The following is a 56673-nucleotide window of genomic DNA, read 5'->3' on the forward strand; positions in this document are numbered from 1 at the left end:
AAACAACCAAACCGACCTTTGCCCCCCCCCCCAAGGGTGTTGTGTGTACCCCCCCAAAAACCCCCCCCACCCCCCCCACGACCGGTCAGACGCGGGTGACGGTCAGCGAGTCGCCGGTCTCCAGGTCCGGGCCGTCGACGCGCACGGTGTCGCCGTCCCGGATCTCGCCGGAGAGCAGTTCCTTCGCCAGCTTGTCGCCGATCGCCGACTGGACCAGCCGCCGCAGCGGGCGGGCGCCGTAGATCGGGTCGAAGCCGTTGAGGGCGAGCCACTCGCGGGCGCCGTCGGTGACCTCCAGGTTCAGCCGCCGCTGGGCCAGCCGCTTGGCAAGCCGGGCGACCTGGATGTCCACAATGGAGGTCAGCTGCTCGGTGCCGAGCGAGTGGAACACGACGATGTCGTCGAGCCGGTTGAGGAACTCCGGCTTGAACTGCCGCTGCACCACGTCGAGCACCGCGTCCCGCCGCTGCCGCTCGTCGAGCGACGGGTCGGCGATGGCCTGCGAGCCGAGGTTCGACGTCAGGATCAGGATGGTGTTGCGGAAGTCCACCGTCCGGCCCTGGCCGTCGGTCAGCCGCCCGTCGTCGAGGACCTGCAGCAGCACGTCGAAGACGTCCGGGTGGGCCTTCTCCACCTCGTCGAGCAGCACCACCGAGTACGGGCGCCGCCGGACGGCCTCGGTCAGCTGGCCGCCCTGGTCGTAGCCGACGTACCCGGGCGGGGCACCGACCAGGCGCGCCACCGAGTGCTTCTCGGCGTACTCGCTCATGTCGATGCGCTGCATCGCGCGCTCGTCGTCGAACAGGAACTCGGCCAGGGCCTTGGCCAGCTCGGTCTTGCCGACGCCGGTCGGGCCGAGGAAGAGGAACGAACCGGTCGGCCGGTCGGGGTCGGCGACGCCGGCCCGGGCGCGGCGGACGGCGTCCGCGACGACCTGCACGGCCTCGGCCTGCCCGATGACGCGCCGGGTCAGCTCCTCCTCCATCCGGAGCAGCTTGCCCGTCTCGCCTTCCAGCAGCCGTCCGGCCGGGATGCCGGTCCACGCGCTCACGACATCGGCGACGTCGTCCGCGCCGACCTCTTCCTTGAGCATCACGTTCTGCTGGCTGGCCTCGCTCGCCGCGGTGGCCGCTTCGAACTCCTTCTCCAGCGCGGGGATCCGGCCGTAGCGCAGCTCGGCGGCCTTGCCGAGGTCGCCGTCGCGCTCGGCGCGCTCGGACTCGCCGCGCAGCTGCTCGAGCTGCTCCTTGAGCTCGCGCACCTTCTCGATCGAGCCCTTCTCGTTCTGCCAGCGGGCGGTCAGCGCCGTCAGCGTCTCGCGCTTCTCCGCCAGCTCCGCGCGCAGGGCGTTGAGCCGCTCCTTCGAGGCCGCGTCGCTCTCCTTCGCGAGCGCCATCTCCTCGATCTCGAGCCGGCGGACCGCCCGCTCGACCTCGTCGATCTCCACCGGCCGCGAGTCGATCTCCATGCGGAGCTTCGACGCGGCCTCGTCGACCAGGTCGATCGCCTTGTCCGGCAGGAAGCGCGCGGTGATGTAGCGGTCGGACAGCGTCGCGGCGGCGACCAGCGCGGCGTCCGTGATCCGGACACCGTGGTGCACCTCGTACCGCTCCTTCAGCCCGCGCAGGATCGCGATGGTGTCCTCCGGCGACGGCTCGCCGACGAGCACCTGCTGGAAGCGCCGCTCCAGGGCGGCGTCCTTCTCGATGTGCTGGCGGTACTCGTCGAGCGTGGTCGCGCCGACCATCCGCAGCTCGCCGCGGGCGAGCATCGGCTTGATCATGTTGCCCGCGTCCATCGCGCCGCCCTCGCCGGTCGCGCCGGCGCCGACGATCGTGTGCAGCTCGTCGATGAAGGTGATGACCTCGCCCGCGGAGTCGGTGATCTCCTTGAGCACGGCCTTCAGCCGCTCCTCGAACTCGCCGCGGTACTTCGCGCCGGCCACCATCGACCCGAGGTCGAGGGCGACGACGCGCTTGCCGCGCAGCGACTCCGGCACGTCCCCGGCGACGATGCGCTGGGCCAGCCCTTCGACGATGGCCGTCTTGCCGACGCCCGGCTCGCCGATCAGGACCGGGTTGTTCTTCGTGCGCCGCGACAGCACCTGCACGACGCGGCGGATCTCGGTGTCACGTCCGATGACCGGGTCGAGCTCGCCGGCGCGGGCGCGCTCGGTGAGGTCGACGCCGTATTTTTCGAGCGCCTTGAACGTGCTCTCGGGGTCCGCGCTGGTGATCCGGGCCGAGCCGCGGACCTTGGCGAACGCCTCCTGCAGCGCGTCCGGCGTCGCCCCGTGGCGCTTGAGCAGGTCGGCGACCTGGCCGCCCTCGGTCGCGAGCCCGACGAGCAGGTGCTCGGTCGAGACGTACTCGTCGCCCAGCTCGGTGGCGAGCTTCTGGGCGCGCGTCAGCGACTTCACGGCGTAGGTGTCGAACTGCGGGCTCGACACGGTGGCGCCGGTCGCGGACGGCAGCGCCGCGATGAGCGGTTCGAGCTCCTTGTGCACCACCTCCGGTTCGGCCCCGACCGCGGTCAGCAGCGGTGCGGTCAGCCCCTCACCCTGCGCCAGCAGGGCGCCCAGCAGATGGGCGGCCGACACGTGCGGGTTGCCGGCCATGGTGGCCGCCTGCGCCGCGGACGAGATCGCCTGCTGGGTCTTCGTGGTCGGGTTGAAAGCGTCCATCCCTCACCTCATGTTTGGTACTACGAAAAGTCCTGGTGACAGGCCTGACCGTGACCCGTCACTATCCCTAACGCACGAAAACTTGAGTCTGTTCCGCTCAACTCTGTCCGGGTGCCACCGCGCTCGCCGGCAACCGCGAGCCGAGGGTGCCGAGCCCGGCCACGGCGAGACCGGCGCACGCCCCCACCAGCACCCAGGGTAACCAGTCGGCGACCGAGAACAAGGCCACCACGGCGGGCGCGATCACCTGCGCCACGGTGAACGCGTACTGGTACGCAGCGAGATAACGTCCGCGGGCGACCGGAGGTGCCGCGGCCTCGGCGAGCGCCCCCGACCGCGGCCCGAAGACCAGGTCGCCGGCGGCGAACACGAGCGTCGACACCAGCAGGTACACCACCTGCCAGCCCTCCGGCACGAGCAGCACACCCAGGCTGACCAGGCACCACGCGGAGAACAACGCCGAGCCGACGCGCATCGCCGCGATCCGCGTCAGCCGGGCGGTGAGCCGCAGCGCGACCGTGCCGCCGACGCTGGTCAGCACGGTCAGCAGGGCGAGGATCGCGCCCGGCAGCCAGGCCGGGCCGTGCAGCCGGTCGAGCACGAACACCGGCGTGCCGATCAGGAAGAAGTCCAGCGAGAGCCCGAAGAGCCCGCTGAACAGGATGAGGGCGAGGTACGGCCGGTCGCGCAGCACGCGGACCGACCGTTCCCGGACCGGCCGGTGCGGCCGCGCGAGCCGGACGAAGAAGACGAGGAACAGCGCGGCCACCAAGAACGTCAGCGCGTCCGCGGCGAGCGCGATGCGGTAGCCGGCGTTCCCGAGCCACGTCAGCAACGCCCCCGCGACCAGCCCGCCCAGGCCGAAGGACGCGGCCCGCACCATCCCCACCTCGGCGAACGGCCGGTCCTTGGGCCCGTCGCCGGCGACGTCGGCGATGAGCACGTACAGGGAGCTGTAGAAGAACTGCTGCCCGGCGGACGACAGGACGGCCGCGACCACCACCGGGCCCGCGCTGCCGGCGACGAGGTAGGCACCGACGCCCGCGGCTTGCAGCAGCTGGGCGCAGATCACCACGGCCCGCGGCCCGACGCGGTCGACGAGCCGGCCGGCGAGCGGCGGCACGACGAGCCCACCGAGGGCGCCGAGGGTGACGGCGGTGCCGGCGACGGCCAGCGGCACGCCGACCACCTGCGTCACGTAGACCAGCGCCAACGGGAGGAACAGACCCGAGCCGAAGTTGTCGATTCCCAGCGCGCACAGCAGTGCGACCCGGTCACGCGTCACCCACCGACGTTAACCCTGGGGAATGCCCCTAAGTCAGGACCGAACGGACACTTTCCCCAGGGCGAAAGGACACTTGCGGTGTGCCTCTCGGCCGCGGTGTCACTTGTTCGTGTCAGCCAGGCAGGCGTCGCTGCCGAGGGCACGGCGGAGATCGGTGTTCATCTCCGCCAGCCGCGCGGTGAGGTCGGTGACGCGCTCGTCGTCCCAGCCGCCGAGCGCCTTCTCCATGAACTCGATGTAGTTGGCGCGCCAGCGGGCGAGCTCGGCCCGGCCCTTCTCGGACACGCTGACCAGCGACGCCCGGCCGTCTTCGGGCGCGGGACGGCGGTCGACCAGGCCGGCCGCGGAGAGCTGGGCGATCTGCCTGCTGACGACCGAGAGGTCGACGAACCGGCGTTTCGCCAGCTCGGACGGCCTCGTCTCGCCGTTCTTCGCCAGGTCGGACAGCAGCATCGCGGCCGCCGGGTGCAGCCCGGGCTCGCTCTGCCAGGCTTGCATGATCCAGGCGTGCTGCAGCTGGGAAGCGGTCTTCAGCTCCCGCATGAGCTCGACCCGGACGTCGTCGTCGGTGTTGTCGAAGCCCATTCGGCACCTCCTTGGTTGCGCCATACAAGTATATTGCCGGACACTTGCGCGGACAACCATCTGGCCGGTGAGGTCCCCCACGCAGGAATACACCCGGTCGGAGCAACAATGCGGGCAAAAGGGCGCCCGGCGGCTACCCTGCGGACGGGCGGTGCGCGCACCGCAGGCGAGTGACGTTGAGTGACGAGGTGGCAGCAGTGGCGAAGGACCCAGGAGGCGGTCCCCGACCCGTGAACAACCCCTCATGACAGCCGATTCCGTCAGCCCGCTCCCCAGGTCCTCGGCCCCGCGGGAAGCCCCCGCGGCGGTGACCGCGATGGTCCGGCTCATCCGGGACACCTGGGCCAGGTCCGAGCCGTACATCGCGGACATCTCGCAGTTCTTCTACGGGATGCTGTTCACCCTCGCCCCGACCACGCGCGACTTCTTCCCGATCAACATGGAGATCCAGCGCGGCAGGCTGGTGCGCGCGCTGGTGCACATCGTGCAGATGGTCGACCGGCCCGACGACCTCGCGCCGTTCCTTCGCCAGCTGGGCCGCGACCACCGCAAGTTCGGCGTGGTGCCGCGGCACTACGAAGCGGTCGGGACGGCGCTGCTGGCGTCGCTGAAGAACCACCTCGGCCCGGCGTGGACACCGGAGGTCGAACGGGCCTGGGCCGAGGCGTTCACCATCGCCGCGCGGGCCATGCAGGACGCGGCCGCGTCGGACACGAACCCGCCCTCCTGGTCGGCCACCGTGGTCGAGCACCGGCGGCTGACCTGGGACCTCGCCCTGGTGCGGCTGGTCCCCGACCAGCCGGTGCCGTACCACCCGGGCCAGTACGTCAGCGTGGAAGTGCCGCAGCGGCCACGGCTGTGGCGGTACCTCTCGCCGGCCAACGCGCCGCGCGAAGACGGCGGCATCGAGTTCCACGTCCGCGCGATCGACGGCGGCTGGGTGTCGCGCGCGATCGTCAGCCACACGCAGCCCGGGGACGTCTGGCGGCTCGGCCCGCCGCTGGGCCGGATGACGGTCGACCGCGAGGCCTCGCGGGCCGTGCTGATGGTCGCCGGCGGCACGGGGGTCGCACCGCTGCGGGCGATCCTCGACCACCTCGCGCTGTGGGGCGAGAACCCGAAGACGCACCTGTTCTACGGCGGCGGAGCCCGCGAGGACCTCTACGACCTCGAAGAGCTGCGCGCGCTCGCCGCGACGAACCCCTGGCTGACCGTCACACCGGTCGTCGAGCGCGGCGGCGACGTCCCCGGGTTCGAGCAGGGGACGCTGGCCGAAGCCGTCACGCGGTACGGCTCCTGGCCCGGCCACCACATCCTGGTGTCGGGCTCACCGGCGATGATCCGGGCGACGGTGTCGCGGATGCTGGTCGCGGGCAGTGCGCTGGACCAGATCCAGTACGACCCCTTCACGATCGACTAGTCCCGGCAATCCGCCGTCCGGTGAATGATTTCGTTACGCTTTGGAAATCGGCAACCAGTAACGGATGAATCCGACGCCGTGATCATTTTTACGCTGCGACAGGCGGGGTTGACCGGGCGTACCTGAATTGCTCCGTTCGAGCGGGAACGCGCGGAATCACGCGCATCTGCACGGGAATTCGCCTACAGTCGGGAACCCTCGGGGGCGGCACCGCCACAGCGACGCCGCATGCACGGCGCGAAAGCCTTGGCACGACTGGAGATTACCGTTCCCGATGAGTGCTGAATCCGTGAAGATCTCCACCATGCCCGAGACGCTGCCCGTTTCGGCTGTGGAAGGTCGAGAGATGGCCCGGTTGATTCGTGAAAGTTTTGCGGAGGTCGAATCGAAAGCAGATGAACTGGCGCAGTACTTCTACGGCGCGTTGTTCGTGGTCGCCCCCGATTGCCGGGAGCTGTTCCCGGTGACCATGACGACGCAGCGGAGCAGGCTGCTGCGCGCGCTGGTGTACGTGGTGCAGATGGTCGACCGGCCCGACGAACTGGTCACCTTCCTGGGGCAATTGGGCCGCGACCACCGGAAATTCGCCGTCGTCTCCCGCCACTACGACGCGGTCGGCGTCGCGTTGATCGCCGCGTTGAAACGATTTCTGAAGGAGAAGTGGACCACCGAAGTCGAATCGGCGTGGACGTCGGCGTACGGGCTCATCGCCAAGACGATGCGCGAAGCCGCCCAGGCGGAAACCGGGCCGGCGGCGTGGTCGGCGACCGTGCTCGAACACCGGAAACTCAGCCGCGACGTCGCACTGGTGAAGGTGCGCACCGAAGGCTTGTTGCCGTACCGCGCCGGCGCGTATGTCAGCGTGGAAGTGCCGCAGCGGCCGCGGTTCTGGCGGTACCTTTCGCCGGCGAACGCGCCGCGCGGAGACGGCCAGCTCACCTTCCACGTGCGCGCGGTGCCGGGCGGCTGGGTCAGCGGCAGCATCGTCAACCACACGAAACCGGGCGACGTCTGGCGCCTCGGGCCGTCGATGGGCGTGCTGAACGTGCGCCCGACGTCGACGAAGCGGCGGCTGCTGATGATCGGCGGCGGCACCGGGATCACGCCGTTGCTGTCGATCCTCGACGACCTGTCCCGCTGGAAGCGGAACCCGCCGGTGCACCTGTTCTTCGGCGGCCGGCGACCGGAAGACCTGTACGCGCTGGAGGAGCTGCGCCGGCTGGCCGTGACGTCGAAGTGGCTGACGGTTACCCCGGTCACCGAGGAGGGCGCCCTGGCGGGTGGTGACCGCGGCACGCTCGCCCACGCCGTGACGCAGCGTGGCACGTGGCGCAACCACGAGGTGCTCGTGTCCGGTTCGCCGCCGATGATCCAGGCGACCGTGGCGAAGCTGCTGGCCCGGGGGATCGACCTGGAGCGAATATCGTACGACCCCTTCACCCTGGACTGAGCGCCGAAGGGACCTCCGTAGGCGAACGCCTGCAGCAACCGGCCCCGACCTTCGCAGTGGGCCGAGTGGAGCAGCGAAATCGTCGAACGGCGGTAGTTCGTTGACCGTTGTGCCCGAATCGACTTATGGTCTAGACCACATCTTCCCCGGATGTGCTCGTTCGTCCTCCCCTCCGGAACAACGCTGTTCCCCATCGAGGAGCCGAAATGACCTGGAAACGAAAGCTCTTCGCGGCCGCTGCCGGAGCCCTGCTCGCGCCGGTGCTGGTCGTCGTCCTCCCCGCCACCTCCGCGAGCGCCCACGGTTACGTGTCCGACCCGCCCAGCCGGCAGGCCAACTGCGCGGCCGGGAAGGTCCCCAACTGCGGCAGCATCGTCTACGAGCCGCAAAGCGTCGAAGGACCGAAGGGGCTGCGCAGCTGCAACGGCGGCTTGTCGCAGTTCGCCGAGCTGACCGACGAGTCGAAGCCGTGGCCGGCCAAGTCGGTCGGCAGCACGGTGACGTTCAACTGGGTGTTCACCGCCCGGCACTCGACGTCGAGCTACGAATATTACGTCGGTGGCACCCGCGTCGCGGTGTTCAACGGCAACAACCAGCAGCCGCCGCCGACGCTGTCGCACACGGTGAACCTGGCCGGGTATTCGGGCCGGATCAAGGTGCTGGCGATCTGGAACATCGCGGACACGAGCAACGCGTTCTACAGCTGCATCGACCTCCAGGTCGGCGGAGGCGGCACCCCACCGCCGACGACGACCACACCGCCCCCGACCACCACAACCCCGCCCCCCACTACGACGACCACCAAGCCGCCAACGGGCGGAACCTGGTCGGCGGGAACGGCGTACAAGGCGGGCGACGTCGTGACGTACGGCGGCGCAACCTACCGCTGCCTCCAGCCGCACACGGCGATCGCGGGCTGGGAGCCGCCGAACACCCCGGCGCTCTGGCAGCGCCAGTGAGAGTGGTCTTGGCCGTCGTCGCGCTGCTCCTGACCAGCTGCGCGACGACGGCCCCACCCCACCACAACGCGGCCGACGTGATGTTCCTGCAGATGCTGATCCCTCAGAACCAGCAAGGGATAGAGATCGTCCGCCTGGCCGCGGCCCGCCCGGTCCCGGCCGCGTTGAAGGAACTGGCGGCAGCAATCGAGGTGACCCAGCAAACCGAGGTCGACGACATGCGCCGCTGGCTCCGCGAGTGGAACGAGCCGGAGACGGTGGCCCCAGAGGCCCACGCCGCCCACGGCGGGATGAAGATGACATCGCCGGACTTGGTGGGAGCCCTCCGAACGGCGGGAGACGCCGAGTTCACCCGCCGGTTCCTGGACGTCCTGACGGGACAGCAGCAGGCAGCGGTCGAGCTGGCCCAGACGGAGAACGGCCCGAACGGCGGAGCGAACGCCCAGGCACGAGACTTGGCCCGCCGAGTGATCGAGTCCCGGACGGCCGAGGTGAAGCAGCTGCTGAACGTGAAGGCATAGTCCCCGCGGCGCGGCCGCGAGCAGCCGGGAGGGACTGCTCGCGGCCCATCCCGGCCGGGCTTGGCAGCGACGCTGGCCGCCCGCCGGCAGCGGGCCGGCAGCCGCAGGCGGCGGCGTCCATCAGCCGCCGGCAAACTCCGCGCCTGGCACCAGCCAGCCCCTGCGCCGGTGAGCCGAGGGTCATCGCACCACGCTTCCGGCCGTCCGCCATGGGCGGAGCCGAACCCTCCGCGCTCGCCGAACAGCCCCTCGCCGGCGCGGGCGGGGCAACCACGTTCCCGGCCGCCCGCAGAGCCGATCCGTCCACCGGCTGCCGGCGCGCGGATCGCCGACCACCCGGGCCGTGCGGCGGCGAACTACCGCCGTCGGCGAACCGGCCCCTGCGGCCGCGGTTGGCCGGCGAGCGCGGCCGGGCGTTCCTGCGGTTCGGCCGCGCGGGCCTGGCTGAGCAGCCCCGTTTTCCACGCTACCGGCAGGCACCGACAGTTTTCGGTCTCGGAAGATGCCTGAGCCCGAAGTATCTCAAGCGCGCGACAAAGGCCTCCCCGGTTGCCCGGGGAGGCCTTTGTCGCTCTGGGGGTCAGCGGCGCTTGGGGCGCCAGACCACCATTGCCGTCTGCTGGTTGAGGGGGACCAGGTCTCGGCGGTAGGACGCGTGCGCCGCCGCCGTTGCCTGTTCTGCCGCTACGTAGGCTGCGGCCAGTTCCTCCGTCAGCTCGGTTATGCGGGCTCGGAGCGCGTCCACCTGGTTCTCCAGCTCGATGATGCGCTTGATGCCGGCCAGGTTTACGCCGTCCTCCTGCGAGAGGCGTTGGACCTCGCGCAGCAGTGCGATGTCCCGCATCGAGTAGCGGCGGCCGCCGCCGGGGGTGCGGCCGGGGGACACCAGGCCCTGCCGGTCGTACGTGCGCAACGTCTGTGCGTGCATCCCGGCGAGCTGGGCCGCCACCGAGATGACGAACACCGGGGTCTCCTCGTCCCCTTCCTGGGGAATCCCGCCGAACACCACTCTCACCTACCTTGCAGCAGCTCGGTGATCTCGGGCCGGGGGTCGTGCCCGGCCATCGCCTCGGCGTACGCCTGCAGTGCTTCGCGCGCCTTGTCGTCCAGTTTGGCGGGAATCGCCGCCTGGAGGGTGACGAGCAGGTCACCTTGCGAACCGTCGCGCTTGGCGATGCCCTTGCCGCGCACGCGCAGCACTCGCCCGCTCGCCGTGCCCGGCGGCACCTTGAGCGAGACCTTGGCTTCCAGCGTCGGCACCGTGATCGTGGTGCCGAGCGTCAGCTCCGTGAAGTCCACCGGCACGGTGATCGTCAGGTCGAGCCCCTTGCGCCCGAACAGCGCGTGCGGAGCCACGTGCACCCGGACGTACAGATCACCCGCCTGCGCCCCGCCCCGGCCCGGCTCGCCCTGGCCCGCCAGCCGGATGCGCTGGTCGTCGTCGACGCCCGGCGGGATCCGGACGGTCAGCGTGCGTGTCCTCGTGCTGATGCCTTCGCCGCCGCACTCGGGGCAAGGGTCGTCGATGATTGTCCCGCGGCCGCGGCAGTCGCGGCACGGTTCCGAGAACGCGAACGCGCCTTGGCTGCGGCTGACCAGCCCCGACCCGGAACAGGTCGGGCAGGTCCGCGGCGACGTCCCCGGCCGGGCACCGTTGCCGCTGCACGTCGCACAGGTCGCCGGGCTCGACAGCCGCAGCGGCAGGGTCGCGCCCTTGACCGCCTCGACGAAGTCGATCCGGACGTCCGTCTCGACGTCGGCGCCGCGCTGCGGCCGGTTCGCCGTCGCGCCCGCCGACGACCGGCCGCGGCCGAAGATGCCGCCCAGGATGTCGCCGAGCCCGCCGAAACCGCCCTGCTGACCGGCGCCGGCCTGGCCGAAGATGTCGCCCATGTCGAAGCTGCCGCCACCGCCGCCGCCGGGGAAGTTGAAGCCACCCCCGCCGCCGAACAGGCGCCGCGCCTCGTCGTACTCCTTGCGCTTGCTCGCGTCGGACAGCACGCCGTAGGCCTCGGAGACCGCCTTGAACTTCTGCTCCGCCTGCGCGTTGCCGGCGTTCGCGTCCGGGTGGTTCTCCTTGGCCAGCTTCCGGTAGGCCTTCTTGATTTCGTCCGCGGTGGCGTCGGAGGAGACGCCCAGTTCACGGTAGAAGTCCTTACCGATCCATTCCCGTGCACTCATCGGGCGTCTCCTCCTCCCACTTGGTTCCTCTTACTGCTGCTGCTCATCGGCTCCGCCGTCGAGTGGCAGCTCGCCACCGACGGACGGGGCCGCACCGGGCTCGTGGTCGGTCACCCCGACCAGCGCGGCCCGCAGTACGCGGTCCCCGAAGCGGTACCCGCGGCGCATGACCACGGTGACCGTCGGGCCCGCCACGTCGGGCGAGGTGTTGTGCTGCACGGCCTCGTGCACGCTCGGGTCGAAGGGCTCGCCCTCGGCGCCGAACGACTCCAGGCCCGCGCGCTGCAAGCCGCTGATCAGCTTGTCGCCGACCGCCTTGAACGCGCCGGTGAGGTCACCGTGCTGCTCGGCCCGCTCGAGGTCGTCGAGCAGCGGCAGCAGGTCGTTCACCACCGTCGCCTTCGCGCCGATGACGACCGCCTCGCGGTCACGCTCGACGCGCTTGCGGTAATTGGCGTACTCGGCCTGCAGGCGCTGGAGGTCGGCGGTGCGCTCGGCCAGCTCCTTCTCCACGTCGGAGACGACCGACACCGAATCGTCCACAATGGACTCACCCAGCGAGGGGCCCGCGTGCTCCACGGGCGCCTCGTCGGGGTCCGGCGCGGCGTGGGCCGGACCGGGCGGGCGGACCTGCCCGGTCTGGGGGTCCACCCGACGACGGTCCCGCACGACCACCGGCTCCTCGGGGCCTCGGCCCTGGTTCTCGGATTCGTCGTAGCTGTGGGTCACTTCTTCGGGTCCTCTTCGACGATCTCGGCGTCCACCACGTCATCGGCCTTGGCCTGGCCGCCGGCGGCACCGGCGTCCCCGGCCGCCCCCGCACCCGCAGCGCCCTCGGCGCCCGGCTGAGCGGCGTTCGCGTTGGCGTACAGGGCGGTGCCCAGCTCCTGCGAAGCGGCGTTCAGCTTCTCGATCGCCTCGCGGATCTTGGTCGAGTCCGTGCCCTTGAGCGACTCGTTGGCCTCATCGATCGCGGACTTGACCTTGCCCTTGAGGTCCTCGGGCAGCTTGTCGTCGTTGTCCTTGACGAACTTCTCGGTCTGATAGACCAGCGTCTCCGCCTGGTTGCGGGTTTCCGCTTCCTCGCGGCGCTTCTTGTCTTCCTCGGCGTGGGCCTCGGCGTCCTTGACCATGCGCTCGATGTCGTCCTTCGGCAGCGCGGAGCCACCGGTGATCGTCATCGACTGTTCCTTGTTCGTGCCCAGGTCCTTCGCGGTCACGTGCACGATGCCGTTGGCGTCGATGTCGAAGGTGACCTCGATCTGCGGCACGCCACGCGGGGCCGGCGGGAGACCGGTCAGCTCGAACATGCCGAGCTTCTTGTTGTGCGCGGCGATCTCGCGCTCACCCTGGAACACCTGGATCTGCACCGACGGCTGGTTGTCGTCCGCGGTGGAGAAGATCTCCGAGCGCTTGGTCGGGATCGTGGTGTTGCGCTCGATGAGCTTGGTGAAGACGCCGCCCTTGGTCTCGATGCCCAGCGACAGCGGCGTGACGTCCAGCAGCAGGACGTCCTTGACCTCGCCCTTCAGCACACCGGCCTGCAGCGCCGCGCCGACCGCGACGACCTCGTCCGGGTTCACGCCCTTGTTCGGCTCGCGGCCGCCGGTCAGCTCCTTGACCAGCTCGGCGACGGCCGGCATGCGGGTGGAACCACCGACGAGCACGACGTGGTCGATGTCGCCGACGGAGATGCCCGCGTCCCGGATGACGTTGTTGAACGGCGCCTTGGTGCGGTCGAGCAGGTCCGAGGTGATCTTCTGGAACTCGGCGCGCGAGAGCGTCTCGTCGAGGAACAGCGGGTTCTTGTCCGCGTCCACGGTGATGTACGGCAGGTTGATGCTGGCCGAGTTCGAGCTGGACAGCTCGATCTTCGCCTTCTCCGCCGCCTCGCGGATGCGCTGCAGCGCCATCTTGTCCTTGGTCAGGTCGATGCCGTTCGTGGCCTTGAACTTGTCGACCAGCCACTTGACGATGCGCTCGTCCCAGTCGTCACCACCGAGGTGGTTGTCACCAGAGGTGGCGCGGACCTCGACGACGCCCTCGCCGATCTCCAGCAGCGAGACGTCGAAGGTGCCACCACCGAGGTCGAAGACCAGGATGGTCTGCTCCTTCTCGCCTTTGTCCAGGCCGTACGCCAGCGCGGCGGCGGTCGGCTCGTTGACGATGCGGAGCACGTTCAGGCCGGCGATCTGGCCGGCTTCCTTGGTGGCCTGCCGCTGGGCGTCCTCGAAGTACGCCGGGACGGTGATGACCGCGTCGGTGATCGTCTCGCCCAGGTACGCCTCGGCGTCGCGCTTCAGCTTCATCAGCACGCGCGCGCTGATTTCCTGGGAGGTGTAGTTCTTCCCGTCGATCTCGGTCTTCCAGTCGGTGCCGATGTGCCGCTTCACGGACCGGATCGTCCGGTCGACGTTCGTGACGGCCTGGTTCTTCGCCGGCTGGCCGGTCAGCACTTCGCCGTTCTTGGCGAAGGCGACGATCGAAGGGGTGGTCCGGGAGCCTTCCGAGTTGGCGATGACCGTCGGCTCGCCGCCCTCAAGGACGGCGACGACCGAGTTGGTCGTGCCGAGGTCGATGCCGACCGCTCGCGCCATGGTGCTTCCTCCTGTGTACGGCTGCTATGTTCGTGACCTGCAGGTTCGTTCTCGCCTTGAGCGAGGCCCTGGCAAGTTTTATCGGGCCTTCGCGCACCCCGTCAAGCCGGACTTGAGTCGACTGCGCTCAACCTCTGTACCCAGCCTAACGAGGCGGCTCGGGTTCTTGTTCCCGGGTCCGGCGACCGAGTGTGCCCGGATCGGCTGTGACACCGCTCACGGTCGACGGCTCACCGGCACACCGCCCCGCGACCGGGGACGATCCCGTCGACCAGGTACGCCACCTCGGCCGCCCGCGCGCAGGCGGAGTTGAACAGCCCCGTGTGGCCGTCGTCGGTGCGCGTCAGCAGGGCCGCTCCCTCGATGCTCGCCACCAGGCCGCGGGCCCAAGCCAGCGGCGTCGCCGGGTCATGGGCGCCGCCCACGACCAGTATCGGCGGGGCACCGCGTACCGGCTGCGGCTGCGGTGGGTTCTTCGCCGGGACCGGCCAGCCGGTGCACCCGCTGGCGAAGTCCCAGTACTCCGAGTACCGCCAGCTGTGCGGGGCTGCCGCGCGGACCAGGCGGGCCGTCCAGGCCATCTCCGACGGCCCGGTGAATGGCGACGGGAAGTCGTGGCAGCCGATCGCCCGGGTAGGCCGCGTAGCTCTCGGACCCGAACTGGTTCCGCTCGGTCAGCCCGCGCGCGTCCGGGAACTCCCCGCCGGCCGTGGCCAGGTCCTTGCCCAGCGCGGGCCAGTCGTCCCGCAGGTAGAGGTGGCCGTACACGCCCGCCGAGACCTCGTCGGCCGTCGCGGGACGGCCCAGGTCGCTCGACCAGATCCCGCCGCGCGCTGCCCTGGCCACGACGTCGTCGTAGAAGCGGAGGACGTCCTGCCCCTGCAAGGCGCAGCCGGCCGAAGCGCGGCACCAGTCCGCGAACCGGACCAGTGCGTCCTCGATGGCCGCGGCCTCCTCGACGATCGCCTGGGTCATCGGCCGCGCGTGGTCGATCGCGCCGTCGAGCACCATCGCCCGCACCCGGCCGGGGTGCTGCGACGCGTAGACCGCCCCCAGCTCGGTGCCGTAGGAAAGGCCCAGCCACGAGATCTTCGGCTCGCCGAGCGCCGCCCGGATCGCCTCGATGTCCTCGGCCGCGCTTCGGCTGTCCACGTGCGCCAGCAGCGGCCCGGTGCGGGCCAGGCAGTCCGCACCCGCCTTCCGGTTGTGCGCGACCAGCGTCTCGAACCCCGCCCGCGTCGACGGGAACCGGTCCAGCGCCGGGTCGAACAGCGTCGCCGCGTCGCAGGTGACGCGAGGCGTGCCGGACCAGTCGCCGCGCGGGTCGAACCCCACGACGTCGAAGCGCTGCCGCAGCTGCGCGAGCTCCGGCGAGGCCAGCCCGCCGAACTGCGCGAACCCGACGCCGGAGCCCCCTGGCCCGCCCGGGTTCACCAGCAGCGAGCCGATCCGCCGGGACGGATCGCGCGCGGGCAACCTGGCCAGCGCGAGCCGCGCCGACCCCAGCTCCGGCCGCGCGCGGTCGATCGGCACCTCGATCGTCGCGCACTCCGCCGATGGCTCCTGCAGCGTGGCGCAGGCCCGCCACGCCAAGACCGACGCCGAAGCGACGGCCGGCACCCCCGCCATGACCACGACCGCCGCGATGATCGCGGCGACCCGGCGCACGTCCATGATGTGTGTCCTCCCCTGCACGCCGGCCTTCGGCGTGCTTCCTTCCTAACAGCGACCCCCGACAGTTCAGGAGTGGCGGGCCGTCCAGGAGGAGAGGAAGAAATCGGAATTTCCTTGCCGCACAACGACTTCCGCCGGGGTCCCGACCCAGGAAGTCACTCGATAGTGGGAATCCGCGGTGACCGGCACCCCCTGCGCCGGCGTTTCCGGCGGCGCGTCCCGCGTGAAGCCGGCGAACCCGAACATCGCGAGTGCCCCCAGCAGCGCGGCCACCAGCACGCGCCGTTCGATCCTGCCCATCCGGAAATGCCCCCGTAGTAAGGAAAAGTCAGGCCGCGCGGACCGTGACGCTGCCGCTTTCGGTCGTCAGGTCCAGCAGGTGCTGAGCGGCACCGTCGACCTGGACGCCGATGTCGCGGTGCCCGCTGTCGCTGTCCCCCTGGACGCGGTACGGCCCGCCCGGCACCTTCAGGTCGATGCTGCCGCTCTCGGCGTGCACCTTGACGTCGTTCGCCTGCGCCAGCGTGAATTCGACGCTGCCGCTGGACGACGTCGCGTCGACCGGCCCGCGCACGTCGTCGCCGGTGATGCTGCCGGACTCGCTCTGCAACCGGACGGCGCCGACGTCCCGCAGGTCGATCGAACCGCTGTCCATCCGCAGCTTCACCGCACCGGGGACGTCCTCGACGCGCGCGTGCCCGGAATCGACCTGAACGTCCACAGTCGACATCCCGGCGAGGTCCAGCCCGCCGGAGTCGATGTTCCCCGTGACGGGCACCCCCTCGGGCACGACGACCTCGAAGTCGACCGTGCAGTTCGTACCGCACGAACCGAGCACCAGCTGGTCGCCGTCGACGCGGTAGAAGGGCCCGGCCGGCTTGCTGCGCCAGTGGTAACCAACCTCTTCGTGCACCGTGGCCGCCCCCGAGCCGGTGCGGACCTTCACCGATCCCGAGTCGGCCTCCAGCTTCACGCTGCGGATGGTCTGCGAAAGGGTGTCGGTGTTTTCGAAGTCCGAACCCCAGCCCCACCCGAGCGCGGTCGCCAGGCCGACGCCGATCAGGACGATGCCTCCCAGAGCCAGAAGCGGGCGCGCCATGGTCGTTGGTCCCCTCAGTGTTGTTTCCTCTGCGTGAGAAACGTTATGACGGGGTGCGCGGGCGGTACATGGGGGTAACCCCCCGAAAGACCCTGAGATCCCGCCCTGAGACGCCGGGGTGGTGCCCGGGGCCTAACCTGGCGCAAGTCTCCAGTTCCATGATCAGGAGGATCCATGCCGCAAGCACCCGGCCCGTACGAATCCCTGCCCGACGTGCCGTCCTTCACCCTCCGCAGCAACGACGTCGCCGACGGCGAAACCCTGGCCACGCCGCACCTGTCCGGCATCTTCGGGGCCGGTGGCGAGGACCGGTCGCCGCACCTGGCGTGGGACGGCTTCCCGGCGGAGACGAAGAGCTTCGCGATCACCTGCTACGACCCGGACGCCCCGACCGGCAGCGGATTCTGGCACTGGGCGGTGTTCAACGTCCCGGTTTCGGTGACCGAGCTGGCGTCCGGCGCGGGAGACGGCTCCGGCCTCCCCGAAGGCGCGGTGACGCTGAAGGGCGACGGCGGGGTCAAGCGGTTCCTCGGCGCCGCGCCCCCGCCCGGGCACGGCCCGCACCGCTACTGCTTCGCCGTGCACGCCCTCGACCTGGACAAGCTGGACGTGCCGGAGGACGCGACACCGGCGTTTCTCGGCTTCAACATGTTCGGGCACACCCTGGCCCGCGCGGTGATCACGCCGGTCTACGAGAACAAGGGCTGAGTCCCCGGAGCGGGCCCGGCGCGGCGTCAGCCCACGAAGTTCGCCGCGTTGGGCCCCTCCCGCTCCAGGTAGTGCCCCTTGGTGTGCTCGGCGAAGCCGAACTGCCGGTAGAGCCCGTGCGCGTCGGCGGTGTGCAGCATCCAGCGGAACTGCGCGCCGGGGCCGTTGTCGATCATCTCCCGCACGATCTCCTTGCCGAGGCCGCTGCCGCGGGCGGAGTCGACGACGAAGACGTCGGCGAGGTACGCCGACGAGACGCCGTCGGAGAACGCGCGGGCGAACCCGACCGTCGAGCCGCCGCGGTAGGCACCGACGACCCGCCAGGAGCCGGCGATGGCGGCTTCGACCTGCTCACGCGTGCGCCAGCGCCCCCAGTAGGCCTCGGTCGAGAGGAACTTCCACACCACGTCGAGGTCCAGCCGCGCGCGGTCGTCGTCGAGTTCGTAGTCGCCAAAAGTCCGCATGATCCGAAGCTAAGGCAGCCGTCAACGCGGTTTCAGCAGGTAGTCCACCACCGGGCGCAGTTCCTCGGCCGACGGCGGCTCGTCGTCGATCAGGCCCTGGATGAGCAGCCCGTCGATGCCCGCGAGGAACACCCGGAACGCCACTTCGTCGTCGTGCCGGACCATCGACGTCAGGACGTCCAGCCAGCGGCGCGCGGCCGGCCGCAGCTCGGGCTTGCGCGCGGCCAGCAGGTACAGCTCGTACTCCGCCATCGTGCGCCCGCGCCGGGGCCCGAGCGCCTCGGCCAGCAGGGCAGCGACCTCCTCGGCGCCGCGCGACCCGCGGGAGCGCGCCCGGTCGATCATCCAGTAGACCTCGGTCGCCATGTCGCGGGCGCACGAGATGAGCGTCGCGACCAGCAGGTCGTCCAGCGACGAGAAGTGGTAGGTCGTGGACGTCGTGGGGACGCCGGCCTCGGCCGCGACCGTCCGGTGCGTGACGCCCGCGACGCCGTCGCGCTCGATGATCCGCAACGTGGCCTCGATGAGTTCGGTGCGCCGCTTCTCGCCCCGCGCCTTCCGGCCGTCGACTTGGAGCTTCACCATAGGGTGAAAACTACCGGAACGATCGTCCCAAAACAAAGAGCGACGTACACCACATCGGTGGGACTTAGGGCGCCTCAACGGGTTACTCATCAGTAAGGACGGTTAGTCTCCCGGCACCACCACAGTTTTTCCCGGACGAAAGGCACCCGAACGATGGGCGCTCTGCAACTGACGCTCGGCGGGATCTCCGTCGTGCTCGGCCTCGTCGCCTGGGGCATGTTCGCCGCGACCATCGCCCGTTTCGTACGGGTGATCCGCCTCGGCCAGCCCGACTCGACGCGCAACGGGCCGTTCATGCCGCGCATGAAGACGCTGATCAAGGAGTTCGCCGCGCACACGCGGATGAACCGCAAGCGCAGCGTCGGCCCCGCCCACTGGCTGGTGATGTGGGGCTTCCTGCTCGGCTCGCTCGCCCTGTTCGAGGCCTACGGCGAGGTCTTCGTCCCGACCTGGGGCTGGCCGGTCCTCGACGACTTCCCGCCGTTCCAGCTGCTCATGGAGCTGCTCGGGCTCGGCACGATCGTCGGCATCCTGGTGCTGATGGCGATCCGCCAGCGCAACCACCCGCGCCGCGCCGACCGCCAGAGCCGCTTCGCCGGCTCCAACTTCAAGTGGGCGTACTTCATCGAGGCCGTCGTCCTGATCGAGGGCATCGGCATCATCGGCGTCCGCGCCGCGAAGTCCGCGCTGAACACGCACGAAGGGCCGCTGTGGGCGTCCTTCGTCTCCAACCCGATCGGCCAGCTGCTGCCGGCCAGCCCGAACCTGGTCACGATCTTCGCGTTCGTCAAACTGATGAGCGCCACGGTCTGGCTGATCGTCGTCGCGCGCACGATGACCATGGGGATCGCCTGGCACCGCTTCAGCGCGTTCTTCAACATCTACTTCAAGCGCGAGGCCGACGGCGGTGTCGCCCTCGGCGCGCTCAAGCCGATGATGAGCGGCGGCAAGGTCCTCGACCTCGAGGAAGCCGACCCCGACGAGGACACCTTCGGCGTCGGCAAGATCGAGGACTTCAGCTGGAAGGGCTGGCTGGACTTCTCGACGTGCACCGAGTGCGGCCGCTGCCAGGAGCAGTGCCCCGCGTGGAACACCGGCAAGCCGCTGTCGCCGAAGCTGGTCATCACGCAGCTGCGTGACCACGCCTACGCGAAGGCGCCGTACCTGCTGGCCGGCGGCAAGCGGGACATGGCGGGCGACGAGGTCGGCCTGTCCGGGGACAACATGTACGCGGGGATCGACGTCCTCGCGATCGCGGAGTCGCAGAAGGCGCTGATCGGCGACGACGGCGGCGTCATCGACCCCGACGTCCTGTGGTCCTGCACCAGCTGCGGCGCCTGCGTCGAGCAGTGCCCGGTCGACATCGAGCACGTCGACCACATCGTCGACATGCGCCGCTACCAGGTGATGATCGAGTCGGCGTTCCCCAGCGAGCTGAACGGCATGTTCAAGAACCTGGAGAACAAGGGCAACCCGTGGGGCCAGAACGCCAAGGACCGGCTGGCCTGGACCGAGGACCTCGACTTCGAGGTCCCGGTGTTCGACGGCGACCTCGGTGACGCCGAGTACCTGTTCTGGGTCGGCTGCGCCGGCGCGTTCGAGGACCGCGCGAAGAAGACGACGCGGGCGGTCGCGGAGCTGCTGCACATGGCGGGCGTCAAGTACACGGTGCTCGGCTCGGAGGAGTCCTGCACCGGTGACCCGGCCCGCCGCGCCGGCAACGAGTTCCTGTTCCAGATGCTGGCCCAGCAGAACGTCGAGGTGCTGAACTCGGTGTTCGAGGGCCGCGAGCGCAAGGCCCGCAAGGTCGTCGTGACCTGCGCGCACTGCTTCAACACGCTCGCCAACGAGTACCCGGAGCTGGGCGGCCAGTTCGACGTCGTGCACCACACGCAGCTGCTGAACCGCCTGGTCCGCGAGAAGCAGCTGGTGCCGGTGGCGCCGGTCGCCGAGGACGTCACCTACCACGACCCGTGCTACCTCGGCCGCCACAACAAGGTGTACGAGGCCCCGCGCGAGCTGGTCGGCGCGACCGGTGCGCAGCTGCGCGAGATGCCGCGGCACGGCGACAAGTCGATGTGCTGCGGCGCCGGCGGCGCGCGGATGTGGATGGAAGAGAAGATCGGCAAGCGGATCAACGTCGAGCGCGTCGACGAGGCGCTCGGCACCGCGCCGTCGAAGATCGCCACCGGCTGCCCGTTCTGCAAGGTGATGCTGAACGACGGTCTGACCGCGAGGCAGAGCGACGGCACGGCGAGCGAGAAGGTCGAGATCGTCGACGTCGCGCAGATGCTGCTGGAGTCCGTCAAGCGCAAGCCGGAACCGAAGCCGATCGCGCTCGGAGCGCCGTCACTCGCGGAGGAGTGACACATTTCCCGAGAACGCACGGCCCCGGTCAGCACGTCTGACCGGGGCCGTTTTCGTGATCGGAAAGATTGGTGTTCTGGTAGCCATTCCGCTACCCGTTGTCACAAGTTTGTCCTGTCCTTCAGGCCCACTAGCTGGGATTTCGTCGCGGTAATCGTTTTCTTGAAAAATGTTCATGATAATCACCGCAATGGCCCATCGAGTTAAGGAGAAACCACGGCCTGAACCCTGGACAAGCGGCGTATCCTGGCCTTTCCTCGCCGCCGCCGTTGCCAGCGAGGGCACCATTGACGATCACGGAATCAGGGGGCGGCACGGATGGCCCAGGACCGGCGGACCACGACGACCGGCCGACACGCACTCCACCCCCCACCCGCCGAGCGGCCCGTGGCGGACTACGTCCCCATCCAGCGCACCCTCGTGCGGCCGTACGTCCTCACGCGCGGCCGGACGCAGTCGCGGCGGCACCTCGCGATCGAAGCGATGGTCTCGACGCGCGCCGGGGCGCACTGGGACGGCGCCCGGCTGACCGGGGAGTTCCGCTCGGTGCACTCGCTGTGCCTGCACCCGCGTTCGGTCGCCGAGGTCGCGGCCACGCTGAGCGTGCCCCTCGGCGTCGTGCGCGTCCTGCTGGACGACATGGCCGAGCAGGGCCTGGTCACCATCCACGACAGCCGGACCGGCGCCGACGGCCGGCCCGCGATGGCGCTCATGGAACGCGTTCTGAACGGCCTGCAGCGCCTCTGAGCACTACGCTCACCAGAGTGAGCGAGGAACCCGGGAACTCCGGCGGCGAAAGCACCCTGACCGTCCTGCTCGCCGGCGGGGTGAACCTGGCGATCGCCATCATGAAGCTGATCGCGGGCATCATCACCGGCTCGGGCGCGATGCTGTCCGAAGCGGCGCACTCGGTGGCCGACACGATCACCGAAGTCCTGCTGCTGACGGCGCTGAAGCGCTCGGAGCGACCGGCCGACCGCGTGCACCCCTTCGGCTACGGCAAGGAGCGGTACTTCTGGTCCCTGCTCGCGGCCGTCTCGATCTTCGCTTCGGGCGCGATGTTCGCGCTCTACGAGGGCGTCTCGACGCTGCTCGGGCACGGTGAAGCGCAGAGTACGTCGCTGCTCAGCTACATCGTCCTGGCCGTGGCGTTCCTGCTCGAGGGCACCTCGTGGTTGCAGGCGGTGCGCCAGGTCGTCCGGGAGTCGCGGGCGGAGAACCGCTCGCTGTGGACGTACCTGCGGCTCATCGACGACCCGACGCCGAAGACCGTGCTGTTCGAGGACTCGGCGGCGCTGGTCGGCCTGCTGCTCGCGTTCGGCGGCATCGGGCTGCACCAGCTCACCGGCTCCGAGGTCTGGGACGGCATCGCGTCGATCGCCATCGGCCTGCTGCTCGCCTGCGTCGCCTACCTGCTCGGCCGCACCAACCGCGGTCTGCTGGTCGGGCGCCAGGCCGATCCGAACATCGTCCGCGGCGTCCGCGACCACCTGACCGACGCGCCGGAGATCGAGGCCGTCGTCGACCTGCAGACCATGCTGATGGGGACCGACCAGGTGCTGGTCTGCACGCGCGTGGACTTCGACGACTCGCTCGGCGCCGCGGACCTCGAACGCGCGTGCGTCCGGCTCGCCTCGGAGCTGACGGAGAGGTTCCACGACGTCACCGAGGTGTTCATCGAACCGGTGCCGCGGTCGGATCCGGAGCTGCGGGCGACGGTGCTGGCGCGCTACGGCGACATCGCCGAGCGGTGGAGCAAGCCGTGAGCGGCCGTCAGTAACCGAAGTCCTGGACCCAGTACCAGCCTTCGGTGGTGACGCCGACGCCGATCTTCTTGAGCGAGCAGTTCAGGATGTTGGCGCGGTGGCCTTCGGAGTTCATCCAGGAGTCCATGACCTGCGCCGCGGACGTCTGCCCGCGCGCGATGTTCTCCGCGCCCGGCTTCGAGTAACCGGCCTGCTTGATGCGCTGGTCGAACGTCGTGCCGTCCGGGCTGGTGTGCGAGAAGAAGTTCTCGGCCGACATCTTGTCGCTGAAGTCCTGCGCGGCCTTCGTGACGTGCGATTCCTCGGTCAGCGCGGCGCAGCCGGCCTTGGCGCGCTCGTCGTTGACCAGCGTGACGACCTGGGCGGCCACCGAAGGCGCGACCCGGGCCGCGGGCTTGGTGGTCGGCGGCGGGGCTTCGGACGTCGAAGGCTGCGGGGCCGCGGACGACTCGGTCGGCGTGGGTGCCGCACTGGACGTCGTCGGGGCGGGGGCCGAGGTGGTGGGGACGGCGGGCTGACCGGGGTTGGTGGTCTGGACCTGGCCGCCGGCGAGGTCGGTTCCGCTGCCACTGCCGGCGCCGGCGGGCGCGTTGGGCAGGACGAGCGCCGCGGCGCCGAGCTCGGCGGTGTTTCCTTCGGCGGTGGCCATCCAGGTGCCTGCGGCGGCGGAAAATACGCCGAGCAGCACACTGAGTGACACCATCACCACGTGAGCACGTTCACCAATGGGGGACACGGCGCAGGAACGTATCACGGAACAATTAAGGCGAGAACCCTACGAACGCACTGGTCACATTTCCCGTCGGCGACAGGCACGGTTTCCGGGGCAATCGGCCGCTTGCGCGTTACTCCGTTCAGCTCATCCGGACGACGAACGTCGCTTCACCGGAACCTGTCACCGGACGACGGGTCGGGTCTTGACCGGTGGCGGTTGCTTTGCCCGTGAAGCCAACTTTGCCCGCCGTCGTTGTGCAGGAGTACGAGATTTCGGCGTCGACGGCCAGTTCTCCTGCGGTATGCGCACAGGAGGGCGTGTGGTCGTCGACGACCGCCACGTCGGCGAGCGGGACGTCGCCGGTGTTCTTGACCAGGATCGAAAAGGTGACGGTGTCACCTGCGTGGACTTCGTAAGGTGCGGCGTCATTCATCACGGCGATCTCCGGGTGGACGACGTCGACTTTTGCGTCACCGGCTGATTGCACGGTGCGACCACTCGGGTCATTTCCGGTGATCTCGAGGGTTTGGCCGAAGTCGTCGGCGGGCGCTTTGCGGGTGCAGGTGTAGGTCTTCACCGCTCCCGCTTCTACGGTGCCCAGCTTGTTCGCACAGGTCGATTGCTTGCGTAGGTTGTCCACAATGGACACCGCGGCGAGCGGGACGTCTCCGGTGTTGCGCGCGGTGACGGTGAAGGTGACTTCGTCGCCCGCGCGGGCGATCTTCGGTGTCGCGTCGATGGTGAGCTGCACGGCCGGGTGGATGACGTCGATCTCGTCGGTGTCCGTCGCCGTGACCGGTGGACCGACCGGGGCGTCCGCCGTCGCCTTCGCGGCGCTGGCTGCGTCGTCGGCGGGCGCGGTCGTGGTGCAGTCGAACTTCTGCGTGGCGCCGGCTTCGAGCTGGTCGAAGGTCTTCGTGCAGGACTCGCTTCGGACGTTGACGGCGGTCAGCGGGACGTCACCGGTGTTGGTGACGGTGAGGGTGGCGGTCACGGTGTCGCCGGGGCGGAAGGGGCCGCCGTGGATGTCCTGGGTGAGCGCGAGGGCGGGGTGCAGGACGGTGTACGACGCATCGTCGGTGGCGTTGACTTGGCGTTTCACCGGATCGGTGGCACTTGCGGTGGCCGAGCTCACGAAATTGTCGGGGCCGGCGTTTACCGTGCAGGAGCGGCGCTGGCTGGCGCCGGGGAGGAGGGTGCCGATGGGTTGAGCGCACGCCGGAGTCCGGTTGTCCACAAGGGACACATCGGTCAGCGGGACGTCACCGGTGTTCGCGACGACGAGGGTGAACGTGACGGTGTCGCCTTGGCGGACGCGCGTGGGCGTGGCGTCGTTGGTGAGGCTGAGCGCGGGGTGGATGACGTCGACAGCGGCGCCGGCGGAGGCGCTCACCGGCCGATTCGTGGCATCGGTGCCGGTGACGTTCGCGACGGCGGTGAAGTCGGTGTCACCGGCGGCTTGGGTGCAGCTGTAGGTGTGCTTCGCCTGCGGTTCGAGCCGGCCCAGGGACTTGGTGCAGTCCCGGGCCAGCGGATCGTCGACGGAGACGTCCTGGAGCGGGGTGTCACCGGTGTTGGTCACGGTGATGGTCGAGGTCACCGGGTCTTTGACGTGCACGACAGCGGCATCGACGGTCCTCGTGACGGCGATGGCGGGGTGGATGACGTCGAGGCCGGCACTGGCGCCGGCGGTGACGTCGGGTCCGACGGGCGGGGTGGCGACGACCCGGAGGGTCCGGGTGACGTCGTCGGCCGGAGCGGTCGTGGTGCAGGCGAACTCGCGGGTGGCGCCGGGGTCGAAGGTGCCATCGAGGGTTTGGGTGCAGCTGGTGGGCGCGGCTCGTGCGCCCGTGGCCTGTGTGTCCGTGACTCGGAGGCCGGCCAGCGGCACGTCGCCGGCGTTGCGGACGGTGATCCGGAACGGCACCTTGTCGCCTTCGCGGAACGGGCCGCCCGTCACCTCCGCGGCGATCGCGACCGCCGGGTGCTGGACCGCGAACGTGCCCTCGGCGGCGGCCGTCACCGAGCGGGCCGTGGGGTCGGTGCCGGTCAGCGTCGGCTTGTTCGCGAACCCGGCCGGGCCCGCGATCGTCGTGCACGTCGCCTCCTGCTGCACCTGCGGCTGGAGCGTGCCGAACCGCTTCGCGCACGAGGCGACCTCGGCGTCCGCGACCGTGACGTCCGCCAGCGGCACGTCGCCCGTGTTGGCTGCGGTGATAGTCCATGTCACTGTGTCGCCCTCGCGGACCGCCGGCGGCGTCGCGCGGACCGCCAGCCCGAGTGCCGGGTGGATCACGTCCACCGCCGCGTCGTCGGTGACCTTCACCGTGCGGCCGAGCTGGTCCTGGCCGGTGGCCGTGGCCGTGGTGGCCACGTCGTCCGGTGGGGCCGGTGCGGTGCACGTGTACGTGGTCGTCCCGCCCGGGGCCAGGGCACCGATCGCCTTGGCGCACGCCGGGACGTCGTGGGCCACCGCCACCTCGGTCAGCGGTGCGTCGCCGGCGTTGGCGATCGTCAGCGTGTAGGTGATCGGGTCGCCGGCGCGGGCGACACTCGGCGTGGCGGCCGCGGTGAGGGTCAGCGCCGGGGTGATCACCGTGACCGTCGCCGGCGCGGTGGCCGTCACGGGCCGGCCGGACAGGTCGGTGCCGGTCGCCGTCACCTGGGACGTCGTGGTGCGGGACGGATTCGCCGTGCACGTGTACGTCTGCGTCGCGCCCGCGGGCAGGCCGGCGAACGTGCGCGCGCACGCCGTCGTCGTGTCGTCGGTAACCTCGAGCGGGGCCAGCGGGCTGTCGCCGGTGTTGCGGACGGCGACCGTCCAGGTGACGGCGTCCCCGGCGTGGATCACCGGCCGGTCCGCGGTCTTGGTGACCTCGACGGCGGGTGCGATCGTCGGCGCGGGTGCGTCGGCCGTCGCCGTGACCTGCTTGCCGAGCTCGTCGGCGGCCAGCGCGCTCGCCGTGTTGACGCCGTCGGGGATCGGGGCCTTCGCGGTGCACGTCGTCGTGCGGGATTCGCCCGGCGCGAGCGCTCCGGTGAGCGCGCACGCCGGCGTCTTCGGGTCGGTGACCTGGAGGCCGGAGAGTCCCGTGTCGCCGGTGTTCGTGACCTTGATCGTGAAGGTCGCGAGGTCGCCGGCGCGGTACGCGGGCCGGTCGGCCGACTTCGTCATGCCCAGCGCCGGGTGCAGGACGTCGATGGGTGCGCTCGCGATGCCGTCGAGGGCGTCGCCGAGCGCGCTCGTGCCGGTGACCTTCGCGGTGTTCGTGAAGTCGTCGGGCGGTGCGGTACCGGTGCACGAGTAGGTCACCGTCTGGCCGGGGGCGAGGGTGCCGAGCGGTTTCGCGCACTCCGGGACGGCCGGGTCGGCGACCTCGACGCCGGACGCCGGGACGTCGCCCGGGTTGGTCACGACGACGGCGAACGTCACCGGCTCGCCGGCGTGCGTCTTCGGCTGGGTCGCGCGCACGGCGATCTGGAGGTCGGGCACCGGCACCGAAAACGCCAGGTTCTGCGCCAGGACGTCGTCGCCGCTGGTGACGACGCCGAGCTTCGCGCTCGTTGCGCCGGCATGGACGTTGTCGACGTTGAACGCCTTCGCGTCGACGCTGAAGTTGTTCGGCAGCGCGGCGTTGTCGGCGTTGGAGATGAAGAAGTTCGACGTGCCGCCGGTTGCGGGCTCAGCGGCCGGGGTGCCGTCGACCAGGAACTGGTCGCCGGATCTGCCCCAGTCACCGTCGTACGCCGTGACGCCGAGGTGCGCGTCGGCGGCCGCCGCGCGGAAGCCGGTGATCGTCGTTTCGGCCGGCGGGGTGCCGGGGGTCTGCCGGGCGTGGCCGTCGTAGATGACCACCTTGCGCTTGTGCGGCGCGTAGTCCGCGTTGCGTTCCGGGTAGGCGTAGACGAGCGCGACCGACCAGCCGCCGACGCAGTCGAAGCCCTTCAACGCCCACACATTGCCGACCGTCACGTCGAAAGCCGAAGGGACACCGGCGAAGCGGCTGGTCACGTCGGCGTGCGCCGAGTAGTAACCGCCGTCTTCGGCGTACCCCGACGGCGGGATGTCCACGGATTCCGCGCTGCCGACGGAAAGCCGGACGTTCTGCTTCGCGGGCGTCCCGGGTGGTGCGACAGCCGAGGGGCCGCAATTCACACTGCCGGCCCAGTTCAGCCGGGCGAAGACGACGTGAGCCCCCGGCGGGATGCCCACCGACGCTCTTGCCGAATCGAACGTCGCCGGGTCGGTGTCGACGTCGGCCCACTGCATGAAGAAGTCGTCGTTGGCCAGGGTGTCCTTGCGGTCGGCGGTGTTCGCGCACGCTGCCGGTGTTGCGACCGTCCCGCCGGCCGGGGCGCCGTCGGCGGCGACCGGGCAACGCAGGACGCCGTTGCCCGCGTAGACGAAGTCGCCGTAAACCACGTCGTCGTAGCCGACGGCGAACGTACCGGCGGCGGCCGCGCCCGCCGCCGGTACGACGGCCGAGGCCAGGAAGACCAGTGCCAGCACGAGAATCGGGCGAAGCGGTCTTTCGGGCAACGGCACTCCTCGCCACCTCCGGGGCCGAGACGACCTTGGGAGCGTGGCACGAGACCCGGTTTTACGCCTTCAAACTCACTCGTTCGTGGGGTCGGAATCGGAGCCGGTCAGCTTCGCCGTCGACTCGTGGGTCAGGACGGTGGCGGCCCGGACGAACCCGATGATCGTCCGGAGCTGGTCGTCGGTGTAGCGGTCGCAGAGGTCGTACATGCCCTTCACGAGGTGGTCCCACAGGTGCAGGCCGCTCACGATGGACCGCAGGTCCAGGACGATGAGGATCTTGCGCCGGTCGTCCGGGTGCGGCTCGCGGTTGACGATGCCCTTGTGCGCCAGCCGGTCGATCATCGCCGTCACCGACGCCGGCGCGAGTCCCGACAGCCGCGCGAGGTCCTTCGGCGTCTGCGGGCCGAAGCGCGCGAGGTAGTCGAGAACCTTGCTCTCCACCGCCGACAGCCCCCGGGTCTCGGAGATCGCGGTGTGGAACATGACCGTCTCCGTCGACAGCTCCCGCGACCTGAGCAGGACATCTTCGACGAGTTCCGTTCGCTCGCTTGACACGGCGACCAGCCTAGCCCACTCTTTAGTTCGACAGAACGAATTAGTTTCTAAGACATTCGAGGGGTCGAACGATATGACAAGGGCATTGATCATCGGGGGCGGCGTGGCGGGCACGATCACGGCCATCGCCCTGCACGAAGCGGGGCACGAGCCGCTGCTGTTCGAGGCGTACGACCGCGGCGCCGAGGGCGTCGGCGCGTTCCTGACGCTGGCCGTCAACGGTTTGGACGCGCTGCTCCCGCTGGGCCTCAAGGACGTCGTCCGCAGCGCGGGCTTCGACTCGCCGCGGATGTCGATCGGGCTCGGCAACGGCACGAAGCTCGCCGAATTCCCCCTGGGCGGCACCCTCCCGGACGGCACGGTGAGCCAGACCGTCCTGCGTTCCGACCTCTACGTCGCCCTGCGCGACGAGGCCGCGAGGCGCGGCATCCGCGTCGAGTACGGCAAGCGACTGATCGGCGCCAGCCAGACGGACACGCACGTCAGAGCGGATTTCGCCGACGGCTCGCACATCGAGGGCGACCTCCTGATCGGCGCCGACGGTCTCCGCTCCCGGGTCCGCACGATCATCGACCCGGACGCGCCGTCACCGCGGTACGTGCCGCTGCTCAACACCGGCGGGTTCGCCGAAGGCCTCGACCTGCCCGACGAGCCGGGCGTGCTGAACATGGTGTTCGGCAAGCGCGTCTTCTTTTGCCACGTCGTCAGCACGGACGGCCGCGTCTGGTGGTTCGCGAACCCGGCCCGCAAGACCGAACCGACCGCGTCCGAGCTGGCCACGCTCGCCGGGGAGAAGCTGCGCGCCGAGCTCCTGCACCTGGTGGCCCGCGACCGGACCCCGGCGACCGAGATCATCCGCGCGACGCGAGAGCTCTACCCGGCCTGGCCGACGTATGACTTCCCGACGGTCCCGGTCTGGCACCGCGGCCGCATGGTGATCATCGGCGACGCGGCGCACGCGACGTCACCGGCGGCGGGCCAGGGCGCCTCGATGGCCATCGAAGACGCCGTCACGCTGGGCAAATGCCTCCGCGACGTGCCCGACGTCGAGCGCGCGCTGGCCACCTACGAGAGCTTGCGGCGCGGGCGCGTCGAAGCGGTGGTCGCGGCCGGGAAGCGCAACGGCGACCAGAAGGTGATCGGCCCGGTCGGGCGCGTGGTCCGCGACATCTTCATCAAGCGGGTGTTCTCGAAGCCGTTCGACGAGGACCCGAACGCCTTCATGTGGAACCACCACATCGACTGGGACGAGAAGGTCTCCGCCTAGCGCCAGGTGTCGACGCGGTGGAAGTTCTTGTACGCGCGGCTCGGGGTCGGGCCGCGCTGCCCCTGGTAGCGGGACCCGGCTTCGCTGGAGCCGTACGGGTGCTCGGCCGAGCTCGACAGCCGGAAGATGCACAGCTGGCCGATCTTCATGCCGGGCCAGAGCGTGATCGGCAGGTTGGCGACGTTCGACAGTTCCAGCGTGATGTGCCCGGAGAAACCGGGGTCGATGAACCCGGCGGTCGAGTGCGTGAGCAGCCCGAGGCGGCCGAGCGACGACTTGCCCTCGAGGCGGCCGGCCAGGTCGTCGGCCAGGGTGACGAGCTCGAACGTCGAGCCGAGGACGAACTCGCCGGGGTGCAGCACGAAGGGCTCGTCGCCCTCCTTCTCGACCAGCGAGGTCAGCTCGTCCTGCTGCAGCTGCGGGTCGATGTGGGTGTACTTGCTGTTGTCGAAGACGCGGAAGAACCGGTCGAGCCGGACGTCGATGCTGGACGGCTGGACCATGCCGGCATCGAAGGGGTCGATGCCGAGCCGGCCGGCGTCGAGCTCTTTGCGGAGGTCACGGTCACTGAGCAGCACGGCCGAAGCCTATCCGGTGGGTTCAGGCGGCCCGCATGTGCTGCGCGTACGTCGTGTCCGGCGCGAAGATCTTCTCGAGCCGCCTGACGTACCCGCGGCGGCCGGCCTGACCGATCCGCTCCTGCAGCGCGGTGGCCCCAGGGATGAACCGCCGCACGGTCTCGGCGGCGAAGTTGACCGACGCAACGGCGACGATCGCGGCCTGCGCGACCGGGTCGTTCGGCAGGCCGAGGAAGTCGGCGTTCGTCTTCCCGAGCACGAGCCGGCTGATCGACGAGTGCACGGCGACCGAGACGTGCGAAAGCACCTTCCCGACGGCGCCGCGCCCCTCGCCGACGGCGGCGTTGGCCTCGATCAGCGCCTTGGCGAGCCGCTTCGAGTCGTCGTCCGGGATGAACTCGGTGGCGGCGAGCAGCCAGAGCAGGCGCCAGGCGTCCTCTTCGGAGGTGGGCAGCAGCTCGTCGTCGACGCCCATGAGCCAGCCGATGTAGCGCCAGAGGTGCAGGATGTCGCCGCGCTCGCGGGCGGAGTAGCGGAGGCCGAGCAGCTGCGTGCCGAAGACGTAGACGAGTGAGAAGAGCAGCAGCGTCCCGGCGGTCTGCACCTGGTTGACGGGCCGATCCCAGGCCGCGTAGTCCCAGTCGTCCCGCCGGTTCATGGCGGCGCGCACGTGGGCGTGCACGAGCCGGATCCGCAACGCGGAGGCGTACCCCTTCTCACCGTGCTTGAGGGCGCCGGGCGTGGTGACGTCGATCCACCAGGCGGCGGTCTCGACGAGCCGCCGCGTGGCCTTGTATTCGATCTCCCCGGTCCCGACCAGCGATTTCGTGGCGCGCGAGGCGAGGTAGCCGCCCATCAGCGACATGTCCCCGAGCGGGAAGAGCCCCAGCAGCCCGGCCCGGGTGATGGCTTTCGCACCGCGCTCGAGCCGTTCGTCGTCGACCCAGTAGGGCTTGGCGTCGACCTGGTCGAAGAAGTCCTTGAGCGGCCCGGCCGCGGTGGCCCGGTCCACCAGGGCCTCTTCGAAGAGGGCGCGCCCCCGCCCCTTGGGCTGCTGCGCCATCCAGGCGACGACGTCGTCCGCGAGCCTGTCCTGCACCTGGGCGAACTCCCGCAGCCGCGCGACCTGCCGCTCGTCACCCCGGATGTCACCTTCGATGAACAGCCGCTGGGCCAGCCGGAACCCGCCTTGCCGGAACAGTTCGGGCTCGTCCATGACGCTCACCTCCACCAGTCGACAACAAGTGTTGTCACTTGACGCGCACGAGTCAAGGAGGAGGGCGCTGGACAAGGGGATCACGGTGCCGTGTATGCTGACGACGCACTGCGGATGTAGTTCAATGGTAGAACATCAGCTTCCCAAGCTGAATACGCGGGTTCGATTCCCGTCATCCGCTCTCATAGAGAAGCCCCAGGTCACACGGTGTCTACTGTGGAACTGGGGCTTTCTCTATCTCCGGTCTTCACTTCTCGCGTGCCATTAACGTGCCATTAGCCGACTGGCACCGGTTGGCCGTCCTGATCTTCGTCGTCGTCCGGGGTGGTGCCCTTGCGGTGCCGGTCGACGAGCTTGGACAGCCGGTCCGCGATCTGCTTGTCGGCGTCACTGGTCGCCCGCTGATAGATCAGCGCCGCCCGCATGTCGTCGTGCCCCATCCGCGCCATCAGGTCCTTGGTCGACGTGCCCGCCTTCGACGCCCAGATGTTCCCGGCATGCCGGAGGTCATGGAAGTGCAGGCCCTTGAGCCCCATCTTCTCCACGACCTCCGTCCACCTGGTCCGCTGGCTGAAGTTCGGCCGGCGGACCGCGTGCCCAGCTCGCTCACCCGTGAAGAGCAACGCGTCCTGCTGGGGCTTGACCCAGGTCTCCAGGTGCAGCAGCAGGTCACGGCGAACCGCCATCGGAATGATCAGAGTCCGGACACCAGCCCGCGACTTCGGCGGACCGACGACGAGCCCACGGCCGGGAACCTCGACCATCGCCCGCGACACCCGCACCCACGACGCGTCCTCAGCCACGTCACACCGACGCAGCGCCGTCACTTCACCCCACCGCAGCGACCCGAACGCGGCAAGCAGGACCAGCGCCCGGAACCGCTCCGGCATCCGACTGGCCAAGTCGAAGACCTGAGCCACGGTGATGACCGGCCGTTCGTCAGAGTTCTCCTTGTCGGCACCACGGACCCGGCAGGGGTTGCGCGGGAGGATCTTGTCCTCATCAACCGCCGTGTTCAGGATCGCCCGAAGCAGCCGATACGACTTGGCCGTCACCGACTCCGAGACGCCAGCCGTCAATCGGTCCGCCCGCCACTGGCGAATAACCGCCGTTGACAGCTTGCCCAGCTCGACCCCGCCGAGGTCCGGCGCAATGTGCTTACGCAGCAACCATTTGTACAGCTCGACCGTGCGCGGACGGAGTCCCGGACGCTGCACAATCCACTGGTCCGCGTAGTCGCCGAGCTTGCGCTTCGCACGTTCGGGGTCGGTCCACTCTCCTTGCGTGATCTGTGTTTCCACTGCCGATAGCCACCGTTCCGCCGTCCGCTTGGTGCTGAACGTGTTCGGCGCGTTCCGGATGAGCCCATCCGGACCGGGATAGCGAGCCTGCCAGCGCCCGGACGGAAGTTGCCGAACACTTCCGAACCCACGGTGACCTTGTTTGTTAGCCATGTCAGGCCGCCCTTCCCAGGTCCCGCCGGACCGACGCACGCGTAATCGGCTCGACCCGGCCGGCCTGCATGAAGCTCTCCAGGTCTTCCAACGCGAACCGGATGTGCACCCCGGCCTTGTGAAACGCGATCCGTCGTTCGGCGATCAGCCGACGCACGAACCGAACCCCCGTGTTCAGGTAGACGGCCGCCTCATCAACCGTCAGGTACTTCGTTTCCATGCGATCCCCTCCCCAGGGTCTAAGCAGCCTGCTGAGTTGCCGAAGTTTCTGGTTCACTCCCAGGTGGTCCAGCGGCGGCGAGTAGCGCCCGGTCGTACTCGGCCCTCCACGTGATCCGCTCCGCGATCGCACGCATGACCAGGTGCGGCCGGGGCGGCACCTGCGGGTCTCCCGGCTCGACCTTCCGCCACACCAACCGGGCCGGGTCCGGTTGCAGCTTCTCGATCCCGATCACCGCCAACGCCTGCTGAACAAACACCTTCCGGTCGGCCTTGTGGTCATCGAGCGTCTTCCCGGACCACTTCCGCGACACCAACACCCGACGGCCGGGCAGTCCGAGCGTGGTCCGGCGGTGAGCGCGTCCCTTGCAGTGCCCGGGGGTGGTCTTGCTGCCCGCACCCTTGGGCTGGACTCCGTAGAGCAGCCAGACCGCGCAGCGCGGCGAGCACGGCGTGACGGACAGTTCGGCGTGCAGCCGGTCGTGGTGATCCCGCAGCCGCGCCGTGTCCGCCTCCACGACCTCACCCGTCGACTTGGTGAGGTACTTCGTGAGATAGCCGATGTGGCGGCCGGCCTCTTCGGTCCCGCCGAGGATGCCCTTCGAATGCACCTGCTGCCCGAACACGACGACGTGCGCCGGGTCCTCCACCGCTTCCACGGCCTCATCCCAGGTAGTCAACGGTTCCCGGGTGTCCGGGTCCACGAACGTCCGGGTGTCCGGGTCCCAGACCGGCAGCCGATCCGTGTAGACGATCTGGTCGTGGTTGGGCCACCAGACCTGGTGGTAGGTGGCTTCGGTGACCTGGCGGATGACGTCGTGCGGGATGGCCCCGCGGATCGCGGCGTGCAGGTGCGGAGCCGTGCGCTTCTGCGGCTCGACCGTCGCGAAGTACTGCGCGTCCCAGCCGATGACCCGCCGGAGGTTCTGCCACCACCGGTCCACCAGCGCGGAGAAGTGCACCGCGTCCCGAGCGGCCCGCCGGTAGTCATACCGGGACGGGTCGACCGGGGCACCGTCGCGGACCGGGCCATAGGTGTCGCAGGTCAGCGTGACGAACATGGACGGCCGGAACTTTCCCGCGTACTCCCGGCCGACGGTGGTCTTGGCGACCTTCTGCCGGGGCAGGTTCGGAGCGTCCTGCCGACGTCGGGTCGACCGCTTCACCGCCCGTTTGGTCGGGACGTCGAGGGCGGGCAGACGGCCCCGCATCCCGAGTTGCCGAAGTTCCGCGTCAACCCCGGCGACCTCCTCCCGCAGCTCGTCGGCTTTGGCCTGGTCGTGCTCGACCACCTCCCGATACGCCGCTACCAGGTCGGCCCGGTAGGTCAACAGTTCCTTGTGATCCTCCGAAGGAGGCTCAGCGGTGAGGATGGGTTCTTCGGTCATGTGCCAGCCTTCGCGGCACTGGGCCTGCCGCAGGGCCTTCGCCTTCCGAGCGCACGGCAAGCACACCGACTCCACAGTGGACCCGCACGGCACCGGGACGTAGCGAAGCTCGCCGGTCTCCGTGTCGCCGACCTCCATCGTGAAGGGCCGGACGCAGACGCCGTGCTTCTCGGCCGTCGCCCGGATGACGTCGGCGGCCAAGGGCATCCGCATCCGTTCGGCCCGAGTCCCGGCTGGCTGGGTCTGTTCCTGCTCGGTCATCAGGCAGCCACCTCCCCGGGGCGGGTCCATTGCCGGAGTACGAACACGGGCATGTCCTGCCGGACCCCGGCGGGCAGGTCCGGGAACACGTCCTCGGAGAAGCCGACCGCGCCGTACACATGGACCGGGACCCCGCAGGGCATCCGCCCCATGACGATCAGATGCACCGACGTCCCGGCGGGCGTCCGCCAGATCTGCGCAGAGGCCTCATCCAACGTCCCGGCCCAGGTCACCAGCGCCGACGCGACCTCAGACAGGTCCCGACCGGCACCAAGCTGCACCCAGATCGGGTCAGGGCCGGACGTCACGCTCACCGACGCCACCGGCCCGAACGCGTGCAGGTCCAGGTGGTCACGGATCGCGTCGAGAAAGACCATGGTCGTGTTCACGCCGCCACCCCCTCGCCGCCCAGCACCGGACGGGCAACGCCGCCGTTGGTGACGTACTGCTCCAGCGCCTTGACCGTCTCGTCGGACACCCAGCCCGCGCGGATACGCAGCGGTTCGCGGATGCCCTCGCCCCACACGAACCCCACCCCGGCCTCCGAATCGCCGATCCGGTTGGCCCACGCGCCCCGTTCGTATGCGCCGTCGCCCAGCACCATGCCGACGTGCGTCTTCGACGTCACCCGCAGGCACACGCGGCGGGTGAACAGCTCCCGCACGGGGACGGTGTCCTTCGTCGGCTCCTGCACATAGCCGCGTACTGAGATGTTCAGGGCGCGGCCCTGGGTGTTGAGCAGTGCTACACGTTCGACGATCTGTTCGCGGGTCTTGCGGTCGGTGTACTTCGTGAGCGCGCCGATCTCGTCGAACTCCAGCAGCTCCAACGGGTAGTCGGTGGACAGGGTGATGGTGCGGACATGGCCGGCGAACTCTCGCTTCCGGGTTTCCATCTCCTCGACCAGGCCGTCGAGCACCTCGAGCGCGTCCTTTCCGGACACTGCGTACCGGGTGAAGATCCCGCGCCCGTAAGCAAGCTCCATGCCCTTGGGGTCGATCCCGGACATGCGCACCAGCCCGGACCGGATCGCCGGGGCCGCCGACACCAGCGGGCACCACATCACACTGTTCTTGCCCGCACCCGACGCACCGGCAGTCAGGCAGTGCGCACCCGAGCCGAGCAGCGGCACCCGCCAGTCGTGGCCGTACTCGGTGCGACCTGCCCAGACCTTGCGGAGATCCACCGCGGATTCCTGCACCGCGACGAGGTCGGGAACAGCCGGGGAATGCACGAGCGCTGCCAGCTGGTCACGACGCTGGAAGTCGACCGACACCACGTTCGGCTCCAGCTCCCGCACCTGACACCGCGCGACCTTCCGCGCCGACGCAAGCGCACGAGCGGCATCGTCGAAGTCCTCGGGCTTCTGGCCGGGCACGAGCTGCACCCGCACCTCATCCCACGACGGACCCGACCGGACGCCGAGAACCTTGGGGACCTGCACCACGGACTGCCGAGCCGTCGCACGAGACGCCTTCCGACGACCCACCAGGTTGACGGTGACCTCGACCGGCAGCGCGGCGTCCCGGACGCTGAGACCGCAGGCGTGCAGCCAGCCCGGGAGTTTGAGGTGGTAGACGGCCCACCGGAGCCACCACGAGCGCAACGGCCGGCCGCACCACTGGTCGAACGAGGTGACGTCGAGCACTCGCCACACGCCGAGGATGAGCGCCAGGCCGCCGAGGTTGACCACGAGCCAGACCCAGCCGACCCATACGCACCATAGGTAGACCGCGATCACGGTCAACGAGGTGCGCCAGTGGATGACGACCTGGGAGAACAGCCAGAACACGACCTTGCAGGCCCACCAGAGGCCGACGAACACGACCACCATGGCGGTCAGCAGCTCAGCCATCGACGCCAAGGCTCGCCCGATCTTGGCCAGCACCCATACGCCGAGGCCGAGGCCGGCCAGGGCGATCACGAGCATTCCGGGGGAGGTCATCGCCGACCACCGCCCAGCACCGCCGAGAGATCCAGCGGCAACGCACCCAGGCACGGGGCGCACTTGGTTTCACCGGGCAGCAGCCGAGCAAACCGCTTGCATTCCGAGCACCGCGAGCGGGTGACCCCCACTGGCGATGGTTGCTTGTCATCGTCTAGCGTCTGCATTGTTCACACCTCGCGGTTGTGGACAGCGCAGGAGCGGCATGGTTGGTAGCCGAGTTTCCGCTTCTGCGCCTTACGGTTCCGCGTCGCCGGAAGAGGACGCGTTTCATCGCCGCACGACATAGCGCGCTTTTCGTTGCAGTGTTTGACTTCTGGACTATCTACACGGGACTATTCGGGCTTGGTCTTCGCGCCCTGAATCTTCGCCGACACCTCCCCCGCTTGACGTCGTTCGTAGTCCGCCCAGTACAGGGATTCGTGGTGGTGACCCCGGTCGACGTCGGCAACAACCTCATACATCCGGGCATTCGCCTGCCGATAGGCCAGCCAGACCGACGGGTTCGCGTCCGGTGCGGGCCGCCGATCCATTGCGATCTCGTGCGCGTCCCGCAGGGTGCGCGGCTTATCCGGCGTCTTCATCACGCACCAACCGAGCCATCGCGCGGGCTTCGAGGAGCGCCGCCAGGTCCTCCGCGCCGTCGCGGAGCTGGCGAAGGAACCTCACGCACGCCGGCCACGTCGCCGGGTCGTCCGGCGGTCGGAGCGTCACCACGCACGGCGCCCCCGCGAGCACCAGCATCGGCGGGTGCGTCGGCTCCGAACCAGTCTCCTCGACTGTCAGTTCCGCTTGCGGGCCGACGACCCACGTCACGCCGAACCCGTCCCATCCGGTGGTCGACATGCTCTACCTCACCTCGAACGCTGTACTTGTCGGCCTGAATCTCGAACGCCTCAGCCGCGGAAATGACCGCCGCGTGCGCCCACCCGGGAAGCTCGAACTCGGCGGCGAGGTGACGCCAAGCAGCGGCGACCGCCCGCGACACCGACGGCAGCTCGGCTTCCGACGCAGCCGGGTACCGGGCGTAGGCCAGTTCCCAGGCCCGCACCAGCTCCCACCGGCTCATGTCAGCTCCCCTGGTCGACGACCCGAATCGGCGCGGCTGAACTCCACCTGCGAGCGCCGCATGAATTCCTCCGCCGCAACCGCCGACGCGTGACGCGCCCAAAGCGGCACAGCCAGATCGGCGGACAAGGCACGCCAGGCAACCGCCACAGCGTGGTAAGCGAGAGCAAGACGCCGCACTGCCGCCAGATCACCTGAAGTCGATCTCATTGCGGCGAACAGTGCGGCCGTCTGCTCCGCGTATGCCTCGTTCCACCGAGCGACCGCCTCACGCGACGGCCGCCCCGCCATCACGCGGCCTTCTGCTGACTGCCCGGGCCTTCACCGGCCGACGTCTTGGCGGCAGCCTGCTTCGAGCCAGCACTACGCCCCGGCTCGCGCATGCCGGTCGCCCGCAGCACCCAGCCCTGGTACTTGAACTTCTCGCCCATCACTCGGGCCTCGACCATCAGGCCCTCGAACACGACGGGCCGGAAGTCGAACCCCTGCATCGCCGCCGGAGGCGGGACGGGCTGGACCCGGTCGAGCAGGGTCACGGTGGCCGACTTGTCGCGGTCCTTCTCCGCCGACGGGTCGGTCACGGTGACCTTCCACTGCGGCAAGCCGGTCTGCTCGTCGATCTTCTGCTTGGGCTGCTTACCCCGGGCCTTGTCCTCGTTGGAGACGTACTCCATGTCCGGTGTGACCGGACCGACGATCGCGGCTCCGGCCGGGAACACGACGTCGTGCTCGATTTCGAAGCGTGTCCCGCGTGCTACTGCCATGTCGGTACCTCCTGGTCAGGCGCCTCACTCGGCGCTGCCTCAACTTGGCTGACTTGATCAGGTTAGCCAGGTTGCCTAGCCAAGTCAAGCAAGTCGAAATCGGCCTAGGCCGCTAGGTCGTCTAGACAGGCGTGGCTGCGATCGGCGAAACTTGATTCGTGCTAACGGCACGAGTCAAGGAAGGAACGTCATGGCACTCGATCCGGACGACCCACGACCGCCCTACGTGCAGGTGGCGAATGCACTGCGCGCCGCGATCCTGACCAGGAAGTTCACGCCCGGCGACAAGCTGCCATCGCGGAACGAGCTGGCGAAGACGTACAACGTCGCGCCAATGACCGTGCAGAACGCCATCCGAGAACTTCGCGACGAGGGCCTGATCGTGTCGCGCCAGGGCAGCGGCGTCTTCGTTCGAGAGCGCACCGAACGCCCTGTCGGACTCCGCCCGCACATCGAACGTGCCTTCGAGACCGAGGACGTCACGATTGATTTCGCCGGCTTCTCGGGCGAGACCCTGCACGGAGTCATCGCCGAACCGCTGGACAAGATCCGAATCGGCCGGCTACGTCCGGAGTCGATCACTGTCCGCTTGCTCGTGCCGGACCCGACGCAGCCATGGTCCCTCCCGGTCACGGTTGACGAGCACGCCGACAGCCCGCTCTTCCGCAAGCGTGCCGAAGAGATCATGCGGCGACACACCCTCGCCATCGTCGACTCGGTGACCGAGCTTGCCGAGATGGGCCTGGTCAACAACGCCACAGCGCAGGTTCGGGTGCATCCGTCACCGCCGATGTTCAAGCTCTACTTGATCAACAACGAAGAGACATTCTTCGGCTTCTACCCGGTCCGCGAGCACGTCATCAGCTACGGCGGCGAGACCCAGGCGATGTACGACCTTATGGGCAAGGACGCGATCCTCTTCCACCACTCGATCAACGACGACGACACATCAACCGGATCGCAGTACGTCGACCAGGCCAAGACGTGGTTCGACGGCTTGTGGAACAGTGTCGCGAAGGAGTACCAGCGATGAAAGCCGCAGACGTACTCGCCCATGCACGCGCCCTACTCCTCGACTTCGACGGCCCTGTTTGCTCCGTCTTTGCGGGCATCGAAGCATCCACGGTCGCTAGTCAGCTCCGTGACGTACTTGCCGATGGCGGGCATACGGACCTACCCGATGCAATCGCGACCAGCGCCGACCCGTTCGACGTGTTCCATTACGCCGCCACACTTGGCGAAGATGAAGCCCGTCTTGTCGAAGTCGCCTTCGCCGCCCACGAAGTCGAGGCGATCTCCAGCGCAACCCCCACAAGCGGCGCGCATGAACTCATCGAGTCGTGGCACCAATCTGACAGACCACTCGCCATCGTCAGCAACAACGGCACGTCGGCTGTTAACGCTTATCTAGACTTCTTCAATCTACACACGTCGATTAACTTCGTATCTGCGCGAACCAGCTCCAATGCTGCACTGCTCAAGCCGAGCCCTCACCTCTTGCACCAGGCCGTCACTGCGCTCGATGTCGTTCCTGGAGAAACAGTCCTCCTTGGTGACTCGACGACCGACATCGAAGCCGCCCATGCTGCGGGCGTCCTCTCGATCGGATACGCGAACAAGCCGGGCAAGAACTACAAGCTCGTCAAAGCCGGAGCCGACGCAATCATCGACACCATTACCGGTCTGGTAAACGTCGCATAAGACGTGTCCACCGAACTCGCCAGTTCCGCTCGAGCCCCGTCGACCTAACCTCGCACACTGCTGACTCACCGCCCTTGTCGGCCGCACCCGCCCGGCTTGGCCATACATGCACAAATCACATTCCGTTGGCGCCCCGTAGCCACCTCACTCCCAGAAACACCGATAAGTGGATTCTACGAGATGACACGAAAGCCGCCGTCAAGAAACCTTTGATCAACTTTGACGGCGTCGTACAGAGCAGCTTTCCAATGATGGAAACCAAACTTTCGGCGAATCCAATCACTTTGATCGCCCGCAAATTCACCAACTCCATCCGACCCTTCGTCGATAAACGTTTTATCCAACGCCTGGAGTCGCTCAACGAGTTCTTGAGATGCCAAGACCGAATAATGCTCAGAAAGTTCAAGATTATTGAAATGGTACTCGACGAGCTTGAATAGGTCCCCGGGAAGCGCCGGATTGACCGAGAAGTCCGCCCTAATTCCTCTCGACTCAAATGAGAGATCAACTCGAAGTGCAGGCCTATCTTCTGGCAAATCGTCGTAAAAAGCGTGAACAAATCTCTCGCCAACCGTGCCGATCTTGGATCTCTTGGTTCCATTGCAGCGGGAGCATATTGGAACAAGATTTAAAGATAGCAAACTGAATTCAGGATAAAGACTCCTCGGCAGATAATGGTCGAGATCCTTCACCTGCGCCGAGCAGCACATCGGACATAGTCCTTTATATGTAAGCTCCATGGCTTCATCTCGCAAAACCGAGAGAAGCCGACGTTTCTGCGTAAACTTGAAATTATCGTGGAGCGCTTTTTTGGCCTCTTCGGAAATTTCAAGCGGAATAACGCTACCGGGATTTCCTTCAAGTAGATCATAGACCCGATATGCATCCAGGACCTCATCGCGCACTTCGACAAGTGCATCAACCGCCGGACTGCCAGCCTTGGACAGAGCGAAATCATAATCGTGGACATAGTCTCGCGTCGGCTTTCGCAAATTATAGATCACCTGCGCCGCCTTTGAAGTGCCACGACGTACGCCCTTGCTTGAACGCTCATCTCTTCATCGAATAGTCGCTCAATCCGATCGACCGACATATCCTCAGCGAGGTCCGCGAGAACTGAATGATAGTCGGTCTGCGTACTGTCGAGATCAAACACATTGGTCGTGAGATATCCTACATTCTCACCAAATGTCTCAGCGCTGGGTGTCACAACCTGAGTGGAGCTCCCAAATCGTTGGAGTACTCGAACATAGCGCCTGGGTATCTCCTGCAGAACAACCGGAGAATGCGTAGCAATAATCGCGTACGATTCAAGTCGTGTTAGTATCAAATTTAACGCTCGAATGAGCGCCGCAAGTAGTGACGGATGAAGATGAGATTCTGGCTCGTCGATCAAAACTAGTGATCCGGGCTCAGCATGCCCAATGACTTGAGCGATGATGTTTAGTACGATTTTATGACCGGTGCTCAATGCGTCGAAAGCGGCTCTCCACGACTGGCCACTCTGCTCGGCGAAAATATCCATCCCGATACGTCCCAAAGATGGTTCGCTGAAGATGATGGCGAGAGCGTCAATCCAGAGATTTTGCTTTGTTAGCGATCCAGCCTTACGAACTGCTTGGTCGAACTCTTTTGATAGCTCATCGATACTCTTGAGTCCACGAGGACCGCGCATACTCTGCTTTTGGTCTCGCGTACGCTTACGGAGGCCACAGTAGGTATAACCCCACACCTCACCGGTGCTTTTGAGCCGCCTCTGAGCGGAGGTCTTCTCTTCAGATCGCCAAAATGCATCAGGAAGAATAAATGTGTCAAAGGCACTATACGAAATAGCGATCACTGAGCTAAATCGAACGTTTTCAGAATTCAAAATTCGACCAAACTCAGAAAAATCTGCCCGCTGATCCAGGTCGCCAGTTGCGACGAGCGCTATATGCGCGAGTAGCTGAGTTTTACCTGTGCCATTGTAGCCGATTACCGCGTTAATTCGGTCAGGCAACCTGGCAGAGTCACCAAACTGGAAGTCGACCGTAAAGCTCGCGTCCTCAAATCGCATCTCAAAATCAAGACTCAGTCCTTCGCTTACAGGAGGCTGGTCCTCTAGCTCAAATAATACACTGGCGTCCTCCAGTGCTCGCGCAGCTTTTCCAGTTCGTTTGAGGGATTTTTGGAAAGCTACCTCACTATCGACACGTTTCCTCAACCGAGGATCGAAGACGACATCGTTCAGCTTCTTAAGAACTGGACGATATACTTTTGGGCCCAAGTCATAGAGCGTTTGATAGAACGTGTACGACTGACCCAGTGAGTAATACGAAGAACCTAAACTTGAAAACGTAGTACCGGGCAGCACCGTTTCACCAGCAAGCTGCCCTTTTTTGGCGATTTTTACCTCACCTACGTCAATTGCCGTATCATAATTCAAGTGCAAAGTAAGGTAAAATAGCGTGCGAATAGAGTGATCGTCCCAACCTTCGCGCACCAGTTCCGCATACGGATAGTTCCTTGCTATACGAGGCGGAATTGCACCGTCGTGGGTTAAGAAACTAAGCCCCCTGGCGTTGAGGTTGCCGGAATTCAAAATTGATCGCTCACGCTCGACCATTCGAGCGATCGTGCCAGCACCGACGTTGAAAAGCTCTGCTCGTTCCTCTGGCTCGTAGGCCTCCACGTGACGCATCGCTGGCCATTGACCTATAAAAACCTTCAAAAAACGAGGGCGGGGGTCCCGATCACGCGAATAGATGACCGCGTAGGGCAACCATTTACCCTCACCACGGGTCAATAACAATAGCTGAGGACGCCTCAAGTCTTGCCCGCAGTACTTTGCCAATGCGTCTACTGTGCGTTCGATTGATTCAGATTCGGGAGGGTCGGCAAGGGCCACGAGCAAGTTGGCACTACGTGCACGTTCGGACTGATTGAAACGAACGGCAGCGTTGCCAGCTTTAGAGATATATGCCGCGTAGACATCTGCCGGGTACGTATCAACGATGCCACTGAGATACTCTTCCAGTGCACGATACTTACGATTGTTCTTGGCAGAGTGATCTATACCAAGAAGGAGGCGATTCACCTCATCGAGTAACGGATCTTCCCAGCTTGAACTACTCACGCATGCGATAGTACTACCAGACATGAGTTTGAGGCGTAATATTTGCAAATGCAACTACTGTTACAGGCTGGCTCACTCTTTCCGCTCGTTGCTTATACGGCGACAGCCGATGAAATTGAGGCGAGTAGTCCTGCCTTTTCGGCCAACTCTTCTCGAACCCGGAGCACAACTTGGGTTCGCCCGTTGCAATCGGCAACAGAAGTCACTGACAGTACACTTCAAGGTCGCCGATTTGAGTACACGTCTGAGTCCCAGCCACTCAGACCCCCCGCCCCTTGCCGAACTTGGCTCTATGGGATCAAGGCGGCGCATGCGCGCCGCAGCCCGCTCGGCCTGCCGCTCCGCTCCGGCCGGCGGCCTGGCTTGCCAACCATGTGCACCTAGCTCCGTGAGCGAAGATCTTCGACAGTCCGGCCTATAGCAGCGGCAACATCAGCCGGGTCATCGTGTTCCCAGAACCGCAGCACCGTCCACCCAAGTGCCCCCAGGTGAACATTCGTGTCGGCATCGCGTGATCTATTAGCCGCAACCTTGTTGCGCCACCACTCGGCGTTGCTCTTTGGCTGCGTGCCGTGGTCAGGGCAGCCGTGCCAGAAGCACCCATCCAGAAAAATAGCTAGCTTCACCTTCGTGAAGCAGATATCCATCGTCCGTCGCGGCTTGCCCGGCACAGGAGTATGTACTCGATACCGGTACCCGCTTGCATGGAGTTCACGACGCACCCTGAGCTCAAGAGACGTGTTCTGCCGTGCCTGCCTGCTCAACCGTGCGGAGACGGCCGACGAACTAGGTATCGGGCGGTCGGCCACAGAGGTCTCCTTGCACACCCGATCTTAGATACGTGCGAATGTGGCGTCGTACTCAGTGGCCATTCGAGTGATCATTCCAGCGTAGTGGAACGCACTACCTGGCTGCGGGGCCGGCGGGTCCTCGACCAAGCCAACTGGTGATCCATCGTTACGAAGGTCGAGAACGGTCACACCGAGTCCGTCATAACCAGTTTCCGAAGAGGCCGAACGCCGCGGAATCTCCCGAACCTTGTCGAGCACGCGCTCGGTCACAGCGGGCTGCCGGTGCTTGGTCACACCCGCTCGCTCTTCTGAGAGCTGATACTGATTGCGACCTGGCGAGATGAATTCGCTCGCAGCATTCAACTGTACGTACCCGATCGCCAACGCCTGTTTGGACGAGCCATGGATACACAGGTGGGCCGAGTTCAACTCGTCGTAGAGACGCGGCAGAGCCTTCACGTGCTCTGTCATGCACGCCTTGGCTTCCAGCGCCACGAGAACCGAGCTCACCGGCGCCACTTGCAGCTGTGGTAGCCCGTCAAGCGCTGCCTGTTCCGCGGGGGTCAGTGAGATGCCGAACTGCTTGGCCAAGCCAGCGAAAGTCTTGTTTCCAGGGGGCACCGCGTGGTCCGGCCGCGCGATGACAAGATCCAGGGCCTTTTTCCGCCCGGTGGCGTAATCTGTCATGGCATGATTGACGCCCAAGACGATCTTGCCTGACTCTGCGTGACTGCGGAGCAAGGACGAAGTAACCAGCAGATCCAACGCTACACCCCAGCACGCCACCTTCGAGTGCCGATCGGAACGTGGGTTGTACTGCCACCTGTTTCCGTATGGGTCTGCCTTGACTGCTGGCTCCGTCAAGAATCGGGCAAGGAGGTTCGGTCCGTACATGGTGCCGCGACTCTAGCCCACCACCGTGTTCACCGCGAGGATGTGGATCAAACCGCAACCTGGGCCACCAGAGGCCGACTCCTCTCCACGTACTCGGCCATGTCTTCCCTGAACCCTGGGTAGCGCCCCAGGTTACTGGTCTGGAGGCGACTCCAGAAGCCGCTCGCGGCCCGGTGGGACAAGGGAGTGCACTGGGTTGGTTCGATGAACTCAAGAAGGTGTTGATAGCCCGCCTGCCGTGGAAACTCGCTTAGCTCGACCTTCCACGCTTGTTCACCTTCGCCCCAAGCAGCGCTCGGCCACGCTCCATCACGTTCCCAAGGAGTGGAATCGACCTCGAACGTGCTCGGGTTCACGAGCTTCGTGGCGACCCATTCCGACACTCCGACGGTCACAGCGTTGCCGACGAGCTTCCACCGCGGTCCATTTCGGCGACCATCTGATGCTGCAGCCGTCCAACCGCGGTCGAATCCCTGGAGCGCTTCACCATCTTCGACTGTGGGGAGGACGAACCTCGACTCGGACTCTTTAGGCAACCAGACGGCAGGTGGGGACGGGATGCCTAGGCTGGAGCCGCCTTTAAGGGTGGGGATAGCGTCGCGGGCCCAGCCGACGCCCGTACGTCCCTCAGTCCAGTAGAACCCAAATGCGTCGTCTGCAAGCAGGCTCTCGTCGATCGCCTCGACCTCGTCCGAGAACAACACCTCGCGCGGATCATGAACGCAGGATGCGAGCAGTACGACGCGTCTACGGCGCTGCGGCACGCCGGTGAAGCGTGAATCCACAACCCTGTAAGCCCACCTGTAGCCTAGTTTGCCCAGCTCGTGCACGAGGTAGGCCATCGCCTTGCCGCGGTCGAGCGCCAGCATGTTCGGTACGTTTTCGATCATCAACCACGGAAGCTTGCGGCGACGCTTCTTCGCGAGCTCGAGCATCTCGAAGACATGCGCGACGAGACCCGACTGGGCACCAGTGATGCCCGCGGTGCGCCCCGCCTGAGACAGATCCGTGCAGGGAAAGCCTGCTGTCAGCAGGTCCAGCCGAGCCGGCAAGTCCTTCAGGGTTTTCACGTCTGGGTGGAGGTCGACCGCCGGGAACCGATCAGCCAGAACTTGCTTCGCTGGCTCCCAGTTCTCACACAGCAGTACGGTCTCCATACGGTCGCCGAGTGCCCGATGGAAGCCGAGCTCGATGCCGCCGATGCCGGCGAAGAGGCCTGCGACCCTGAAGGTGCTCGGCACGTGTACTCCCTTCGTTCAAGATCGCCTTGAGCCTACCCGTGACGACCGACAAACTCGAGCCCAGCGAACGGTGAGTTAGCCATGTCTCGACCGCGTGCATCCTAAGCGGACCTGCTCGACGGCCTTGACAGGCAAGTGCTTCAAGCGGAGAACTCCTGGTCAGCGAGAGGTTCCACCCCGAAGTCGGATCGTGACTACGGCCGATAGCACCGCGTCAAGGCGGGAAAGCGTGCCTTGACCCGGCACCACCGGCCGCGTGCTGGCTTCGTATCGGGGTGGCGGGGGAGGTCTGGGTGGGGTGCAGGTCATGCCATTAGCGTGCCATTCAGGCCGGTCAACCAAGGTCAACAGCGGGTACCGCGAGACAGCCTCGTCCGCAGGTCAGGGCCACTTTCGAGCATGATCACCCTGGTTCCCAAGCTGAATACGCGGGTTCGATTCCCGTCATCCGCTCTCATCGAAACCCCGGGCGTTCTGCCCGGGGTTTTCGCTTTCCATTCTGGCTCGCAAATGTGCCGCATGAGCCGCAGGCAGCCCGGTTTCCTCCGCCCGCTCCAGCGCGTCGAACGCCGACGCGGAACCCAAGCGGTGCAACAACTCCGCCCGCGACGCGTGCCACCACGGGTAGTCGTCCAGGCCCGACAGCGCGTCCACCAGCGCCAATGCCGACGCCGGTCCGTCCCGTTCCGCGACCGCCGCCGCGCGGTTCAAGCGGACCACCGGGGTGTCCTGGACTGACAACAACACGTCGTACCAGGAAATCACCGCGTCCCAGTTCGTCTCCTCGTAAGACGGTGCGAGGTCGTGGCACGCCGCGATCGCCGCCTGGACCACGTACGCGTTCGGCAGCGACGGTGTCCGGCGCAGGCCACGGGCGACCAGCTCGACGCCTTCCTTGATCAGCGCCGCGTCCCACCGCGAACGGTCCTGCTCGGACAGCAAGACCGGTACGCCCGAAGAGAAACGCGCCGCGCGGCGGGCGTCCTGCAGCAGCACCAACGCGAGCAGTCCCAGCGCCGTCGGCTCGTCCGGCATCAGCGAAACCAGCAAGCGCGCGAGCCGGACGCCCTCCGCCAGCAACGAAACGCGGCCCGTGTAGCCCTCGTTGAAGATCAGGTACACCGTCGACGCGACGCCGGCCAAGCGGGACGGCAACTCCTCCGCCGCGGGCACCCGATACGGGATCCGCGCCTGCGCGATCTTCTGCTTCGCGCGCGTCAGCCGCTTCGCCATCGTCGCTTCCGGCACCAGCAAGCCCCGGGCGACCTCCGCGGTCGACAAACCGCCCAACGTCCGAAGCGCCAACGCCACCTGGGCGTCCAGCGACAACGCCGGGTGGCAGCACGTGAACACCAGCCGCAGCAGGTCGTCGCGGACCGACACCGGGTCCGGGCTCGGATCGATCGCCGGCATCGCGACGGCCTCCTTCCCCTGCCGCTTCGCCTCGCGGCGGACCACGTCCACCGCTCGGTGGCGGGCCGCGACCAGCAGCCAGCCGCGGGGATTGGCCGGGACGCCGTCGCGCGGCCACGTCTCCAGTGCGCGCACGACGGCGTCCTGGACCGCGTCCTCGGCCAGGTCGACGCTGCCGGTGACGCGGACCAGCGTGGCCAGTACCCCGGTGCCCTCGGCCCGGACCAGCCGCGCGACCGCGTCCCCGGCGCCGGTCACTTGCCGAAGTCGACGACCGGCCGGACCTCGATCGCGCCGTCCCAGGCGCCCGGGATCCGCGACGCGACCTTGACCGCCTCGTCGAGGTCGGCGCACTCGAGCAGGTAGAAGCCGGTGAGGGCTTCCTTCGTCTCCGCGTACGGCCCGTCGCTGGTGACGACGTCGCCGCCCTTGCCGCCGGTGACGCGGACCGTCGTCGCCGTCGCCGTCGGGTACAGGGCCGCGCCGCCGCGGATCACCGCCGCCGCGCCCGCGCCGAACTCGTCGTAGTCCTTCATCAAGTCCGTGGCTTCGGGCGTGGTCGGGTCGATGTCGGTGGCGTAGATGATCGCGGCGTACTTGGGCATGAGGTGCTCCTCGCAGGTCCTGACCGGCGCCGATCGCCGGCTTTCACTGTAAGGACGAACGGGTGCGGCCGCGCCGGGACACTTGTCGCGGAGAAAGTTCGGCGGGCAGGGTGGACGCATGGGAGAGCCCGCGCTGTTCGGTCCGGACTTCGATCGCGACCCCGCACCGGCCTACGCCTGGCTGCGCGAACGACCGCCGCACCGGCTCGACTTCCCCACCGGCACCTGGGCCTGGCTGATCACGCGGTACGACGACGCGGTCACGGCGCTCAGCCACCCGGCCCTGGTCAAGAGCCCGTCCGCCGGCAACGAGCAGTGGCAGCGCGCGGGCATGGGCCTGCCGCTCGACCACCGGCCGTCGCTGGCGTCCAACATGATCAACACCGATCCGCCCGAGCACACCCGGTTGCGGCGTGCCTGCGCCGGCGCGTTCGGGCCGCGCCGGATGCAGCGCCTGCGCGAGCGCGCCCAGCAGGTGACCGACGGCCTGCTCGACGTCGTCGAAGCGCGCGGGCAGGGCGACCTGGTCGCCGACCTCGCCTACCCGCTGCCGATCGCGATCATCTGCGACCTGCTCGGGGTGCCCGAGTCCCACCGCGAGGACGTGCACGAGTGGTCGCTCGTCATCGACTCCGCCGACGACACCGACGGCTCCAAGGTCCGCGAAGCCACCGACGTGCTGGAACGGCTGGTCACCGAGGTCGTCGAAGCCAAGCGGGCGACCCGCGGCACCGACCTGATCAGCGACCTCGTCGCCCAGGAGGCCACCGGCACGCTCTCTGCGGACGAAGTGACATCGACGGCGTTCCTCATCCTGATCGGCGGCCACGAGACGACCGTCGGGCTGATCGCGACCGGCGCGCTCGCGCTGCTGACCCATCCCGGCGAAGCGGCAAGAGCAAGAACCGATCCCGAGCACCGCGCGGCCGTCATCGAGGAGACGCTCCGGCTGCACGCGCCGCTGCAGAACGCGACCTGGCGGTTCCCCACCGAAGACGTCGAGATCGGTGGCCGGCTGATGCGGCCGGGCGACCCGATCCTCGTTTCGGTGCTGGCCGCCGACCGCGACCCCGCGGCCTTCGCGGAACCGGACGCCTTCCGGCCGGGACAGCGTGCCGGAGAACGGCGGCACCTCGCCTTCGGCGCCGGGCCGCACCTCTGCATCGGCGCGGCCCTGGCCCGGCTGCAGGCCGACGTCGCCTTCGAGACCCTGCTCAGGCGTCTTCCGACGGCCCGCCTCGCCGTCCCCGAAGAGGAGCTGACCTGGTGGCCGAGCCCGATCACGCGCGGGCTCTTCCACCTCCCGATCGAGCTCTAACCTTCGACGAGCTCCCAGTCCGAGTCCGGCGTCGCGCGGTCGTAGACCTGGCCCGGCGCGGCCTTCAGCACCGTGCGGACGTCCGGGTACAGGTTCGCCACGTGCTCCAGCTCCAGGCCCTCGACCTCGAAGTCCTCCGCCTCGGGGACCTCGAAGCCGACGAACAGCCAGGTGCCGTCCTGCTCGCGGACGACCTGGCGGACCGCGCGCACCGGCTGCTCGGGGCCGGTCGGGATCTCGGTGAGGCCGCTGCTGATCTGGGCTTCGTCGTCCGGCGAGCCTTCGAACTTCCAGGCCGCGCGGCGCTGGGCGAGCAGGCGGACGTCCTCGTCTTCGTCGTCGGAGCCGGTCACGGACGAGAGCAGCCACGTGCGGCGCTCGGGGTCCCAGTCGGCGGCCATCCCGGTCGGCAGGTCCTTCAGCGCGCCCAGCTGCGGCAGCAGTTCGACGGCTTCGCGCAGCGACATCTTGCCGAAGCTCTCGCGGTTGACCAGCACGTCGTCGGACAGCTCGGTGCCGTCGCTGATGAACCAGTCGTCCTCGTCGTCCAGGACGACGAAGCCCAGCGCGTCGGGGTCGTTCACCAGGGCCAGCGCGATGATGACCGGCCCTTCCGGGTCCTGGCGCAGCGGCCATGCGGTCGACATGCGCCATATCCCACCATCGGCGCGGTGCGCCGGGGGAGCCGGGGTCACCCGATCGGTTAATTCATCGCCCGTTGATCTCATGCGCGTCACCCGGCGGCGGAATATTCGCGTGCGCGGCGCCGACCTCGTGCACGATGATGCGCGGCGGGCCAGGCCGGTCCCGGTCCGGCAGTTCCTCGGCCTTGCTCGACGACTTTCTGCCGATGGAACGGGAGTGGACATGATCGAGGGGGAACTCGTCCGGCTGCGCGCGCTCGAACCGGAGGACGCCGAACGGCTGCACCCGTGGACCTACGATCCCGAGGTCGGCCGCTGGATGAACAACGAACACCCGCTCTCGCTGGCCCAGGTGCGCAAGCGGTGCGAGGAACGCGCGCTCAACACCTACGAAAAGGTCGTCCTCGGCATCGAGGCCAAGGCCGAGCGCAAGCTCATCGGCGTCATCGACCTGCGGGACGCCGAGCCCGAACTCGGCGAGGCCACGCTCGACGTCTACATCGGCGACGCCGAGTACCGGGGCGGCGGCTACGGCACCGAGGCCCTGCGCATGATGTGCCGCTACGGCTTCACCGCCATGCGCCTGCACCAGATCACGCTGTGGGTCGTCGCGGAGAACGAAGCCGCCCGGCACGTCTACCGCAAGATCGGCTTCGTCGAAGAGGGCCGTCACCGCGAGTCCTTCATCGACGCCGAAGGCGAGCGCCACGACATGATCCTGATGAGCATGCTGCGCGGCGAACTCAAGTGAGCAGCCGGCGCGGCGCCTTCCGCCGCCACGCCTCTTCGAGCAGCTCACGCAGCTGATCGACGTTCACCCGCTCGAGGTCGACGATGATCGAGCCGTGCCCGTCGTAGTGCGAGGTCGTGAAGAAGGCCGCGTCGCCGGATTCCAGCAACGCGGCCTTCTCGTCCAGCCCGCACATCACGACCAGGCCGCCTTCGGCCTCGGTGCGCAGCCGCGCGAACCCCTTGCCCGCCACCTTCAGCGCGGGCGTGCGATACCACGTCGACGCCTCGACCTCCGGCAGCGCGGAGGCGAGGCCGACGACGTCTTCCCAGGTCGTCATGGGTTCATTGTCGACCCGGTGTCTTGGAGGAACCGGACCTACGGCAGGCGGGTGATCCGGTCCGCCGCGGGCGGGGCCAGGTTCGGGTGGGCACCCAGGTAGGCGATCAGGGCGTCGAGGTCCACCGGGCCACCGGAGAGGTTGGTGCCCTTGGTGAACTCGGTGAAGCCGTCCCCGCCGGCCGCGAGGAAGTTGTTCACCGACACGCGGTACGACGCCGCCGGGTCGACCGGCGTGCCGTTGACCGTGAGGCCCGAGATCCGCGAACCCTGTGGCGCGGACGCCGAGTAGCTGTAGTGCAGCGAACTCGAGATCTGCAGGAAGCGCGTCGTCGAGCCCTGCCACTGCTGCTCCAGCACGTTCTTCAGGTTCGCACCGGTCAGCGTGATCGTCTGCATGATGTTCGCGAACGGCTGGACGGTGAACGCCTCGCCGTAGGTCACCACGCCGTCGCCCTCGCCGTTCGGCGACGACTTGTACGTCAGGTCGGCGCGGATGCCACCCGGGTTGGTCATGGCGATCACCGCGTTGTTCGCCTGCGTGCCCGCGAGCTGCGCGTCGGCGATGACGTCGCCGAGCGGCGACTCGCCGGCCGCGTTGCCCGCCGCCGGCAGGTCCGCGGTGATGGTGCCGACCTGCTTGTTCGCGATCGGGGCGGACTTCGTCTTGGCGTCGGCGACCAGCGCGGCCACGGCCGGGTCCGGCGTGACCGTGCGGGTGACGATCTCGTTGAACGCCTTGGTCTGCGACCGCACGACGTCCCGCGTCTTGCGGCTGATCTTCAGGTCCACCACCGACAGCAGCCGGCCGAACGACGAGCCCTGGATGACCGGGCGCGGCTGGCCGGCCGGGTCGTTGATCACGCAGTTGTACTGCTGGTGGCTGTGCCCGGTGAAGAACGCGTCGACCTTCGGCGTCACCGCGGCGGCGATCGCGGCGGCCGGGCCGGGGCGCAGCTTGCAGTCGTTCGGGCCCTCGACCTCGGTGCCGTCGCCCTGGTGCATCAGCACGACCTGGGCCTTGACGCCGAAGAAGTCGAGCAGGTTCGCGGTCCGGTTGATCGCCTCGACCTCGTCACCGAACTTCAGGCCCTTGATGGCCTCCGGCGTGACGACGGTGGGCAGGTCCTTCAGCGTGGCGCCGATGACGCCGACCGGGATGCCGCCCTCGAACTTGACGGTGAACGGCAACAGCGCGGGCAGGCCGTTGGTGAAGGACACATTGGACCCGATGAACGGGAAGTTCGCACCCTTGAAGGGCTTCTCGAACTGGCAACCGTCGGTCGGGTGGCAGCCGCCGAATTGCATGCGCTGCAGTTCCTTGTAGCCCTCGTCGAATTCGTGGTTGCCGACGACGGACGTGCTGACGCCCAGCATGTTCAGGAAGTCGATGGTCGGCTCGTCGTGGAACAGCGCCGAGACCACCGGCGACGCGCCGATGTTGTCACCGGCGGACACGACGAACGAGTTGGCCACCTGCGCCCGCAGCTGCTTCACGTGCGTGGCCAGGTAAGCGGCGCCGCCGGCGTCCACAGTGGTCCCGTCCGACTGCACCACACGCCCGCTGGAACCGGACGGCGGCTCCAGGTTGCCGTGCAGGTCGTTGAACCCGATGATCCGGACGTCGGTGGTGGGATCCGGGCGCTGGCCCGCGGACGCGGGTGCGGTGGTCACCGCCGTCGTCGCCAGCGCGGCCGCGGCGAACACCGCAAGCCGGGTCGAAAGCCTCATGAGTGTTCTTCCTCCGATTCGCGCCCAGGGTCCCCGAACGGGCGCACGGCGGAGGATTCTGCCTCGCGGAGCAGTCACCTACCAGGGTCAAAAGACGGACGTAAAGCGAATGTCACCTAACGGCTTCCGTCGAGCAGCACCCGCGCGACGAGCTCCGGGTCGTCGTTCATCGGCACGTGCCCGCAGCCGGGCAGCAGCCGGAACACCCCGTGCGGCGCAACTTTCCGCAGGTCGGCGACGCGCGGCCGAGCGAGGATCCGGTCGCGCTCGGCCCAGGCGACAGTCACCGGGACACCCGTGACCGGGCCGGTGAACCGGAAGTCCCCGCGGGACTGCGCCGCGGTCGGCTCGAAGCCCGGGGCGGTGGCGAGCGCGTGGGCGTCCTCGACGACGGTGCCGGGCGTCTGCAGTTCGGGGCGTCCGACGATCATCCCGGTCAGGGCGCGCCGCCCGGACGCCGTCGCGGCGATGCGGCGCACGACGTGCGGCGGCGTGCGCTGGGCGAGGGCGCGATGGGCCTTGAGCGTGGCGATCGCGTAGATCTTCTGGGGCCGCGTCCACAGCCCGGCGGGCGACAGCGCCGTGACGCTGCGGACCAGCCCGGCCTGCCCGAGGGCCAGCGAGAGCAGGCCGCCGAGTGAGTTGCCGGCGACGTGCGGCCGGTCGAGCCCGAGGTCGGTGAAGAGTTCCTTGAACATCACCAGCGCCGGCTCGATGCCGTAGCCGCCGGCCGGTTCGGGCGACTCGCCGAAGCCGGGCAGGTCGACGGCGATGACGTCGCGCTGGGCCGTGAGCAACGGGAACACCGGCGCCCACGCCTGGCGGCGGTGGCCGATGCCGTGGATCAGCACCAGCGGCTCGCCGCGGCCCGCGCGGTCGTAGACAACGTCGTCCATGACCCGAGGGTAACGGAAACCTACGACCGGCAGTAACAGTTACTTTGCGTCCAGTACGATGCGAGCACCGCTGTCGGCCGACCGCTGGACGGCGTCGAGCACCCGGTGCACGCGCAGGGCGTGCGCGAAGTCCGGCAGGTCGCCCTTGAGGTGGCGGGCGTAGGCGTGCGCGACGTTGTACGACGGCTCGGCGCTGCGGCCGGCCAGCTGCGGCAGCTCGTACCGCGCGGGCACGGTGAGCTTCTCGAGCGTCCCGGTGCGGCTGCCGCGCAGCGTCAGCTTCGCGATCCAGAACAGCGGGTCCGCGGCCTCGACGACCAGCGTGCCCTCGGTGCCGTTGATCTCCCAGTGGAAGTTCGTGGCCGGCGACGTTCCGCCGCGCAGGTGCACCGACGCGACGGCGCCCCCGTCGAGGACGCCGCTGACGGCGATCTGATCCGGCGCGGTCATCTCGACGGACTCGCCGGTGACCTCGTCGCGCACCCGCGGCCGGACGGTCGCCATCGTCGCCGAGAGCTCGGCGAAGCCGCCGAGGACCATGGCGAGGGTGTCGGCGGTGTGCGCGAACGGGATGGTCAGCATCGTCGCCCCGCCCGCGGGGTGCAGCTGGTAGTCGCGGCCGGCCCGCACGCTGGGGCCCCAATTCGCGCCCGAAGCGATGAGCGACGTCGAAAGAACGCGGCCGACGTACCCGTCCTTGATGAGGTCGCGCAGGTAGCGCAACGCCGGCGCCGAGCGCCCCTGCAGACCGACGGCGGTCGTCTTCTCCCGGGCGGCTTCGGCCAGCGCCTCGGTTTCGGCTAGGCTGACGCCGAGCGGCCACTCGCTCAGCACCTGCTTGCCCGCGGCGAGCGCGGGCTCGATGAGCGCCCGGTGCTCCGGCACCTTCACGGCGACGACGACGAGGTCGACCTCCGGGTGCCGGGCGAGCTCCCCGGCGTCGCCGAAGGTCAGGGGCACGCCGTACTTCTCGCCGGCCACCCGAGCGGACTCGGCGGTGCTGCCGGCGAGCGCGCGGAGTTCGTAGCCGTCCACCGCGGCCAGCGCGGGCACGTGCGCGGTGGCGGCCCAGCCGCCGTTCGCGCTGAGCCCGACGATGCCGACCCGGACCGGTGCCATGAGCGTTCCTTTCGTTGCCTGCAGAGACTCCGACGTGCCGAGCGTCGTGCTCATTCCCGTATCGGCGCAAGGCGCATCCGGTTACGGCGGCATGACTTCGGTAACACCGCTCCGGCGGTACGGCGAGGAGCGCGAAGACGGCTGACCGATCGGCCCGGCGGCGGGTCGGCCAAGTGGCCGAGGAGCGTCCGGGCGGTGCGGCTCATCGACCGAAGCGGCACCGGTGGCAAGATCCATAACGTCGGTGGCATGACGAACGCACAGCTCACAGCCCTGCAGTACGGCTTCACCGGGTTCCTCGCGCTGTGGGCCGTGGTCCTCGTGCCGCAGCTGATCACCCAGCTCGCCCACCACGGCCGCCTGCGCCTGCGCGGGCTCGCGACCACGGCGGCGGTACTGCTCTACGGCTGCATGACGCTCGCGGTCGTCTTCCTGCCGCTGCCCGGCCCCGGCACCCGCCGGCTGACGCAGACCGTGCAACTGCACCCGTTCCAGTGGATCGCCGACATCCACACGGAGCTGCTCAAGCACGGCGGGGAGTGGTTCACGACGCAGACGTTCCAGCAGGCATGCCTGAACGTGCTGCTGTTCGTCCCGCTCGGGGTGTTCGCGCGGATCCTCTGGCGCCGAAGCCTGACCGGCACCGCGCTGATCGGCTTCGCGGCGTCACTGTTCATCGAGGTCACCCAGCTCACGGCGAACTTCGGCACGGCGCCGTACGTCTACCGCATCTTCGACGTCGACGACCTCATGAACAACACGCTCGGCGCGATGGTCGGCTGGGTGTTCGGGGCGTTGCTGCTGACGCTCCTGCGTTCAACGGTCGACGTGCAGCCGGCCCGGAGCGAGCGGGTCCACCTCGCCGAGACGCGCTAGCCGCGCTTTCCGCTGCAGGGCAGCCCGCTTGGCGGCCCGCCGGTCTTCCAGGACGACGACCAGCGCGGCGACGGCCAGGACCAGCGCGACCAGCCCGAGGACGATCGGAAGCTGCACGAAATCCTCCTCGGTACGGCGCTGTGCGGGAGATCACACAGGTTACGCAGGTCAGTACCGAATCCGCTACCCCACGCAAGCGAGCCGTCCGCGGTGACCTCCATGTCCCGAGCGTGCCGGAAACTGGACCGGTGAGCACCCGACCCACGAAGGACCAGCTGGCCGCGGCGCACAACGCCACCATCCCCGACGTCATCGCCCCGGATCTCGACGTCCTCTTCTGCGGCATCAACCCCGGCCTCTACTCCGGCGCCCTCGGCCGGCACTTCGCGCGCCCCGGCAACCGCTTCTGGCCCGCCCTCCACGGCGGCGGCTTCACCCCGCGGCTCTACGCGCCCAGCGAGCAGGACGACCTCCTCGACCTCCGCCTCGGCATCACGAACGTCGTCGCCCGGACCACCGCCCGCGCCGACGAGCTCAGCGACGACGAACTCCGCGAAGGCGGGCAGATCCTCACCGCCAAAGTCCTCGAGTACCGGCCGCGGTGGCTGGCCGTCGTCGGGATCACCGCCTACCGGACCGCGTTCGGCTTCCCGAAGGCGCGCGTCGGCCGTCAGGACCACCGGATAGGTGACACCCGGGTGTGGGTTCTTCCCAACCCGAGCGGGCTCAACGCGCACTGGACACCGGCCGGGCTGGCGGCCGAGTTCGCCCTGCTTCGAGCCGCATCCGAAAACTGTCGAAATCGTTGAACGGACTGCGGGCCACCCTCAGTAGCGCCGACTGCCCCATCAGGCCCTTTCCCGCCCGGCCGAGCCAGCTCTCCAAGATCTTCTTCTACGGAAAGTTTGCTGTGACCGGCGGATTGGGCCATGAGGGGGATTTG

Annotated in this window: 53 protein-coding genes, 1 tRNA gene and 1 pseudogene; 16 read left to right on the forward strand and 39 right to left on the reverse strand. The window is 68.0% G+C overall.

The window, feature by feature from the left end:
* Positions 1 to 85 precede the first annotated feature (85 nt).
* From clpB to ACWEVN_RS01980, 3 genes are all read right to left on the reverse strand, one after another.
* Positions 86 to 2683: an ATP-dependent chaperone ClpB gene (gene clpB, locus ACWEVN_RS01970; RefSeq protein ID WP_452049883.1), complete on the reverse strand. Its 2598-nt coding sequence runs from the start codon at positions 2681 to 2683 to the stop codon at positions 86 to 88.
* Positions 2684 to 2780: 97 nt separating this feature from the next.
* Entirely contained in the window at positions 2781 to 3968 is a 1188-nt protein-coding gene (locus ACWEVN_RS01975) for an MDR family MFS transporter (protein WP_449685326.1), read from the reverse strand.
* A gap of 99 nt (positions 3969 to 4067) precedes the next feature.
* Positions 4068 to 4553 carry a MarR family winged helix-turn-helix transcriptional regulator gene (locus ACWEVN_RS01980; protein WP_310969576.1) on the reverse strand — a complete coding sequence of 162 codons (486 nt, stop codon included), beginning with the start codon at positions 4551 to 4553 and terminating at the stop codon, positions 4068 to 4070.
* A 244-nt stretch (positions 4554 to 4797) separates the two neighbouring features.
* On the opposite strand from ACWEVN_RS01980, the gene ACWEVN_RS01985 reads away from it, so the two are divergent.
* The 4 genes from ACWEVN_RS01985 (at position 4798) to ACWEVN_RS02000 (ending at position 8903) form a co-directional block, all read left to right on the forward strand.
* Positions 4798 to 5973 carry a globin domain-containing protein gene (locus tag ACWEVN_RS01985; protein ID WP_449685325.1) on the forward strand — a complete coding sequence of 392 codons (1176 nt, stop codon included), beginning with the start codon at positions 4798 to 4800 and terminating at the stop codon, positions 5971 to 5973.
* Between the two features lie 346 nt (positions 5974 to 6319).
* Positions 6320 to 7423: a globin domain-containing protein gene (locus ACWEVN_RS01990; protein ID WP_452049946.1), complete on the forward strand. Its 1104-nt coding sequence runs from the start codon at positions 6320 to 6322 to the stop codon at positions 7421 to 7423.
* A gap of 206 nt (positions 7424 to 7629) precedes the next feature.
* Positions 7630 to 8382 carry a lytic polysaccharide monooxygenase gene (locus ACWEVN_RS01995; protein ID WP_452049884.1) on the forward strand — a complete coding sequence of 251 codons (753 nt, stop codon included), beginning with the start codon at positions 7630 to 7632 and terminating at the stop codon, positions 8380 to 8382.
* Positions 8379 to 8903, forward strand: coding sequence for a DUF305 domain-containing protein (locus tag ACWEVN_RS02000; RefSeq protein WP_449685322.1), 525 nt, complete (start codon positions 8379 to 8381; stop codon positions 8901 to 8903). The genes ACWEVN_RS01995 and ACWEVN_RS02000 overlap by 4 nt, the downstream gene beginning before the upstream one ends.
* A 580-nt stretch (positions 8904 to 9483) precedes the next feature.
* On the opposite strand, the gene ACWEVN_RS02005 is transcribed toward ACWEVN_RS02000, so the two are convergent.
* The 8 genes and pseudogenes from ACWEVN_RS02005 to ACWEVN_RS02040 all read right to left on the reverse strand — a co-directional run bounded on the left by ACWEVN_RS02005 (position 9484) and on the right by ACWEVN_RS02040 (position 16454).
* Positions 9484 to 9909, reverse strand: coding sequence for a heat shock protein transcriptional repressor HspR (locus ACWEVN_RS02005; RefSeq protein WP_310969698.1), 426 nt, complete (start codon positions 9907 to 9909; stop codon positions 9484 to 9486).
* 5 nt (positions 9910 to 9914) lie between these two features.
* A complete protein-coding gene (dnaJ, locus tag ACWEVN_RS02010; protein WP_449685321.1) occupies positions 9915 to 11084 on the reverse strand; it encodes a molecular chaperone DnaJ in 1170 nt (389 codons plus the stop codon).
* A 30-nt stretch (positions 11085 to 11114) separates the two neighbouring features.
* Positions 11115 to 11813 (reverse strand): nucleotide exchange factor GrpE, encoded by a 699-nt coding sequence (grpE, locus tag ACWEVN_RS02015; RefSeq protein WP_310969581.1) that lies wholly within the window; start codon positions 11811 to 11813, stop codon positions 11115 to 11117.
* Entirely contained in the window at positions 11810 to 13681 is a 1872-nt protein-coding gene (dnaK, locus tag ACWEVN_RS02020; RefSeq protein ID WP_449677230.1) for a molecular chaperone DnaK, read from the reverse strand. The genes grpE and dnaK overlap by 4 nt, the downstream gene beginning before the upstream one ends.
* Positions 13682 to 13911: 230 nt before the next feature.
* Positions 13912 to 14262 (reverse strand): alpha/beta hydrolase, encoded by a 351-nt coding sequence (locus ACWEVN_RS02025; RefSeq protein WP_452049885.1) that lies wholly within the window; start codon positions 14260 to 14262, stop codon positions 13912 to 13914.
* Positions 14263 to 14701: 439 nt separating this feature from the next.
* Positions 14702 to 15355: pseudogene (locus tag ACWEVN_RS02030) on the reverse strand (alpha/beta fold hydrolase); the annotation flags it as partial.
* 66 nt (positions 15356 to 15421) lie between these two features.
* On the reverse strand, positions 15422 to 15655 hold the full coding sequence (locus ACWEVN_RS02035; protein ID WP_449685319.1) for a hypothetical protein: 234 nt from the start codon (positions 15653 to 15655) through the stop codon (positions 15422 to 15424).
* Positions 15656 to 15683: 28 nt separating this feature from the next.
* Positions 15684 to 16454 (reverse strand): DUF4097 family beta strand repeat-containing protein, encoded by a 771-nt coding sequence (locus ACWEVN_RS02040; RefSeq protein WP_452049886.1) that lies wholly within the window; start codon positions 16452 to 16454, stop codon positions 15684 to 15686.
* A gap of 174 nt (positions 16455 to 16628) precedes the next feature.
* Between ACWEVN_RS02040 and ACWEVN_RS02045 the strand changes: the two genes are divergently transcribed.
* Positions 16629 to 17162 carry a YbhB/YbcL family Raf kinase inhibitor-like protein gene (locus ACWEVN_RS02045; RefSeq protein WP_452049887.1) on the forward strand — a complete coding sequence of 178 codons (534 nt, stop codon included), beginning with the start codon at positions 16629 to 16631 and terminating at the stop codon, positions 17160 to 17162.
* Positions 17163 to 17188: 26 nt separating this feature from the next.
* On the opposite strand, the gene ACWEVN_RS02050 is transcribed toward ACWEVN_RS02045, so the two are convergent.
* Together ACWEVN_RS02050 and ACWEVN_RS02055 are read right to left on the reverse strand one after the other, a co-directional pair.
* Positions 17189 to 17626 carry a GNAT family N-acetyltransferase gene (locus tag ACWEVN_RS02050; RefSeq protein WP_452049888.1) on the reverse strand — a complete coding sequence of 146 codons (438 nt, stop codon included), beginning with the start codon at positions 17624 to 17626 and terminating at the stop codon, positions 17189 to 17191.
* Positions 17627 to 17647: 21 nt separating this feature from the next.
* A complete protein-coding gene (locus ACWEVN_RS02055; RefSeq protein ID WP_167384557.1) occupies positions 17648 to 18208 on the reverse strand; it encodes a TetR/AcrR family transcriptional regulator in 561 nt (186 codons plus the stop codon).
* A gap of 156 nt (positions 18209 to 18364) precedes the next feature.
* Between ACWEVN_RS02055 and ACWEVN_RS02060 the strand changes: the two genes are divergently transcribed.
* The 3 genes from ACWEVN_RS02060 to ACWEVN_RS02070 all read left to right on the forward strand — a co-directional run bounded on the left by ACWEVN_RS02060 (position 18365) and on the right by ACWEVN_RS02070 (position 22344).
* Positions 18365 to 20578: a (Fe-S)-binding protein gene (locus tag ACWEVN_RS02060; RefSeq protein ID WP_449685315.1), complete on the forward strand. Its 2214-nt coding sequence runs from the start codon at positions 18365 to 18367 to the stop codon at positions 20576 to 20578.
* A 387-nt stretch (positions 20579 to 20965) separates the two neighbouring features.
* Complete coding sequence (locus ACWEVN_RS02065; protein ID WP_449685314.1) at positions 20966 to 21325, forward strand: DUF742 domain-containing protein; 360 nt, start codon at positions 20966 to 20968, stop codon at positions 21323 to 21325.
* 17 nt (positions 21326 to 21342) lie between these two features.
* The gene (locus ACWEVN_RS02070) at positions 21343 to 22344 is read left to right on the forward strand and encodes a cation diffusion facilitator family transporter (protein ID WP_449685313.1); all 1002 of its coding nucleotides are present in this window, start codon (positions 21343 to 21345) and stop codon (positions 22342 to 22344) included.
* Between the two features lie 7 nt (positions 22345 to 22351).
* Here the strand turns inward: ACWEVN_RS02070 and ACWEVN_RS02075 are convergent, their stop codons facing one another.
* The 3 genes from ACWEVN_RS02075 to ACWEVN_RS02085 form a co-directional block, all read right to left on the reverse strand.
* The gene (locus ACWEVN_RS02075) at positions 22352 to 23053 is read right to left on the reverse strand and encodes a CAP domain-containing protein (protein ID WP_452049889.1); all 702 of its coding nucleotides are present in this window, start codon (positions 23051 to 23053) and stop codon (positions 22352 to 22354) included.
* 145 nt (positions 23054 to 23198) lie between these two features.
* Entirely contained in the window at positions 23199 to 27599 is a 4401-nt protein-coding gene (locus ACWEVN_RS02080) for a DUF7507 domain-containing protein (RefSeq protein WP_452049890.1), read from the reverse strand.
* A 75-nt stretch (positions 27600 to 27674) separates the two neighbouring features.
* The gene (locus ACWEVN_RS02085; protein WP_452049891.1) at positions 27675 to 28157 is read right to left on the reverse strand and encodes a MarR family transcriptional regulator; all 483 of its coding nucleotides are present in this window, start codon (positions 28155 to 28157) and stop codon (positions 27675 to 27677) included.
* Between the two features lie 73 nt (positions 28158 to 28230).
* Between ACWEVN_RS02085 and ACWEVN_RS02090 the strand changes: the two genes are divergently transcribed.
* Positions 28231 to 29424: an FAD-dependent oxidoreductase gene (locus tag ACWEVN_RS02090; RefSeq protein WP_452049892.1), complete on the forward strand. Its 1194-nt coding sequence runs from the start codon at positions 28231 to 28233 to the stop codon at positions 29422 to 29424.
* On the opposite strand, the gene dcd is transcribed toward ACWEVN_RS02090, so the two are convergent.
* Together dcd and ACWEVN_RS02100 are read right to left on the reverse strand one after the other, a co-directional pair.
* A complete protein-coding gene (dcd, locus tag ACWEVN_RS02095; protein ID WP_003058109.1) occupies positions 29421 to 30002 on the reverse strand; it encodes a dCTP deaminase in 582 nt (193 codons plus the stop codon). The two genes, ACWEVN_RS02090 and dcd, sit on opposite strands and share 4 nt — an antisense overlap.
* 22 nt (positions 30003 to 30024) lie before the next feature.
* Positions 30025 to 31218: an oxygenase MpaB family protein gene (locus ACWEVN_RS02100; protein ID WP_452049893.1), complete on the reverse strand. Its 1194-nt coding sequence runs from the start codon at positions 31216 to 31218 to the stop codon at positions 30025 to 30027.
* Positions 31219 to 31328: 110 nt separating this feature from the next.
* Here ACWEVN_RS02100 and ACWEVN_RS02105 point away from each other — a divergent pair.
* A tRNA-Gly gene (locus ACWEVN_RS02105) sits at positions 31329 to 31399 on the forward strand.
* Between the two features lie 94 nt (positions 31400 to 31493).
* Here the strand turns inward: ACWEVN_RS02105 and ACWEVN_RS02110 are convergent.
* From ACWEVN_RS02110 to ACWEVN_RS02145, 8 genes are all read right to left on the reverse strand, one after another.
* Positions 31494 to 32519 (reverse strand): tyrosine-type recombinase/integrase, encoded by a 1026-nt coding sequence (locus ACWEVN_RS02110; protein ID WP_452049894.1) that lies wholly within the window; start codon positions 32517 to 32519, stop codon positions 31494 to 31496.
* A 154-nt stretch (positions 32520 to 32673) separates the two neighbouring features.
* Complete coding sequence (locus tag ACWEVN_RS02115) at positions 32674 to 32892, reverse strand: helix-turn-helix domain-containing protein (protein WP_452049895.1); 219 nt, start codon at positions 32890 to 32892, stop codon at positions 32674 to 32676.
* 19 nt (positions 32893 to 32911) lie between these two features.
* Complete coding sequence (locus ACWEVN_RS02120) at positions 32912 to 34540, reverse strand: replication initiator (protein WP_452049896.1); 1629 nt, start codon at positions 34538 to 34540, stop codon at positions 32912 to 32914.
* Positions 34540 to 34929 (reverse strand): hypothetical protein, encoded by a 390-nt coding sequence (locus tag ACWEVN_RS02125; RefSeq protein WP_452049897.1) that lies wholly within the window; start codon positions 34927 to 34929, stop codon positions 34540 to 34542. Before ACWEVN_RS02125 ends, ACWEVN_RS02120 begins: the two co-directional genes overlap by 1 nt.
* On the reverse strand, positions 34926 to 36485 hold the full coding sequence (locus tag ACWEVN_RS02130; protein ID WP_452049898.1) for an FtsK/SpoIIIE domain-containing protein: 1560 nt from the start codon (positions 36483 to 36485) through the stop codon (positions 34926 to 34928). The genes ACWEVN_RS02125 and ACWEVN_RS02130 overlap by 4 nt, the downstream gene beginning before the upstream one ends.
* Before the next feature lie 335 nt (positions 36486 to 36820).
* A complete protein-coding gene (locus ACWEVN_RS02135; protein ID WP_452049947.1) occupies positions 36821 to 37069 on the reverse strand; it encodes an AMED_5909 family protein in 249 nt (82 codons plus the stop codon).
* Positions 37053 to 37331 carry a hypothetical protein gene (locus ACWEVN_RS02140; RefSeq protein WP_452049899.1) on the reverse strand — a complete coding sequence of 93 codons (279 nt, stop codon included), beginning with the start codon at positions 37329 to 37331 and terminating at the stop codon, positions 37053 to 37055. Before ACWEVN_RS02140 ends, ACWEVN_RS02135 begins: the two co-directional genes overlap by 17 nt.
* Positions 37332 to 37843: 512 nt before the next feature.
* Positions 37844 to 38317 carry a hypothetical protein gene (locus tag ACWEVN_RS02145; protein ID WP_452049900.1) on the reverse strand — a complete coding sequence of 158 codons (474 nt, stop codon included), beginning with the start codon at positions 38315 to 38317 and terminating at the stop codon, positions 37844 to 37846.
* Between the two features lie 190 nt (positions 38318 to 38507).
* Between ACWEVN_RS02145 and ACWEVN_RS02150 the strand changes: the two genes are divergently transcribed.
* Positions 38508 to 39350 (forward strand): GntR family transcriptional regulator, encoded by an 843-nt coding sequence (locus ACWEVN_RS02150; protein ID WP_452049901.1) that lies wholly within the window; start codon positions 38508 to 38510, stop codon positions 39348 to 39350.
* On the forward strand, positions 39347 to 40018 hold the full coding sequence (locus tag ACWEVN_RS02155) for an HAD family hydrolase (protein ID WP_452049902.1): 672 nt from the start codon (positions 39347 to 39349) through the stop codon (positions 40016 to 40018). Before ACWEVN_RS02150 ends, ACWEVN_RS02155 begins: the two co-directional genes overlap by 4 nt.
* Before the next feature lie 173 nt (positions 40019 to 40191).
* On the opposite strand, the gene ACWEVN_RS02160 is transcribed toward ACWEVN_RS02155, so the two are convergent.
* The 7 genes from ACWEVN_RS02160 to ACWEVN_RS02190 form a co-directional block, all read right to left on the reverse strand.
* Entirely contained in the window at positions 40192 to 41022 is an 831-nt protein-coding gene (locus ACWEVN_RS02160; RefSeq protein WP_452049903.1) for an HNH endonuclease, read from the reverse strand.
* The gene (locus ACWEVN_RS02165) at positions 41019 to 43133 is read right to left on the reverse strand and encodes an AAA family ATPase (RefSeq protein ID WP_452049904.1); all 2115 of its coding nucleotides are present in this window, start codon (positions 43131 to 43133) and stop codon (positions 41019 to 41021) included. Before ACWEVN_RS02165 ends, ACWEVN_RS02160 begins: the two co-directional genes overlap by 4 nt.
* A 380-nt stretch (positions 43134 to 43513) precedes the next feature.
* Complete coding sequence (locus ACWEVN_RS02170) at positions 43514 to 43960, reverse strand: very short patch repair endonuclease (RefSeq protein WP_452049905.1); 447 nt, start codon at positions 43958 to 43960, stop codon at positions 43514 to 43516.
* A gap of 6 nt (positions 43961 to 43966) precedes the next feature.
* Positions 43967 to 44689, reverse strand: a complete 723-nt coding sequence (locus ACWEVN_RS02175) for a hypothetical protein (protein WP_452049906.1) — start codon at positions 44687 to 44689, stop codon at positions 43967 to 43969.
* Positions 44690 to 44865: 176 nt separating this feature from the next.
* The gene (locus tag ACWEVN_RS02180; RefSeq protein ID WP_452049907.1) at positions 44866 to 46059 is read right to left on the reverse strand and encodes a DNA cytosine methyltransferase; all 1194 of its coding nucleotides are present in this window, start codon (positions 46057 to 46059) and stop codon (positions 44866 to 44868) included.
* 444 nt (positions 46060 to 46503) lie between these two features.
* Positions 46504 to 47730: an RNA polymerase sigma factor gene (locus tag ACWEVN_RS02185; protein ID WP_452049908.1), complete on the reverse strand. Its 1227-nt coding sequence runs from the start codon at positions 47728 to 47730 to the stop codon at positions 46504 to 46506.
* On the reverse strand, positions 47727 to 48077 hold the full coding sequence (locus ACWEVN_RS02190; protein ID WP_449685306.1) for a YciI family protein: 351 nt from the start codon (positions 48075 to 48077) through the stop codon (positions 47727 to 47729). The genes ACWEVN_RS02185 and ACWEVN_RS02190 overlap by 4 nt, the downstream gene beginning before the upstream one ends.
* Before the next feature lie 118 nt (positions 48078 to 48195).
* Between ACWEVN_RS02190 and ACWEVN_RS02195 the strand changes: the two genes are divergently transcribed.
* Positions 48196 to 49395 (forward strand): cytochrome P450 family protein, encoded by a 1200-nt coding sequence (locus ACWEVN_RS02195; RefSeq protein WP_452049909.1) that lies wholly within the window; start codon positions 48196 to 48198, stop codon positions 49393 to 49395.
* On the opposite strand, the gene ACWEVN_RS02200 is transcribed toward ACWEVN_RS02195, so the two are convergent.
* Positions 49392 to 50042: a hypothetical protein gene (locus ACWEVN_RS02200; RefSeq protein WP_310969599.1), complete on the reverse strand. Its 651-nt coding sequence runs from the start codon at positions 50040 to 50042 to the stop codon at positions 49392 to 49394. The two genes, ACWEVN_RS02195 and ACWEVN_RS02200, sit on opposite strands and share 4 nt — an antisense overlap.
* Positions 50043 to 50262: 220 nt before the next feature.
* On the opposite strand from ACWEVN_RS02200, the gene ACWEVN_RS02205 reads away from it, so the two are divergent.
* Positions 50263 to 50790, forward strand: coding sequence for a GNAT family N-acetyltransferase (locus tag ACWEVN_RS02205; RefSeq protein ID WP_452049910.1), 528 nt, complete (start codon positions 50263 to 50265; stop codon positions 50788 to 50790).
* Here ACWEVN_RS02205 and ACWEVN_RS02210 read toward each other — a convergent pair.
* From ACWEVN_RS02210 to ACWEVN_RS02225, 4 genes are all read right to left on the reverse strand, one after another.
* Positions 50783 to 51109: an MmcQ/YjbR family DNA-binding protein gene (locus tag ACWEVN_RS02210; protein WP_452049911.1), complete on the reverse strand. Its 327-nt coding sequence runs from the start codon at positions 51107 to 51109 to the stop codon at positions 50783 to 50785. The two genes, ACWEVN_RS02205 and ACWEVN_RS02210, sit on opposite strands and share 8 nt — an antisense overlap.
* Positions 51110 to 51147: 38 nt before the next feature.
* Complete coding sequence (locus ACWEVN_RS02215; protein ID WP_452049912.1) at positions 51148 to 52839, reverse strand: bifunctional metallophosphatase/5'-nucleotidase; 1692 nt, start codon at positions 52837 to 52839, stop codon at positions 51148 to 51150.
* A 116-nt stretch (positions 52840 to 52955) separates the two neighbouring features.
* Positions 52956 to 53735 carry an alpha/beta fold hydrolase gene (locus ACWEVN_RS02220; protein ID WP_452049913.1) on the reverse strand — a complete coding sequence of 260 codons (780 nt, stop codon included), beginning with the start codon at positions 53733 to 53735 and terminating at the stop codon, positions 52956 to 52958.
* Between the two features lie 39 nt (positions 53736 to 53774).
* Positions 53775 to 54854, reverse strand: a complete 1080-nt coding sequence (locus tag ACWEVN_RS02225; RefSeq protein ID WP_452049914.1) for a Gfo/Idh/MocA family protein — start codon at positions 54852 to 54854, stop codon at positions 53775 to 53777.
* 249 nt (positions 54855 to 55103) lie between these two features.
* Between ACWEVN_RS02225 and ACWEVN_RS02230 the strand changes: the two genes are divergently transcribed.
* Positions 55104 to 55730, forward strand: a complete 627-nt coding sequence (locus ACWEVN_RS02230; protein ID WP_452049915.1) for a VanZ family protein — start codon at positions 55104 to 55106, stop codon at positions 55728 to 55730.
* Here ACWEVN_RS02230 and ACWEVN_RS02235 read toward each other — a convergent pair.
* Positions 55671 to 55847 (reverse strand): hypothetical protein, encoded by a 177-nt coding sequence (locus ACWEVN_RS02235; protein ID WP_003058066.1) that lies wholly within the window; start codon positions 55845 to 55847, stop codon positions 55671 to 55673. The genes ACWEVN_RS02230 and ACWEVN_RS02235 overlap by 60 nt on opposite strands.
* Before the next feature lie 131 nt (positions 55848 to 55978).
* Between ACWEVN_RS02235 and mug the strand changes: the two genes are divergently transcribed.
* The gene (mug, locus tag ACWEVN_RS02240; protein WP_452049916.1) at positions 55979 to 56539 is read left to right on the forward strand and encodes a G/U mismatch-specific DNA glycosylase; all 561 of its coding nucleotides are present in this window, start codon (positions 55979 to 55981) and stop codon (positions 56537 to 56539) included.
* Positions 56540 to 56673: the final 134 nt, after the last annotated feature.

Source organism: Amycolatopsis sp. NPDC003861 (assembly GCF_053605405.1).

What these genes read in the sequence shown, in the direction of transcription:
- clpB (WP_452049883.1), bottom strand. Translation starts at nt 2,683, where the DNA reads ATGGACGCTTTCAACCCGACCACGAAGACCCAGCAGGCGATCTCGTCC.
- ACWEVN_RS01980 (WP_310969576.1), bottom strand. Translation starts at nt 4,553, where the DNA reads ATGGGCTTCGACAACACCGACGACGACGTCCGGGTCGAGCTCATGCGG.
- ACWEVN_RS01985 (WP_449685325.1), top strand. Translation starts at nt 4,798, where the DNA reads ATGACAGCCGATTCCGTCAGCCCGCTCCCCAGGTCCTCGGCCCCGCGG.
- ACWEVN_RS01990 (WP_452049946.1), top strand. Translation starts at nt 6,320, where the DNA reads ATGGCCCGGTTGATTCGTGAAAGTTTTGCGGAGGTCGAATCGAAAGCA.
- ACWEVN_RS01995 (WP_452049884.1), top strand. Translation starts at nt 7,630, where the DNA reads ATGACCTGGAAACGAAAGCTCTTCGCGGCCGCTGCCGGAGCCCTGCTC.
- dnaJ (WP_449685321.1), bottom strand. Translation starts at nt 11,084, where the DNA reads ATGAGTGCACGGGAATGGATCGGTAAGGACTTCTACCGTGAACTGGGC.
- dnaK (WP_449677230.1), bottom strand. Translation starts at nt 13,681, where the DNA reads ATGGCGCGAGCGGTCGGCATCGACCTCGGCACGACCAACTCGGTCGTC.
- ACWEVN_RS02025 (WP_452049885.1), bottom strand. Translation starts at nt 14,262, where the DNA reads ATGGCCTGGACGGCCCGCCTGGTCCGCGCGGCAGCCCCGCACAGCTGG.
- ACWEVN_RS02035 (WP_449685319.1), bottom strand. Translation starts at nt 15,655, where the DNA reads ATGGGCAGGATCGAACGGCGCGTGCTGGTGGCCGCGCTGCTGGGGGCA.
- ACWEVN_RS02040 (WP_452049886.1), bottom strand. Translation starts at nt 16,454, where the DNA reads ATGGCGCGCCCGCTTCTGGCTCTGGGAGGCATCGTCCTGATCGGCGTC.
- ACWEVN_RS02045 (WP_452049887.1), top strand. Translation starts at nt 16,629, where the DNA reads ATGCCGCAAGCACCCGGCCCGTACGAATCCCTGCCCGACGTGCCGTCC.
- ACWEVN_RS02050 (WP_452049888.1), bottom strand. Translation starts at nt 17,626, where the DNA reads ATGCGGACTTTTGGCGACTACGAACTCGACGACGACCGCGCGCGGCTG.
- ACWEVN_RS02060 (WP_449685315.1), top strand. Translation starts at nt 18,365, where the DNA reads ATGGGCGCTCTGCAACTGACGCTCGGCGGGATCTCCGTCGTGCTCGGC.
- ACWEVN_RS02090 (WP_452049892.1), top strand. Translation starts at nt 28,231, where the DNA reads ATGACAAGGGCATTGATCATCGGGGGCGGCGTGGCGGGCACGATCACG.
- ACWEVN_RS02100 (WP_452049893.1), bottom strand. Translation starts at nt 31,218, where the DNA reads ATGGACGAGCCCGAACTGTTCCGGCAAGGCGGGTTCCGGCTGGCCCAG.
- ACWEVN_RS02115 (WP_452049895.1), bottom strand. Translation starts at nt 32,892, where the DNA reads ATGGAAACGAAGTACCTGACGGTTGATGAGGCGGCCGTCTACCTGAAC.
- ACWEVN_RS02120 (WP_452049896.1), bottom strand. Translation starts at nt 34,540, where the DNA reads ATGACCGAGCAGGAACAGACCCAGCCAGCCGGGACTCGGGCCGAACGG.
- ACWEVN_RS02130 (WP_452049898.1), bottom strand. Translation starts at nt 36,485, where the DNA reads ATGACCTCCCCCGGAATGCTCGTGATCGCCCTGGCCGGCCTCGGCCTC.
- ACWEVN_RS02135 (WP_452049947.1), bottom strand. Translation starts at nt 37,069, where the DNA reads ATGAAGACGCCGGATAAGCCGCGCACCCTGCGGGACGCGCACGAGATC.
- ACWEVN_RS02140 (WP_452049899.1), bottom strand. Translation starts at nt 37,331, where the DNA reads ATGTCGACCACCGGATGGGACGGGTTCGGCGTGACGTGGGTCGTCGGC.
- ACWEVN_RS02145 (WP_452049900.1), bottom strand. Translation starts at nt 38,317, where the DNA reads ATGGCAGTAGCACGCGGGACACGCTTCGAAATCGAGCACGACGTCGTG.
- ACWEVN_RS02150 (WP_452049901.1), top strand. Translation starts at nt 38,508, where the DNA reads ATGGCACTCGATCCGGACGACCCACGACCGCCCTACGTGCAGGTGGCG.
- ACWEVN_RS02155 (WP_452049902.1), top strand. Translation starts at nt 39,347, where the DNA reads ATGAAAGCCGCAGACGTACTCGCCCATGCACGCGCCCTACTCCTCGAC.
- ACWEVN_RS02190 (WP_449685306.1), bottom strand. Translation starts at nt 48,077, where the DNA reads ATGCCCAAGTACGCCGCGATCATCTACGCCACCGACATCGACCCGACC.
- ACWEVN_RS02195 (WP_452049909.1), top strand. Translation starts at nt 48,196, where the DNA reads ATGGGAGAGCCCGCGCTGTTCGGTCCGGACTTCGATCGCGACCCCGCA.
- ACWEVN_RS02200 (WP_310969599.1), bottom strand. Translation starts at nt 50,042, where the DNA reads ATGTCGACCGCATGGCCGCTGCGCCAGGACCCGGAAGGGCCGGTCATC.
- ACWEVN_RS02205 (WP_452049910.1), top strand. Translation starts at nt 50,263, where the DNA reads ATGATCGAGGGGGAACTCGTCCGGCTGCGCGCGCTCGAACCGGAGGAC.
- ACWEVN_RS02210 (WP_452049911.1), bottom strand. Translation starts at nt 51,109, where the DNA reads ATGACGACCTGGGAAGACGTCGTCGGCCTCGCCTCCGCGCTGCCGGAG.
- ACWEVN_RS02215 (WP_452049912.1), bottom strand. Translation starts at nt 52,839, where the DNA reads ATGAGGCTTTCGACCCGGCTTGCGGTGTTCGCCGCGGCCGCGCTGGCG.
- ACWEVN_RS02220 (WP_452049913.1), bottom strand. Translation starts at nt 53,735, where the DNA reads ATGGACGACGTTGTCTACGACCGCGCGGGCCGCGGCGAGCCGCTGGTG.
- ACWEVN_RS02225 (WP_452049914.1), bottom strand. Translation starts at nt 54,854, where the DNA reads ATGGCACCGGTCCGGGTCGGCATCGTCGGGCTCAGCGCGAACGGCGGC.
- ACWEVN_RS02230 (WP_452049915.1), top strand. Translation starts at nt 55,104, where the DNA reads ATGACGAACGCACAGCTCACAGCCCTGCAGTACGGCTTCACCGGGTTC.